Origin of the sequence: Microcoleus sp. FACHB-831, assembly GCF_014695585.1 — a bacterium.
Lineage (GTDB): Bacteria > Cyanobacteriota > Cyanobacteriia > Cyanobacteriales > FACHB-T130 > FACHB-831.
In genome coordinates this window covers 115343-173013 of the sequence record NZ_JACJON010000067.1, presented here as the reverse complement: position 1 = coordinate 173013, position 57671 = coordinate 115343, and the positions used below count along the sequence as shown (strand labels likewise).

The window sequence follows — 57671 nt, the reverse complement described above, 5'->3', positions numbered from 1 at the left end:
GGCGAAGTCATTGGCATCAACACCGCAATTCGGGCCGATGCCCAAGGACTCGGTTTTGCAATTCCGATTGAAACTGCCGAGAGAATCGCCAACCAGCTGTTTACCAAAGGCAGAGCCGAGCATCCCTACTTGGGAATTCAAATGGTAACTTTGACATCAGAGTTGAAAGAAGAGATTAACCAAGATAAAGATGCAGGCTTCAAAGTCAGTCTAGACAAAGGCGTTTTAATTGCCAAAGTTGTTAATAATTCACCCGCTGACAAGGCTGGATTACGCAAGGGCGATGTAATACAAAAAGTTGGTGGCAAAATTGTTAGCACTGCTTCTCAGGTGCAAGAGCGCGTAGAAGCGACTACAATCGGTGCGCTGCTGGATGTCGAAGTCATTCGGGGCGGTCAGGCGCAAACCATTCAGGTGAAAACAGGCGCTGTTCCGACCAAGTAGAACCTTTAAAAGCATTCCCAGGCAGCAGCCCTGGGAACGAGGGCAAAAATGTGTAGTGCGATCGCAGCAAAGCAAGATTTTTTTGCGAATTCGAGATCAGACTCCAGCATTGATGGAGAATGTTGTCACAAATAAGCTCTAAGTTATTAATTCGAGCGCTATCAATAAAACTGGTTATTATACAGAATTAATGGCAGCGCTATTGATTCTTAACGTGGATTAAATCCATCGGTTGCATATTTATTAGATACAAATATGCGTCTGTTATAGCAAACAAAAAAAGAGAGAGGAAGCGCGATCGCGCTTCCTCTCCCCCTAATTTAGATGGTTAAGGCAGGCACTGCCCACCTTAGAGCTAATTACTTATTTTCAGGTTCCGAGAACTCAGCATCAATCACATCATCGCCGCCAGTTGTACCGCCGCCAGTGGGGCCGCCACCAGTGCCGCCCGTACCATCACCGCCACCGGGAGTACCGCCGCCAGCCTGTTGATAGATATTGCTGCCAATCGTGTAGAGTGTTTGCTGCACTTCAGTCGTAAGCGTCTTGATACGCTCATCATCTTCCTTAGCAACAGCATCCTTGAGATCTGCAATCAATCCCTCCATCTTGGTCTTATCAGCAGCGGGAACCTTGTCACCAAGTTCGGTGATTTGCTTCTCTGCTTGGTACACCAAGGAGTCAGCCTGGTTCTTGCGGTCAATTTTATCGCGGCGCTCTTTATCGGCACCCGCGTTTTGTTCCGCTTGCTTGACCATGCGCTCGACTTCAGCTTTATCTAGGGTAGAAGCACCAGTGATGCTGATGGTTTGCTCTTTACCAGTACCCCTGTCCTTAGCAGTAACACTTAGGATGCCGTTGGCGTCAATGTCGAAAGTAACTTCAATTTGAGGCACGCCGCGTGGTGCTGGTGGAATACCATCCAAGCGGAAAGTACCTAAGCTCTTGTTGTCATTAGACATCTCGCGCTCGCCCTGGAGGACGTGGATTTCCACGTTAGTCTGACCGTCCACAGCAGTCGAGAAGACTTCCGACTTCTTGGTGGGGACGGTAGTGTTGCGAGGGATGATCTTGGTCATCACGCCGCCGAGGGTTTCTACACCCAGAGACAAGGGGCTAACGTCGAGCAGTAAGATACCGGAAGTTCCAGCATCGCCAGTGAGGACACCCGCTTGAATTGCAGCACCCACTGCAACGACTTCATCAGGGTTAACGCTTTGGTTGGGGTCTTTACCCAAAACCCGCTTGACCAGTTCCTGGACAGCAGGAATACGAGTAGAACCACCGACTAGCACTACTTCGTCAATGCGAGCCTTGTCAATTTTGGCGTCGCGCACAGCATTTTCGACGGGGATGCGGCAGCGATCGATTAAGTCAGCACAGAGTTCTTCAAACTTCGCCCGCGTCAAAGTCATATCCAGGTGCTTGGGGCCATCCTGGGTAGCTGTGATAAAGGGCAGGTTGATTTCGGCTTGGGTAACGCTAGAAAGTTCGATCTTGGCTTTCTCAGCAGCTTCGGTCAGACGTTGCAACGCTTGCTTATCTTTACGCAGGTCTAAACCTTCGTCTTTTTTGAAGGTTTCGGCAAGGTAGTCAACGATTTTCTTGTCGAAGTCGTCACCACCGAGGTGAGTGTCACCAGAGGTAGCTAGCACTTCAAACACGCCATCGCCCACGTCTAGGATAGAAACGTCGAAAGTACCACCACCAAGGTCAAATACCAGAATGGTTTCGTTGGTCTTTCTTTCTAAGCCGTAGGCTAGAGAAGCGGCGGTAGGTTCGTTGATAATCCGCAGTACTTCAATTCCGGCAATTTTACCAGCGTCTTTAGTAGCTTGGCGCTGGGAGTCGTTGAAGTAAGCGGGTACCGTGATTACGGCTTGGGTAACGGTTTCGCCGAGATATTTGCTGGCATCATCGACCAGCTTGCGAAGGACTTGGGAAGAAATTTCTTCTGGGGCAAACTGCTTGGTTTGTGCAGGGCAGTCTATCTTGACATTGCCGTTGCCATCGCGCAGAACTTTGTAAGAAACTTCTGTTGTTTCGTGGGTTACTTCGTCAAATCTGCGTCCGATGAACCGCTTCACGGAATAAAATGTGTTGTCCGTGTTCATTACGGCTTGGCGCTTAGCGATTTGACCGACAAGGCGATCGCCGTTCTTGGCAAATGCTACTACCGAAGGGGTCGTGCGGAAACCTTCTGCGTTGGCGATTACGGTGGGTTTACCACCTTCCATTACTGCTACGCAAGAGTTAGTCGTTCCTAAGTCAATTCCAACTACTTTTCCCATAGGGGTGTTCTCTAACTTCCTATAACTACAAAAATTTTTGGGCGAGAGACAAGACTACAATTTGTACGAATCCGCTTCAATCAGCAGCAAGTCCAGGTTTAATACGATTGGTTGAGCCTACTGATCTATATAGTGTGCGTGCAGCGCCAATCGATGAAGGGGGGTTTTCCGAACCTTGAGAAGGTCGGTTAGACTTCAGAGGCATTCGGGGTTGGCTCATCTACATCACATCGGCTCGCTCTACTGTGTCTAATGTAAGGAAATCAATGGCTCTATGTTGGGGTGCAAGCCGTAATTTATCTGTTGTGTTTGCCGTCTTAATCGATTTGAACTGTAATGATGCATAGACGCGGTAGCAAATTTTTAAACGATAGAACCCCAACATAAGATAGGGAGCGATCGCACCACGAGGATGAGATTCTCCATCGATACCCTCTGAAAATTTATAATGTTGCTGCTTAATTCTTCCTTATGTAATATTTGTGTATTATATGGTAGTTAGCGTTTTCAGATTCCTCATTTGAAAGCGAAAACAAACAAGAGTTGTATTATCTATGCGCCGTAGTTCTGGATACCTGTTCGGTCTAGCTTTTGGGGATGCTTTAGGTGCTGTGACAGAGTTTCTTTACGTTGACGAAATTCTGCACCGCTTTCCACCGCACGGCCCACAAGAGCCAATGGGCAATCCGGCGAGGGTAACTGACGACACGCAGATGACTTTAGCAGTCGGTGAGGCACTGCTGAAATCGGCACAACCTTTCAGTGCTGAAAGCTTAGAGTAATCACTGCGACGCGCCTTCGTCGAATGGTGGCGCAGCCCCGACAATAACCGCGCACCTGGAATGACTTGTCTCAAGGCGTGCGTTTGAAGATTGGGTTAGCCGCATAGAGTACAGCGATCGCTTGGCAGCAATCGGCAACCAATGGGATGAGAAAGCGACTTCAGATAGCAGCCGCGCCTAGTTGTCCCACGAGCGATCGCTTGTTACCCCAGTGGTTCAAGAGCGATCGCTCTTACAATAGAAAAGCTTGATTGCCTTGATATTATCTATGATTTCCCTATCTCCTAGTCTCCAAGCCCGACTCTCGACACCGCTGAAAATTGGCTCTTTTGAAGTCAAAAGCCGAGTACTGCAATCGCCTTTATCGGGCGTGACCGATATGGTATTTCGTCGCCTGGTGCGTCGCTATGCTCCAGAGTCGATGATGTACACCGAAATGGTGAATGCAACTGGGCTGCACTATGTCAAAGAGTTGCCCAAGATTATGGAGATAGACGATAACGAAAGACCGATCAGCATTCAACTATTTGACTGTCGCCCGGATTTCTTAGCAGAAGCTGCTGTAATGGCAGTTGAAGAAGGGGCTGATACTGTTGATATAAATATGGGTTGCCCGGTCAATAAAATTACTAAGAATGGCGGCGGTTCTTCTTTATTGCGCCAACCGGAAGTAGCTGAGGCAATTGTGCGGGCAGTAGTTAAAGCTGTAAACGTACCAGTTACAGTTAAAACTCGTATCGGTTGGACAGACCAAGAAATTACTATTCTCGATTTTGCCAAGCGCATGGAAGATGCTGGAGCGCAGATGATTACCGTTCACGGTCGCACTCGCGCTCAAGGTTATAATGGCCCTGCTAAGTGGGAGTGGATTAAAAAAGTTAAAGAAATTCTTTCTATTCCAGTTATCGGCAACGGGGATATTTTTTCCGTCGAAGCAGCAGTGCGGTGTTTAGAAGAAACTGGTGCTGATGGCGTGATGTGTTCGCGGGGAACTTTAGGCTACCCCTTCTTAGTTGGAGAAGTTGATTACTTCTTAAAAACAGGCAATTTGCTAGAGCCGCCGACACCCATACAGCGGTTGGAATGTGCTAAAGAACATTTGCAAGCGCTGTGGGAATATAAAGGCGATCGCGGCGTCCGACAAGCCCGCAAGCACATGACTTGGTATGCAAAAGGATTCGCTGGTGCTAGCGAGTTGAGGGGACAACTGGCTGTGGTAGATAAAGTTGAGCATGGGTTGGAATTTATTGATAGAGCTATTGAGCGACTGGCTAATTGTAATTGGCAAGAAGTTGAGGGTGAGGAGCCAATTTTGGTAGAAGTTTAAATTTCCTGGAGGATAGGATAAAGATGAGGAAGCGCTGACGCAACCCTGAGCTAAAGCCTAAAAGTAACGTTGTTATTAAGTTTCTTTGGCCTAATTGTTGGATTTGTCGCTGGGGCTGTAATTAAGAATTATAGGGATAAAAAATTCAGCAACCACTTTGCAACCGCGATCGCGCTACTGACAACAGGCTTTGGTATTAGTTTGGGGAGTGCTTTCACCCTCTGATTCTTGAAGGCAACTGTATTCTTATCCCTTCTGGGAACGGGTATATCTAGCGTGGCAATGATAATGTATCCAGATTTGCAGCAGCGGAAGATACTGGCTCAATATAAAGAGTCGGAACAAAAGAAACGTCTGATTAAGCCCTAGTTAAAAACACGGATTGGGGATATTTTTAATGGTGGGCAATGCCCACCATTCGGCTTACAAATAATACAAAATACATGATGAAGAAACGGGCGATAATAGTAGCACTATTTTTAGTAACAGTCCTTTTCTTCGGAGTGATTGGCAGCAGAGGTCAACAGGGCGATCGCGCTAATTATGCTGCCATACAAATTACTAGCGACCCGTCGCAAGAATCAAATAGCAAACGAGGCCAAATATTCCTAAACGGAGTTTGGAAATTTATCCCAGTTGACGCAGCATCAGAACAGCAACCCCCGCAACAAGGCTGGGGTTCCATATTAGTACCGGGTGATTGGCAGCGCGAAAATGATAAATCTAGACCTGGATTAATTGCGCGGGGAAAAGGAAAAGCTTGGCAGAATTTTAACGGCGAAAAATTAGCAAAAGCCTGGTATCAACGCACCATAAAGATACCCCACGAATGGCAAGGGCGATCGCTATTCGTCGATATAGGCCGAGTTAGCACCGATGCGATTTTATACGTCAACGGTATTAAATGCGCTGAAATTAATTTCCCTTACGGCGCCGCCGATATTACTAAAGCAGCCAAGCCAGGAGAAGAAGCGACTTTAACTGTAATGGTAGCCGCCGTTGCCGATGAAAAGAAAAAAACTATCATCATGGGGCCGAATGAATCATACACCACCGACGCCAACTTAGACTCGCGGGGACTAATAGGTGAAGTGCGGTTGCTGAGTATGCCCAAAGGCCCTCACGTCAGCGATGTATTTATACAACCTTCAACAAGAAATAAACAAATTAAACTAGACGTAGAACTAACAGGAGTTCAGCAAGCTGGCGCGGCAAAATTCGTCATGAAGATGCTTGATGAAACAGGCAGCGTGGAACGCCAATTTACCGCTACCAACAACATCAAAGCCAAGCCAACTCAAACGCTACAATTTGTTGCGGAATGGCCCAATCCAAGACTTTGGGACGTTGGTCAGCCAAACCTCTACACTCTACAACTGGAAGTACAGGGAAGCGGTATTGAAGATGAATATAACCAGCGATTTGGCTTCCGCGAGTTCTGGATTGAAGGACGAAAATTTTACTTAAACGGAAAGGAATTACGCCTGCGTCCAACTTCTTTTGACGAGACTTGGCAAGGTTGGGCGGTTGGTATTCCTGAAGTAGTTGACCGAATGATTGACGGCTACTTTTGGGCTGGATTTAATATCGCAGAAATGTGGCCTTGGAACCGCGATGAAAGGGGGAAATGGCACTTTCAAGAAATTTTTTCCGAACGCGCCGATCTTAAAGGGTTTCCCCTAATGGCACCAGCGCTTTATATGGCTAACATCGCCTCTAATAAAACTTGGAACGCATCGTCAAAGCAAAAGTGGGAAGCACGAATGGCGACAGACCTGCGTCGCTATCGCAATCATCCATCTATTTTATTATGGGCTAGCAGCCCTAATTTTTTTGGCCATAGCGATGACCAAAACCCACTGCGAATTGGCAAGAAAAAGATAGAAGGCAGCATTAATCGCGTGGAAGATAAGCGGATGCGGGAGATAATTCCTATTGGGGAAGAAGCTGTTGCGACTATCAAGAAATACGACCCTACGCGACCAGTGATGATGCATCAAGGGCCAGCGGTAGGGGATGTATATGCGCTGAATTCTTATCTAAATATGATTCCCTTGCAAGAACGCGAGGAGTGGTTATCGGAGTGGAGTAAACGCGGGGATATGCCCTACATGGTGGTGGAATTTGGCACGCCGCTACACACTACAATGATGCGTAGTCGCAATGGTTTTAGGGGCGCGATCGCTAGCGAACCTTTGATGACTGAGTTTAGCGCTATTTATTTAGGATCGCAGGCTTATAAGTTAGAAACTCCAGCCTATCGCGCTAAAATTCGCGATTTATTTGTTAAGGATCAAGAGTATAAAAGTTGGCACGGCGATCGCGACTTAGATTTCTCGCCTGCATTCCAAAAGTTGCAGCAATTGTTTAGCACAAACACATGGCGCAGTTGGCGAACTTTCGGCCTTTCGGGTGGGTTGATTCCCTGGAATAACGGGCATGGATGGGAGCATTCTTCTGAGGGAAAAGAGAGGATGGATAGCGGTCTTTCTTCCCCTGAAGGACGCGGCGTATACCTAAAGCAAATACCCAAGTCTTTATGGTACAACTTGCAGCCAGAGGCGAATATTATCCACCCAGGCGGACAAGCAATTATGCAAAATAATCGCCCGACTTTGGCTTGGATTGCTGGTTCTAAGGAAGCTTTTACAGCAAAAGACCACAGCTTCAATGTGGGACAAAAATTGCAAAAGCAAGTTGTTCTAATTAACGATACAAGGTCAAAACAAGAATTTTCTTTTGAATGGCAAGTTATTGTAAACGGTCAACAGTTAGCAACTGGTCAGAAAAAGGGAAATATGGAAACGGCGCAAACGCTGTTTTTTCCAATAGAAGCGAATTTGCCAAATAGTACGATTCCCCCCGTACAAAAGAAGGTTGAGAAAAGAATAGCGGAGTGCGTACAAACCTCTTCCGATAAGGCATACCTAACCCCACCAACCCCCCTTCCCTGCAAGGGAAAGGGGGAGGCAAATTACTCCCCTCGCATTGCAGGAGAGGGGCTGGGGGTGAGGTTAACCTCTAAAATCCAAAATCCAAAATCCATTGATGGAGAAATTCGCCTTTTAGCCAAAATTGGCAATCAGCAACATCAAGACAAATTCGCTTTCCGCGTCTTCCCCAAACTATCTAAAGCGGCTGGAACTATTACCGCCTTCGATCCTGTTGGTAAGACTACGCGGATGTTGCAGCAGTTGGGATATAGTGTTGTACCTTGGGATGGTTCTACAACACCGTTGCTGGTTATTGGTCGCGAGGCGTTATCTTCTAAAGGAAAGCTACCAGGAAATTTAGCAGAATTTGTACGCAAAGGCGGCAGAGTTATAGTTTTTGCTCAAAATCCTGAATGGATGCAGCAACTAGGCTTGCGCGTTGCCAATCATCTCACCCGCCGCGTCTTTCCAATTAATAACTCCCATCCTATATTTAACGGATTGGATGAACTCGATTTGCGCGACTGGACTGGCGAGAGTACCCTAGTTGCAGCTTACCCCGATACTGTTAAGAATGGTAGTAAACGCAGCCCTCACGGTACTCCTTGGTACGGCTGGCATTGGGGTAATCGCGGCGCGGTTAGCAGTGCATCTATAGAGAAGCCACACCGCAGTTCTTGGCGACCAATTTTAGAGTCTGAATTTGATTTAGCTTACACGCCGCTAATGGAACTGGACTATGGTAAAGGGCGGCTAATTTTAAATACTTTAGACTTAGAAGATTATGTGTCACGCGATCCAGTGGCGGCGAAATTAGCCAAACAGATTATGAAGTATTCGGCTAATTCGCCTCTGTCTCAAAAAGCAGAGAAGGTGATATTAATTGGAAGTGATGCAGATAAGGCGAAGTTGAATGCATTCGGCTTGATTTATCAGCAGTCGAACTCGTTAGAAAATGATGCCGATCTGGCCATCATCGGGACGGGGGCGAATGTAAAAGATGAGGATTTGCAAGCTTATTTGAAGGGTGGCGGTAAGCTGTTTTTCTTACCGAGAAGCTCGCCTTTAAATGTTTTGGGGGTGCGCTTTCAGCAGGTAAACAATTTTGGTGGTTCGTTGAGTATACCTAAATGGTCTGAGGCGAGGGGAATTAGCGTTTCTGATTTACATTCTCGAACCGACCATGAAGCTTGGTTAATTGAATCTGGTGGTGAAGTTGCGAGTAATGGCCTGTTTAGTCGAATTAAACTGGGTAAAGGTGTAGCAATTTTCTGCCAGATAGACCCGGATAATTTCAGTGCGGATGATAAGACTTACTTGCGTTATACTCGCTGGCGAGAAACGCGAGTTTTAGCTCAACTGCTGGCTAATTTCGGAGCTACTTTTAAGGCTGACGAAGTTATATTTAATCAGCAGCAGAAAGGAAACTGGTTCGCTAAATCTGCTCCTCGTGCTGAATTTTATCACTCAGATTACCGCACAGATTTTGATTTGGGGGATGACCCATATCGGTATTATCGCTGGTAGAAGTAAGAATCGCAGAGGCAGCAATCGCAGTCATGCCCAAAAAGATTAGAGAGTAAACCTCTTCCAAAGCCTAAAAATTTTGGCGAATCTTTTCAGGTTATATGACAACTATTGAATGCCGCAAGGTAAGATAATTTATTTGCTTTTTCCTAGCGCGATCGCGGTCGATACAATTACAACCAAAAACTCCATAGCAACAGCACTATAGTTGATGTTGAAAATAAATTCGGAGATGAATTATGGATGATATTAGGAGAGTTTTGAGAGAGTCCATTGCTCGGAAGAACGTAGTTATGGGCGCTGAGGTCTTGCTGAGGCTGTACGCTGCTGGGGAGAGGAATTTTCGTGAGGTTAACTTGAGGGGTGTTGACCTGAGTGGTGCCAATCTGAGTGGAATCAGTTTGTTTAGGGCTTACTTGGAAGGTGCAATCCTCAGAAATGCCGACTTGAGTGGTGCTGCTTTGGCTGAAGCCCACTTGGAAGGTGCCGACCTGTGCGGTGCCAACTTGAACAATGTCGATTTCCTTGAAGCCACCCTGACCAATGCTGACCTGCGCCATGCCAACCTGAGTGGCGCAGGTTTGATTCTTGCCGATCTGTGTGGAGCTAATCTGAGTGGAGCTAATCTGAGTGGTGCCGAGATCAATGCTAGCTGGTTGAATGACGCCAACCTGAGCGGTGCTGACCTGAGCGCTGCTTTGATTGACATTTCCGACCTGAGTGGTGTTGACCTGAGCGGTGTCATTTTGAACAATACCACTATTAAGAAAACAGGTCTGAGTCAAGTTAACTTGAGTGGCGTCAACCTGGAAAGCGCTACTTTGATTGACTGCTCGTGAAATATCATACCCCCGGTTGGAAAGGTCGTAGATAGCAGGAAGAGCTTTTGGAATGTAAGACAAAGTATCAATTTCTAGAGCTGCTAAAAAAGGTGCAGTCAAAGAACCAGGAACAAATGTTGTCCTTTTGAGTTCGCTTTTTATTTCTTCAAGAACATAGGATCAAAAGTTAACTTCATAACTGTTTACCGAACCGCAGAGGGACGGAGGAAGAGAGGTAGCGATCGCTATTCATGCCCAAAAAGATTAGAGAGTTAAAAAGTATGTTACGGAAAGCAGGATTTACCTATCGTCCTGGCAAAGGTAGTCATACTGTGTGGAGTCATCCCCTACTACCTGGTGAGCCAATTACCCTTGCAGGAAAAGACGGTGATGATGCAAAACTGTATTTAGAGAAGGAAGTTAATCAGAGACTTGAAAAACTGGAGGATTTATTGTGATTTCTCATTACAGCATGGTTATTCAATGGTCAGATGAAGACAAATGCTACTTGGTTCATTTGCCTGATTTTCCCTTCCAGCAGTTCCACACTCATGGTGATACCTATGAAGAAGCTGCAAAACATGGGCAGGAAGTCATAGAAACATTGATTGAAATGTATCAGGAGGAAGGCAGACCCCTTCCTGAACCTAAAACTCTATCTTTTCAGGTTGCGTGACAACTATTGAGGGGCGTAAGATAATTTATTTATTCTTTCCTAGCGCGATCGCGGTCGATCCAGCTACAACCAAAAACGCCCCAAAAACTCCCAATACTGTTAAACTATCCGGTGCAATTAAACTCGGTACTAACCACGACACTACCCACACTGATGTTAAAGTTACTATCGGAGTAAGAGCCAGTATTGCACTAACTTTCGATGCTTCCCAATGCTCCAAAGATTCTGCAAATGCACCGTAAGCAACTACAGTATTCAAAGCAGAAAATATTAGCATTCCCCACTGTAACGGATTCAAGGTAAAAATCGGTTTTATAGTGACAAACGGGCTAAATAATATCGCGCAGCCGCCATAAATTAGCAGCATGATGTTAGAAGAAGGTAACTTTTGCAATAGCTGCTTTTGAGCTAACGCATAAATTGCCCAGGTCGCCGACGCCACGATGATAAAACCACAGCCGATTAAATATTTACCTTGCGCTGTAATTAAAGTTGTTAATTTTTCATGAAAAAAGAGCGCAAACCCTAAAGTTAGTACGCCTAAACCAATGCATTGACTGAGAGTATAACGTTCTTTGAAAACAAACAATCCACCCAAGCCCATCAAAACAGGAGCTAGCTGGATAAGAACTTGAGTATTAGCTGGTGAAGTGTACTCTAATCCTAGTAAGAAAAGAATATAATTGGCTGCTAAGAAAACGATTGCGATCGCTAGCAAACTCAGCGGCGTTGCTCTCAGCTTATGTAATGGTGCAAATTGCTGTCTTGCTGTTAAATAAACCGCCAACAATCCAAACGATACTAAAAATCTAAACCAAGTGACAGTGTATGCATCCAGCGCTTGCAGCGTCACCGATAGGGCAATGGGCAAAACCCCCCAAAGTAATACAGTTAAAAGGGATAACGCCAGCCCTAAACGCCATTTACCTGAAGTAGAGTGAAGTTGCATTTATATATCGTAGAGAAAGGAGCGATACGCCTTCTGGCGCCCGCTCCTTATGGATTCCTTTGTGTGTTTGCTGTTAAAATCTAATCTTCCAGCATTTGCAACAACTCCGCTTCACTCAATCGGGTGATTCCTAATTTCTCAGCTTTTGCTAATTTGGAACCTGCATCTTCGCCCAAAAGTAAATAGTCAGTTTTGGCACTAACCGAATCTGTCACCTTACCACCCGCTTTTTGAATTAGCGCTTTCGCTTCGTCTCGCTTCAATGTTGGCAAAGTCCCGGTAATCACAAAAGTTTTACCCGCTAGCCGTAATTCTCTCTGTTCCCCCGTCGCTGAAGGAGAGGATGCCTCTTGATTGGCAAGCTGCAACCCAGCTTCTCTAAGCCTATCAATTAAAGTCTGATTTGCAGGAACTCGAAACCACTGATAAACAGCCTGAGCAATTTCAGCACCGATGCCATAAACCGATTCAATATTTGCCGCTGATGCTGCTGCTAACTGTTCAACTGTTGTAAATTTTTGCGTTAAAGTTTGGGCATTAACGCTACCAACATGACGAATACCCAAACCATATAATACGCGCGACCAAGGTTGATTTTTTGAATCAGCGATCGCCGTAACCAATTTTTCCGCTAACTTCTTCCCCATTCTCTCCAAGGAACCCAGCCGCGTAGCATTTAAATCGTACAAATCAGCAACAGATTGCACTACATTTCTCTCTACCAATTGTTGCACCAACTTCTCACCCATACCATTAATATCCAACGCATCCCGGCTAACCCAGTGAATCAACGCACCTTTTAAAATAGCTGGGCAAGATGCATTTACACAGCGCGTCACCGCCTCATTTGCAGGCTTTACCACTGGTTGATTGCAAACCGGGCAACTCGTTGGCATTAGGAAACGTTGCGTATTAGCTGGGCGAAGTTCTGGCAAAACGCGCACAACTTCCGGAATAATTTCCCCAGCTTTGCGAACGATAGCAGTATCGCCAATGCGGATATCTAATTGAGAGATGCGATCGCTATTATGCAGCGTCGCCCTTGAAACTGTCGTCCCCCCTAGCTGCACTGGCTGCAACTCCGCCACAGGCGTCAGCGCCCCCGTCCGCCCTACACTAACAGTAATCGCTTCCACCCGCGTCGGCGCTTCCTCTGCTGGATACTTCAGCGCCACAGCCCACCGGGGAAACTTTTGCGTAAATCCTAACTGTTCCTGAAGCAAAATAGAATTTAGCTTAACAACAACCCCATCAGTCATATAGGGCAAATTCAATCGCCCAGTATTCCATTCATTGTAATAATCGCGCACATCTGCTAAATTTTGGCAGAGTTTGCGATTGGGATTCACTCGAAAACCCATTTTTTGTAACACTTCCAAAGATTCCCATTGAGTGCGGGCAACATCCACATCATCCCTACCTGGAATCTGCAAAGTATACGCAAAGAAATCTAATCGCCGTTTCGCTACAATTCTCGAATCAAGCTGTCGCAAAGTACCCGCCGCTGCATTGCGGGGATTGGCAAACAACGCCTCTCCAGATTGCTGACGTTCGTGATTAATTTGTTCAAATACTTCTAAACCCAAAAATGCCTCGCCGCGCACTTCCACGCGAGGAGGAGGATTTTCTAAATTCAATCGCAACGGAATAGCCCGAATCGTCCGTACATTTTGGGTAATTTCTTCTCCAGTGACACCATCACCCCGCGTTGCTCCCCTCACCAATACGCCATTTTCATAAGTCAAAGCTATAGCAGAACCATCTATTTTTAGTTCGCAAACATATTCAAAAATTTTAGTTTCTGATGTCTGTCGCTGCCAACGTTCTTGCCATTTGGCAAACTCATCAATATTAAAAGCATTTTCCAGACTGTAGAGGGGAATATTGTGTCGCACCGAGGAAAACTGCGATGCTGGTCTTTCACCGACGCGCTGAGTAGGACTATCGGGCGAAATTAACTCTGGATACTGCGTTTCCAGTTCTTGCAATTCCCGATACAACCTGTCATAGACAGCATCCTCCATTATTGGATTATCAAGGGCGTAGTAGGCATAGCTGGCTTCTTGGACTTTTTGCTTTAGTTGCTGTACCCGTTGCTTGACTGCCTCTGTTAGCTGTTCCACAAACTACATCCCCACCAAAAATTTATATCAATCCGACCTTAGTTTAACTGCGATACCCCTGTATGCGGTCTGGCAACCATCCCAGGCAAGAATTACCTTTATTTTAATCAATATTTAAACAGCAGTTGTATTTACTTTAACCCAAACTAACCTGCTAGCTTAACTGAATCTCCATATACTCACTAATGGAGATTCATTGACATAGCTAGATAGAGCGAATGAATCCCAGCTATCAAAATTAAGTGAATAGAACGGTAGTAATAATTTTACATCTACCGAAGTTATTGAGGAGTGCATTATGTTTCGCATTTGCAAGTTAGCATTACTAGCGATCGCATCTCTAACAGTTATACCTGTTGGCAGTGCAATGGCAGCAACTTTAACAGGAAAAGCGCCGATTGTTATTGGGCACAGGGGCGCTAGCGGCTACCGTCCAGAACATACCCTAGCCGCTTATGAATTAGCAATTGAAATGGGCGCTGACTACATTGAACCAGATGTAGTTTCTACCAAAGATGGCGTGCTAATTGCTAGGCACGAAAACGAAATTTCCGGAACCACCGACGTTGCTAACCGTGCAGATTTTGCTAACCGCAAAACTACCAAAACTATCGATGGGCTACCAGTAACTGGCTGGTTTACCGAAGACTTCACCCTTGCAGAAATCAAAACGCTTCGCGCTAAAGAGCGCGTACCTTTCCGCGATCAATCCTACAACGGCCAATTTGAAATCCCTACGCTTCAAGAAGTTATCGATCTAGCCAAGCGTAAAAGTGTTGAAACAGGTCGCACTATCGGTATCTATCCTGAAACTAAACACCCCACTTACTTTAAGTCGATTGGGTTATCTTTGGAAGAACCGTTAGTTAATGTACTTAAAACTAATGGCTATGACAGCCCTGATGATGCAGTTTTTATCCAGTCGTTTGAAGTATCAAACCTACAGTTTTTGAAGACACTCACCAATTTACCTCTAGTCCAGTTATTTGATGCCAGCAGTGCTAAACCGTATGATTTTGTAGCCAGCGGCGACTCTCGCACCTATGGCGATTTGCTAACCTCTACAGGATTAGCAGGAATTGCTCAATATGCCAAAGGTATTGGCCCTTGGAAGCGGCTAATAATACCCGCTGATACTGTTGATAATAATGGCGATGGCAAGCCTGACGATCTTAATGGTGATGGGGTCATCAGCGACGCTGATAAGCCATTGCAACAACCAACTTCGCTGATTAATGACGCTCATGCTGCGGGTTTACTTGTCCATGCGTACACTTTCCGCAGTGACGACTTCTTCCTGGCTCCAGACTACAATGGCAACCCCGAAGCAGAATACGAACAGTTCTTTAAATTAGGTGTTGATGGCGTGTTTAGCGACTTTCCAGATACGGCTGTTGCAGTTCGCAATCGTGTTGCTGGCGAGCCAAATAAAGATGTTCCTGAACCTACTTCGTTACTAGCTTTCGGTATTCTACCTTTAGCGGAAATTTTACGCCGTCGTAAGGCTCAATAGAACAATAATTCAACCGCTAAATTACTAGCGAAAATATCCCTATCCTGTTTTGCAAGGATAGGGAATTTTGTATCTTTCAATTTGTGTTGGCTATGGATTATATAGCCTGCTCACTTTTTAAAATTAGCCTACCGATCCCAGTCTTCCACTTCGTATAAGAATCGTGTTTTGCCCATCAATTTGCGATTAGCAGAGGTACTCTGGACAAAAACAACGTATTTCTCCAAATTATTAGGTTTAATTCGAGCAGTCGCACCAGCAGATAAACCCAACATTTCCCGTGCTGCTTCACCTTCAAACAAATCGCCCGTTGTTCGCTCCATTAAAATGATTTCTTTGTAGCCTTGGATCGTTTCTGTTTTGGTAAATTCATAGAAGCCTCGGCCTGTTTTAAAATTAAGGCCATTTTCCAAGACAAATCCTTTAATCGGACTATCTTTGTCTACGTCCAAAACCTGAAATCGTCCCGGTTTTACAGTCCGCAAATCTGCTGACTCGAAATAGGAAATCGCTTCTCGCTTCATCATGGAATTAAACATTTTGTTTAATCCACGACTCATGCGACCTTCTTTTTTCACTTCTTCTTCATAAGCTTGCAGTTGTTCGTCTGAAGATTGTTGGTAACAAACTGCAAAAAACAAATCTGTGATGTAGGAAAATTGATCGAGAGTGACGTGAAACCCGCCAGATTTTTCCGCCAGTTCTTTATAAAAGGCAGTGGCATGATTTCGATTTAGCGCTTGGACTCCGTAAACGGCGACGCCCATATCGGCTAATTTTTCGACTTCTTTGCGCCAATTGAGCTTTTGTGGTGTTTGCGCTGGTGCGTGAGGAATATCATCGCCAATTAGCACGAGAGATTTAGAGTTTGTAGGCGTCCACGATAGAGATTGAGCTTCATGCAATACCAGTTCGTAACATTCTGGCGCATCTCCGCCACCAGTTTGTTCTACGTTTTCTACAAAGTTACAAATCGCTTCTCCATCGCCGGATAAATCAAACGTTTTAGTCACATATGTGGAGCCTGCATCGCAATAGTCCCCGTGAGCGATGATGCCGATGCGAATGCCGGGAATTTCATCGAGAAGTCGCGTGACTGTCTCTTTTATTTTGCGTCGTACTTGAGTAAGACAAGGGTACATGCTGCCTGTTGTATCAAAGCTGAAAACTACTTCGATATTGCTAGTCATTTTCTAACCCTAATTTGTAGCGCTTTATAAATACTATTTTACCCTGTGAATATTGGTACGTCGAGGTTTATAGCCTTAAAAATATAAGTTTTAAACAAAACACATAAATTCAAAAAAACTACTTTAAACAAGCTGGATAATTTAAGTATTTACGCTTAAAAATCGCTTGATTATCTGGAGAGCGATCGCCCTCTAGAATAAAACATTTCTGGTAACGATCGCGGCTGTAAAAGTTACCCAGATTTGCTTTATAAAACTTGTGAATATAGGCTTACAAAACTTGTAACTGCTAATTCCTAAATGCTATGCATATATAGCTCAGGCTAGCAAGCAAAGGAGTGACATCCCTGCTTATTATCAGGCGATCGCGAGATTGTCGCCCCCAACATGACAAACTGACTCACCTCCACCTATGGCAGAGGAATAAGCGATACTGAGTATGCAAAAATATTAGCCCAGAGTTAATGCCGCAATATGAACAAACCATTAGATGAGACTCTTTCATTAGAAATTGCCTCGCGCATCAAAAGCAAGGCTAACAAACCCTTCGACAATGCTTATAATGCAGCATTGTTGACAGAGGGAGCAATATATGTTCAAGGCTTTTTAGCTTGTCCTGGAGATCCGTACAAACCAATTGAGCATAGCTGGATTGAGGTTGACGATCGCATTGTCGATCCAACACTGACGCACTTAAACAAAAAGGCTGAACAACTCTACTACTTCCCCGCGCAACAATTGAGTGTAAAGAAACTAAAAGCAGCAGTAGAAGAAGCTAAGGAAGATTATCCAGAGGACGAACCGCTACCCGTCTATGATGCTTTACCGCACGAGTATTACGGCAACTTAATGATGGGTGGTAAAAACTATTCAGAAGCCTATAAACAGGCAGAAGAAAAGTGCAGAGAGTTGAATCAACCAAAAATAGAGTCAACTAACTAACGCCGACAACGAAACTTGACACACCTTGCTGCGAGATGGGTAATCGTCTCGCACAGTCGGGGAAGTTGTAAGTTGTTTTGATATGGTTGGGAAAAAAACAAAAATTGGTCAATCCAAATTTTGCCGGAAGCGAGTAATGTTAGTTTAAACAGAAAATATAACTACCCAAGGAGTAAGCAATGTCGGAGTTTCAAGATTTTCTCAAACATAAATTTGCTTATGTTGCTATCGGAGAGTTCAAAGCAGGCAAATTTGATGAAGCAGAAGAACTCTACGAAAAAGCTGTCTCAACATACGAGCAAGGCTTCAAGGGATCTTACCTGTTGCAAGAACCGGGCACTGACAGAGGAATTGCTATAATTCTTTGGGAGAGTGCGGAAGATATGGAAGCCAACAAAAGCGAGGCTTACCAAGCCATATTAGATAAGATGAATCCTTTGTTTGCCAAACCACCAACTACGGCTTTCTATGAAGTGGTTAGTGAAATTAAGACCGTAGATGAAAGTAGCGAATCTGTATAAGATTATTCAAGACTTTGCGCGATCGCGACCGTTGGGAAAAATTAAACCGCGATCGCGATGCACTTTTTAAACTACTGTTATAGCCTAACAGTAGAATAAAGCTTACTCTGCTGCCTCGTCCTCTGGTCTTTGAGTAGCAGCAGCATTCTCAGGAGCTTCCTCCGTTCTTGTGGGATCGCTACCTTGAGTAGTAATATCGTGCGGATCTGCTGTGCCTTCAGCAGCAGCATTAATCAAACCATTGGCATTAGTATTAGGTTTTTGTGAAGCGCCTTTATGACTGGCATGACCGCTAGGCATAATTGTTTCCTCAATTAGGTTTATATCAACACTTTTCAGCTTAGACTTAGCTGCTGTGATAAATACCCTATCTCCAGGCTTATATAAATTTTTGATTTTAGTGAGTAGGGTGGGCATTGCCCACCTTACCTTGAGAAGCACGCCTACAACCGACTGGCAATAATCGTGCGATGGCGAGGGCTATTGCCAGTAATACTCACATCAGCAAAGCCAGCCTCTACTAGCGCCCGCTCAAAATCCAAGGCGAAATACTCATCCAAGTAAGGCTCCGTACTCTTGAGCAAAGTTAAGATATACGGTGGCATCTTGGCAAAAACCTCCGACTTCGGATTCATATCCATAATCGCCAAATGTCCGCCGGGACGCAGCAGACGCCTAGCCTCGCGGAAAATCTGCATTGCGGCAGACTGGGGCAATTCATGGAACATTAGGAAGGTAGAGACTAAATCAAACGAAGCATCTGGCAATCCAGTAGATTCCGCTGCTGCCTGAACCCAGTTTATCGGCTGATTACGCTGCTGGGATCTATAGTTAGCAACAGCCAAAAAATAGGGTGATAAGTCCAAACCCGTAATTTTGGCTTGCGGATAAACTTCTTGCAGGGCAAAAGTACTCATCCCCACGCTGCAACCCAAGTCCACAATGTCTCGCGGCTGGTTGGCAATTTGAGATGTAAGGACATCGTGATACGATTGGCGGAGTTTGTCATCGCCTTGGCTCCCAGCATCTGGCCAAATTTTTGCGTGAACGGCTTTGGCTGCAACTTCCACTTCTAAAGCAGCATCCCAGCTAAGATTACCGCTATCGTAGGCGTGGAACGATCGCACGTAGTATTGGGGATAGGTCAAGCTGGGATTTTGTACCTTAGCTAGTTGCCCTTCCCAGTCATGCGATCGCAATTCCTCTACTTGCTTTGTCCAAGGTACTCCAATTTCCTCTGCTCGTTTAATCATCATCTGACGCGCTTTTTGCTTGGCTAAGTTAGCCAAAGGCTTAATGGCAAGCACGCCGTTTACCAAGCGCGAAGCTAATCCTGGAGAAGTATTTAACGCAGCAGTCATCTTAAATTGCTAGTTTTTAGTTATCAGAATTTAGTCTAACAACTAATGTCAGTTGTTCATAGTTCATGGTTAATCGTTCATTGCAATGAGCAATTAACTATGAACTATGAACTTTTCCCCAATTGCCAGTAACTATTTTGCAGTTTTAGGCTTGAGTGCTAGCAACATCTCCATTCCGCTGGTTGATTTGTCAGGTTGGGTGACTGCGATCGCCAAGCCGCGAATTGAATTAATGACTGCGCTAGTTTCTGGAGTAATAGCACTCTTTTGTTCCGGAGGTAGCTGACTGTTGATTACGGACATAGTTTTGTCCATATCTAGGTAAAAATAGCCCGCGTTTGTCTGAGGCAAAGTTCCTGTTACTGCCTTAAAAGATTCGCTGCTATCTAACGGGCTAGGCTTAGTTGCGATCGCATCAGCTATGGGGCCACCAATTGCCACAAAAACCGTGTTTTGATCTAGCCAACCGTGCCCCATAAAGGCTCCTTGCTGGGGAATTACCCACTCGGTTACTTTTTTACCGCCGACATCTCTTTGCGATACAGTCATAGAGTTGCCCTTAGCGATCGCATCCAGTTTAGTTAGCGTTGCTTCAGCCGTTGCGCGATCGCTGGTTTCAAATACTAACGCCCCGCCAAATCCAGACGCCTTAAGTATTCCCTCATTTGATGGAATTGCAGCGATCGCAAATTCTCCATCCATCCAACCCAAAATATCTTTATCTAAATCTAAATTAACCGTTTTAACTTGCTGTCTTGCTCCCTCAATCGCCTGCTTAATTTGCGGATCGTTTTTCCCTTCCTCTACTATTACTGACCAAAAACGGCTGATTCCTTGCCCGTTAATCGTAGCTATTGCTGAGGCAGGAAGTTGACCTATCACCTTGCCGGGTGAAGGTTTATATTCTAATTTCATTGCAGCTGGATCTATTTTTGTGACCGCTTTAAACCGCACGCCAGCTTCATCAATGCCCACACCCGCTACCATAGACTTTACCGCCTTCATCTGCTTTAGGGCTTGCGGACTCACACCAGCACCCCCAGCATTGTTGGCTACTAACTTATCCACGAAAGCCCCATAATCAGGCACATAAAATTGAGCAATCGGGTTTTTAACATCTACCCCTTTTGAGAACATAGCGCTTGCATCCGCTTTACTCGCAAGCGAAGGCTGGCCTTTAAAAGTATCGATGGCTTGTTGCACGTTTTTTATTTCAGAAGCCATCACTAAATGGTTCTTCAATATAGCCGCGTAAGTTTTCTTGCCATTGTCTGTATTTTCGTATATTTTGACGCCCTTGTAGTCTGTTTCCTTAGTAGCACCCTTAGTTTTATCGTTTTTAAACTTGTTGCCAAACCCCAACATACTAAACTTATTCTTAATACCTACTACTACCAGAACATCGGGTTCTTGCGTGGCTTTTGCGCCCGATGATGGCAGCATGGCAAACATTACGCTACCCAACCAAGGTCTTACATCCTTATCATAATTAATCTTGGAGTCTGCAAAGGCATCTTTTTGAAAGTCTTTTAGACCTTTATCTACAAGCTTTTGTACTTCAGGAGTGCCAAACTGCTGCAATTGTGCCCAATTTCTAGGATCTGTGGAAATTGTGCCAGCCATGAGTGCTTGATTTGGTACAACTTTGGCACTTTCTATCGGGGTATCGCTAGCACCAATATAACCATCGGAGTATAGATAAGCAGCCACGCCACCTAGCAGGACTGCACCAGCACCAATAAGCGCATAAACTATAGGTTTAGATTTCTTCTCAGGCATTGTTTTTGTCCTTAGATTATTATCTACTGATTGTTATCTACAAGTTCGCCTTTTTACATTGCGGAATTTCCGGACATAACACCAATCTTTACTTCAAACTTCGGTATATAACCTCAACTCATTTGGTGTTGTCTTAGTAAGACTTCAAGGGAAGTAGTCGCGACTCCGCAAGCGAGTATTATTAATCAGAAAAAATAGAATCTAAAATTTATCCGGGCATTAACCTTCCACAGGAATCCTAGTTTAGGCGCTGGCGTAGCTAAACTGAGTGCTGCGGATGCGCGGGTTCGCCTGCGAGTTGCGAGGCATCGCTCTTTAAGACATCAACCCAAGGCTGTGATACAGTTAAGCTCTCGCAGGCGCTAACCTGAAAGATATTACTTAGCAATTCTTGTAAAACTCATAGAGTCTCCCTCTCCCGATGTTGCAGTCTTATCTTGATTCGGAAACTAACGGTCACAAATCCTTTGAGTTGCCCGGTGCCCGTCCTCACTACAATCCAGACCGACCGGGGCAAGTTGAGCATATTTTCCTGGATTTAGTCCTCGATATACCTAACCAGAGTTTCCAGGGCACTTGCACCATCACTTTAGCGCCAGTGCGGAGTGGGTTAACGGCGCTGACGCTGGATGCATGTTCCCAGAATATTCACTCGGTTCAGGTGGACGGAACCCAGCAAGGTTTTGATTATGACGGCGACCAACTGCACGTCCGGATGCAGACGCCAACAGTTGCGGGGAAGACAATAAAGATAGCGATCGCCTATTCTGTGGAAAAACCCCGGCGCGGTCTTTATTTTATTGTTCCCGACAAGCACTACCCCAACAAACCTACACAAGTCTGGACTCAAGGCGAAGATGAAGACTCCCGCTTCTGGTTCCCCTGCTTTGACTACCCAGGCCAGCTAGCTACTTCCGAAATTCGCGTTAAAGTCCCCAAACCCCTCATCGCCATCTCTAACGGCGAACTGATTAAAACTGAGGAAGACGGCGATAGCAAAATATTCCACTGGTTGCAGCAGCAAGTCCATCCCACCTACTTGATGACTTTGGCTGTAGGCGACTTTGCCGAAATTCAAGACGAATGGAATGGCAAACCCGTCACCTACTACGTGGAAAAAGGTCTGGAAGAAGAAGCGCGTCTCAGCATGGGCAAAACGCCGCGCATGATTCAATATTTCAGCGAAAAATTTGGATATCCTTATCCTTTCCCCAAATACGCGCAAGTTTGCGTGGATGACTTCATTTTTGGCGGCATGGAGAACACCTCCACAACGCTGCTAACAGACCGCTGCTTGCTAGATGCCCGTGCTGCTATAGATAACCGCAGCACTGAAAGTCTAGTCGCCCACGAACTCGCCCATCAGTGGTTTGGCGATTTGGTGGTGATCAAGCATTGGTCGCATGCCTGGATTAAAGAGGGGATGGCGTCTTACTCTGAGGTACTGTGGACGGAACAGGAGTATGGTGCTGAAGATGCAGCATATTATATGTTGCTTGAGGCGCGTAACTATTTAGCTGAAGATAGCGGTCGCTATCGCCGCCCTATTGTTACTCATGTCTACCGCGAAGCGATCGAACTTTACGACCGTCACCTTTATGAAAAGGGTGCTTGTGTCTACAACATGATTCGCGCGGAGTTGGGAGATGAGTTATTCACAAAAGCCATCCATACTTTTGTTCAGGATAACGCTCACAAAACTGTAGAAACTATCGACTTATTGCGGGCGATTGAAAAAGCCACTGGTCGCAATTTGATGTTTTTGTTTGACCAGTACGTTTATCGCGGCGGTCATCCAGAATATAAAATTGCTTATTCTTGGGATGGCGATAGCAAGCTGGCTAAGGTGACTGTTACTCAAGCTCAAGTTAAGGTTGACAAAAATGGCACTAAGGGCGATTTATTTGACTTAAAGATTCCCATCGGCTTCGGCTATAGCGCAGAAAATGCAAACTCTGAAGCGGGAGTTGCAAAATCAAAAATCTTTACCGTCCGAGTGCATGAACGGGAACAAAGTTTTTACTTCCCACTAGAAGAAAAGCCGCAGTTTATCAGTTTTGATGTTGGGAATAATTTCCTAAAAACGGTGTCCTTAGAGTATGGGATTTCGGAACTAAAGGCGCAGTTGCAATTCGATCCAGACCCAGTATCGCGGATTTATGCAGCGAAGGCGATCGCTAAAAAAGGCGGATTGGAAGCTGTGAAGGCGCTAGCAGAATCTCTCAAGAACGATACGTGCTGGGGCGTCCGCGCTGAAGTAGCGAAAAATTTGGCATCGGTCAAACTCGATCAAGCTTTTGAAGGTTTGGTGGCGGGTTTGCAAGATGAAGATGCTAGGGTGCGCCGTGCGGTTGTGGAAGCGTTGGGCAAAATTAAGACGCCTGAAAGCTACGAAGTCCTGAAATCCCTTGTAGAGAAGGGGGATGCTAGCTACTATGTTGAGGCGGCGGCGGCTAGAACGCTGGGAGGCGTTGCGGCTTCGGGTAATTTGAAAGATAAGGAAGATGAGGCGCTGCAACTGCTGGGTCACTTGGTCAGAGAAAAGGCTGGGTGGAATGAAGTTGTACGCGGGGGCGCGATCGCGGGTCTGAGTCTGATGAAAACTTCACCAGCGGCGCTAACTCTAGTTGTGGAATATACTACGCCCGGTGTAGCACAACCGTTGCGCTTAGCTGCAATTCGCGCACTGGGAGCAATTTCCACTGGTCAAACGCCTAACAATATCGACTGGATTATCGAACAATTAGAGCAACTTTCCCAAGAATCTTTCTTCCTAACTCAAGTTGCGGTTGTTGGCGCACTCGGACACATGGAGACGGCGAAGGCGATTCCGGTTTTGTCAGCGCTAGCAGATCAAACACCAGATGGGCGCGTGCGTCGCATTGCTGAGGAAGCAATTCAAAAGGTGCAGAAACATATTGGTTCTGACCACGCTGTAAAACAGCTGCGCGAAGATCTCGACCAGTTGAAGAAGGAAAATCAGGAGTTAAAAAGCCGTCTGGAGAATTTAGAGGCTAAGTCTAGCGCTAGTTAGAGATTCCCCAACCCCCCCCTTTTTTAAGCCCGCTAGGGGGGATGGAATGCCTAACCTCAAACCCTTAACTTAACAATATTTCCCCACCTTTTTATCCTTGACGGGGAATATTTTGTCGAAAATTTGGCACCAATTGGTGCCAAATTTTCCATTACCAGTTTCCGTACCCTAATCATCTTTTATAATTTTTAACTTTTGTTGAATGTAATCAGACAGTTTATATTGTTTCAAAATATTTGTTGGTAAATGTGCTGCTCCCTGAATATATCCCAGGCATTCTTCAGTTCCACACAGACAATCAAACCCTCGATCCATAGACCATTCTGTAGATGGGTAGAAGAAGGTCATTTGTTCGCTCAATTCAATCTTCTTAAGACAGATGACAACCATATTTGTAGTGTCAAAAAAAACATTAGGATCGCAACTGTGATTGATGTATTGCAAAAACTCCGGTTCGAGCGTCATGTGTTCTTGCTCGTTTAATTGCACCGTCAAGTAGTTAGGCTTGCTCAAGATTTCTTGAATTCTGAAAGCAGAAACTATTTCACTCGGCATAAGTGTAACACTTGCGTGGAGCGATTTTTCACCTGTTAGAGGACACTCCCATAATTCGGCAAAATATGAAGCTTTAGTGACTTTAGATGGGATATTAGTTAGCTGCACTTTGCGTAGAAACTCCTAATTTTTGATTGAATACTTTCAAAATCTACGAAACTGCTATGAGTTTACTGCGACTTAGTATAATGCCTATCAAAAGCACCGCCGATCATTTCTGACATCAGTTGTGCAAACGGCGTACCAGAAAAGCGCAAAATATTGCCAACTGAAGTTTGGTCATCGGAAGAAATACCGCAGTTAGCATTCACTTCAAGGACAAAAAGTTCTTGGGAATTTTTATCCATTCGCACATCAACCCGTCCATATCCATTACCGCCAACGGCACAGTAAGCACGCATACTTAACTCGCAAAGTTTGTCATGCAAAATAGGATCGGCTAGTTGGTAACGGTAAAAAGGTTCTTCAGGAGAAAGGGAAGTTTCTTCTTGATATTTTGCCCAGTACCTATCAAAAGTTAAAAACCGTTCAGAAACAGCCAAACTGGAATGAAAAATCCGTTCTACAGGTGGATAAATTTTAATTGTAGCTGGCTGATGAACGGAGCCAACAATCAAGACGGTAAACTCAGAACCGGTGATAAATTTTTCTACAAAAATGCTTTCAGGCGGAAAATATTTACCATGCTGTCCTTGAACCAAGCGCTGTAATTGCAGGTTTACCTGTTCGTCGCTATTAACAACTGACTGCAAAGAAATTCCATAGCTGGCGTAAGAAATTGCTGGTTTCACAATTAGAGGAGTGCCAAGGCGATCGCATACTCCCCCGAATGCGGCTGCATAGGAAATGACTTCGTAAGGAGCAGTTGAAACCCCTGCTTTAACAAAAGCACGCTTCATCAATATTTTGTTGTCTGATAGATGCAAAAAGCTAGCATCTGCTCCTGTGAAAATGATGTTTTTCGCTTCCAGCAGTTTGGCAATCGCAATCCCTGGGTAGCCGTCAATTTCATCAAAACCATCGCAATAGTTCAGCACTACAGGTATGCATTTATCAGCAGCAGCAGCTACCTCCTCAACCACTGCTTGCATATTTTCTAAGGTGAGTGGCTGCCATTTCCACTTGATACCGAGTTCTGCAAAAACATCTGCCAGTTCCTGTCGTTCGCTGGGCTTGTCGTGGTATTCGCTTATCAGCTTTTGTTGTTGGATGCGGTAGGGAATAAATGCCCAGACAAATATTTTACTAGCAGCAACGGGCAATTTCTGAAGCATTGATATTTTTCCCTCAATCTGTTGCCAAGCGTGCCAAAGAGTTATCTTTGTTAATCAAATCTGCATAAGTTTACTGCTGGCTGGCGATCGCTTTATTTTCCCGCCTGAATTTGAGAACGAATTTGTGATTTTTTGCGCTCCTTTTCTCGCCAAGTTACAGAATTTCCTGAAGTTCCGCGAATAATCCCTCGGCACTTGAACGATCCACACTGACACTCAAATTCTGGAAAATCTTCGCTATATATTGACACTGAGTAGTCTAAAGTCAATTCCTCTCCTGCTGCGATGTCTCTAAGGGCACAAATGTTAAGTCCTCGCAAGACCATATTCGCATCGCAAGAGTGGTTTGTAGGCAGCCATTTGGCTGGGTCTTCGTCCCAGAAAATAAAGACTTCTTCACTCAAAGGAAGAGCATACCGTTGAAAAGATTCTTGAGCCGATATACTCCAGTGGGATTCGACGTGCGAACGGGTAACAATCCTTTTTGCTTGTTCCTCGAATTGGACGACAATTTCCCCAGCTTTGAAATCAGTAATGGCATAAATGCCATAGCCGGAAATAGTATTCTTGCGTACTCTAAATTTCCTCTGACGACGTTTCTGTCTGTCAATACCTTCTGCAATAATATGTTTGAGGAATCCTGAAGAACCCGCACCATCAAACTTTAAAATGCAGTCAGCCAATGCTTCTGCACCTTCTGAATAAAAAACCGAAGGCTTGAAGTTAATTGACAAGACGAAAACCTCGTTTTGTTCGTTAACTCTAAAATCAAGACAAGCATAGCCAAACCCATTATATTCACAGAAAATTTTCGCCGCAGCGTCTCTCAACCGCAGGTCAAGTTCTGGGTCAGCACAGGTAATATAAAATTCTGGACGATTGCGGCGCACCTTCAGTTCGTAGGTTTTAAAATGTTCCCCATCAGGAAAGACAAACTCTAGAGATTTATAAGTTAGGGGAGAAGAGCGATTTTCAGGGTTAGCAGCTACAAGGACTGTAAACTCTCGTCCAGGCGCATACTCCTCAATTAAAACTTGACCAAATTTGCCTATGATGTCGGCGGCTTTGCTATATAATCCTTCTTTTGTGGTTACATAAAATTGAGCGTCAATTCCCAGACTGTCTGATGATGCTGCTGGTTTAACAAACAGGGGGAATTGCAAGTTTTCACAAGCGCTCTCGACATCAGCTAAGGTTTCAGCTTTCACAAATGCTGGTGTTCTTACTCCTGCCACGTAGGCAACATACTTCATTAACTCTTTGTTAATCTCGTAGAGGTCGAAAGTAGGGCCAGTATAAGGTAAATTAAGCTGTTCTAAAGCAACAATTACATCAATAGAGGGAACTTCCCAGTCCAAACATCCCGTACAGAGGTTGACAAAAATATTGTAATCTTTATTTTTTAACTCTTTTAGCTGACGGTACGTTGTCGCTTTGTTGAGAAATACATGGTCTACCTGGTCTTCTAGTAACAGATGAGAGAGGTTACGAGGCGGATCGTAGTTTTTGTAGTCCACTGCCGATTGAGAATAATCAGGTTGCAGAACACACACTTTCATGTCGAGATTCCTCGTAAACAAAGCTATAAAAGATTACATTTCTGTAGAGTACGCGCAAACAATATTAATTTTATTCCTTATCTAAGCTTTTCATTTAAGCTTTTTTATTGCAATTGGCTGAATTTAACTATTTCTATTTATTGAATAGTGCATATTGAACATTATCAACAGGTTTTTGTCAATAATATTTTGGTTTGTCGAAACGCTTGTCTATCAGGTGTCCTGACAACTGGTAAGCACAGCCAACTGTGAACGGTATCAACTACAGTTGTTGGTCTGTCCTTTTTGTGTGCGATCGCGATCGCAGCTACCAACTGCGGTTGACCACAAACCTGGCAAAGGAAGATGTAAACGCGACTCCAAGAACTGTGCTAAGGATACCGCCGGAATGTTGCCGTCCCCCAATGCGAGCGCCTGCACCCATCCCATAATTTTTTTTATATAAAGATTAATTTATAGGGCTATGTCATGGAACCCTTACAAACAAGTCATGGGTGTGGGAGAAGTTTTTTTACTTATTTAGGTACGATGCCGATCCCCGAAGGTGTCTGTAGTTTTGTATACTGGGAGTTAATAAAACGTTAAAAAACTGGTAATAAACGATGAGTAAAGTTACGGGAGATTGCTGAAGGAATACCTGGAAATAATTGTTATTCGGTTAAGCAGGTATGGAAGTGGCTCTACTACCGGGAGCCGCAAGTTGCTAAAAAGTTTCCGATTAAAGAGGCAGACACAAGCGTGAATCGGTATCCAGTCGCTCAGAGTCAACGGCGTTACGATGCCAAGGCGATCGCTAAATACTACCGCAATCGTCCCTGGCTGGTCATCTGGCGTGCGATCGCTATAATTTTTTCATTTGTTGGGTTTATCTTCGGCCTGAAGTGGGACGAATGGCTTAAAGTAGAACCGGGTCATGTCGCAAATAGACGCGCCACACAACTGCGGCATATAATTACCCGATTGGGGCCAACATTTATTAAGGTAGGTCAAGCGCTCTCGACAAGGCCAGACTTGATCCGCAAAGACTTCTTAGAAGAGTTAATCAAATTACAGGATCAATTACCGCCATTTGAGAATGCGATCGCCCACTCGATAATTGAAGCCCAACTTGGTCGCACCATCTCAGAAATTTTTAGCGAAATCACGCCAGAGCCAATCGCCGCCGCTAGTCTTGGACAGGTATATCGAGCGCGTCTCCACACTGGCGAAGAAGTAGCAGTCAAGGTGCAACGCCCCAACTTGCTACCGACAATAACACTAGACCTTTACTTAATGCGGTGGGCTGCTAGCTGGCTAGCTCCCTGGCTTCCCCTAAATCTAGGTCATGACCTAAGCTTAATTGTTGATGAATTCGGCATCAAACTATTTGAAGAAATCGATTACATCAACGAAGGTAGAAATGCTGAAAAATTTGCCGCTAATTTCCAAGACGACCCAACGGTTAAAGTTCCAGCAATCTATTGGCGCTACACCAGCCACAATGTCCTTACTCTAGAGTGGATTAATGGCTTCAAGCTAACAGATACCGAGCGCATTAAAGCCGCAGGTCTTGACACGGATACAATTATCCAGATTGGCGTAACATCTGGACTGCGACAGTTGTTGGAGTTCGGCTTTTTTCATGCCGATCCCCACCCAGGCAATTTGTTTGCCACTCCGGACGGTCGCATGGCATTCATTGACTTTGGCATGATGGATCAGCTAGACCAGAATACCAAAGAAACTCTGGTAACTGCTGTAGTTCACTTAATCAACAAAGATTATGTTGATTTAGCAAAAGACTTTGTAAAGCTGGGCTTTCTGACACCAGAAACAGATATTTGGCCAATCGTACCAGCTATAGAAACAGTTTTGGGCGATGCAATTGGAGAAAGTGTCAGTAGTTTTAACTTTAAAACGATTACTGACAAATTCTCGGAATTAATGTACGATTACCCGTTCCGCGTACCTGCTAAGTTTGCCTTAATTATTCGTTCCTTAGTGACGCAAGAAGGTTTAGCACTCAGCCTCAATCCCAATTTCAAAATTGTGGAAGTAGGTTATCCCTACGTGGCGCGACGTTTGCTTACCGGGGAATCGCCAGAAATGCGGCGACGGCTGATTGAGATATTGTTTAAAGATGGTAAATTCCAGTGGCAGCGGTTGGAGAACATGATCGCGATCGCCCGCACTGATGGTAACTTTGATCTACTGCCAACAGCCCAACTAGGTTTGCAGTATCTTCTCTCCGCTGAAGGTCAATTTCTCCGACGCCAGTTGCTGTTAGCTTTGATAGAAGATGATAGACTGCATACCGAAGAAGTTCGACGCCTCTGGAACCTCGTCAAAGATGAACTGAAACCAGCCCGTCTGTTTGATGTCGCACTAGGAGCATTAAACGAACTTTCTACGGAAGGTGTTGCGGCTATACTGCCCTCAGTCTCGGCTTTCAAGAGTAATTTGTAATTTGGCATTGGCAGTCCTGATACCGCACTACGGAGTCTGGAAAGTCCCTATGCCCCATTCTTGTAGAGACGCCGATTTATCGCGTCTCTCTATCCCCCTCCCCAATCCCCATCCCCCCATTAAGGAGTTTTAGTGTATTACTACTTCCCAGAACCGCCGTATTTTTTATTGTTTGCTGGTTTGTTTGCGGGAATTTCGTCTGGTATAGCGTTTCAAGCCACCCTCAAACAACAAGTGAATGAGTGGTCAAAAACCCGCTCTACTCGCATTTTGGCGCAAATGCAAGGGGCGCAATTACAGTTGCCATTTGTGGGAATTACTGTCGGTATCTGCGTATTTCTGGCAGCTGGGTTAGAGGTTTTTGGCTTTCCGGCTCCGCTAACTTATATAATTTCTCTACCCCTCACTCTTTTGACAAGTTGGCTCGTTTGGTTCCAGCTAAGTAGAGTTTTGGTTCAGATAGAGCGCGGTGGTTCGCAAGCGCTTGATTTGGATTATTGGAACTAGATATTTTTACCGCAGGTGTAAGCCAAAGGCTCATCTGCGGTTATAAACCTGGTTTGGTTCTATTTAAATAGAACCAATAAGCTAATTTTTATCCTATAAGAATATTAAGTAAGCTTTTATAAAAACGCTTGCGTTAGGCAAAATAGCATCACGATCTAAAAGATATACAGCAGTCTTTAAGCGAAGGCAATATCTCCGGCTTCTTAGAGAAGTCGGGGAATTGCTTGTTGAAGGTAGGTAGTTGGAATGTAAGGTAAAAAATGCGTTGGCAGCATTTGTGCTTTCACAAATAAGCTACCAACGCTAGATATTTACACAAGCCTTTTCCTGGGGTCTCAAAATCTATAGCGCAGGCGCTATTTGCCTAAAAACCTCATTCAGAAGAAAGGAAATAAATTCAGGTTTCACCAACTGGGAACGGTGGGTTGTACGTGAAAAGTGCAGCTTCGATACGGTGGATGGTATTTTCTAGGTCGTCGTTGATGATTTGAATATCAAATTCAGTTGCGGCGGCGAGTTCATCTCCGGCGCGGGAAAGACGACGAGAGATCGCCTCTTCAGAATCAGTACCGCGTCTGCGTATCCTCTGCTCTAGTTCTGGAAGCGAAGGCGGCAGAATAAATATCCGCAGTGCATCGGGGAAAGTCTTGCCTATTTGCCTCGCCCCTTCTAGTTCAATTTCTAATATCACGGACTCACCCCGTGCAATGTGTTCCTCCACCTGCAAGCGGGGCGTCCCGTAGTAGTTCCCAGCATACTCAGCCCACTCCAGGAATTTCTCAGCTTTGACCATTTCTTCAAAGTCGCTGCGGCTGATAAAGTAATAGTCTTTCCCGTCCATTTCCCCAGGACGGGGGGAGCGAGTCGTCACGGAGATAGAGAAATATAATTCCGGATGACGTTGTAGGAGCGATCGCAGCAAAGTACCTTTGCCCACTCCACTCGGCCCAGTTAATACAATCAGTCTCCCTGTTTCCATGCTCCTACCATCCGCTTCATATCGCCATTCCTATCCAATACAGTTTAATTGTTGGCGACACTACCATCTTTGCCAATCACAAAGCGATGGGCAACTGTTTCTGGCTGAATTGCCGACAGAATGACGTGGCTTGAATCAGTGATAATCACCGCTCGCGTCCTACGTCCGTAGGTTGCATCAATTAGCTGCCCTCGATCCCTCGCATCTGTAATAATTCGCTTAATTGGGGCAGACTCTGGACTTACTATGGCTACTACTCGGTTTGCCGATACTATGTTACCAAAACCGATATTGATCAGCTGAATATCCATCGCACACTAACGGCTCCGCCGTATAAAAAGCTTATAAAAGATTAATTTCCATGTTATCGACAAAAATTCGGACTTACAAGCTTAAAACTGACAAAACAACCGTTTTTTTAGGTTGAGCAGGCTTATTTTGACGTTTTTCTACCTTTTGGCATCGTTCTAAAGGCACAGAGGGCACAGCGGCTGAAGAGGTAGTCAGGGTGGTAGAGGGGGAGAGTAGGAGAGCGGGAGAAAGATTAATAATTAGTAGCTATAAAGCCTTATTTTGCAGAAAAACGCATTATCGAAATCACGTTGAGCATCGATCTGTCAGGATAGAAGTAGACAGACTATCCAACTTTTGACAAAAAAGAGCGATCGCGCGTGCAACTTGTTGACTTTACTACTTTAACTGCGGCTTGTGCCGAACTGCGTTCCGAATGGATACCAGCGCGGCTCGAACAAGTTTATCAGCGCGATCGCTTCACGATTGCCCTGTTCTTGCGAACCCTCAAACGGCGGGGTTGGCTGACCATTTCCTGGCATCCTCAAGCAGCGCGTCTTTGTCTGGGCGATCCACCACCCCGGACGCCAGATACATTTACCTTCAGCGACCAACTGCGGCATCAGCTAACAGGTTGGGCACTCGTGGCAATAGAAGCGATCGCCCCTTGGGAACGAGTATTAGACTTGCAATTTGCCAGACGCCCCGGAGATACGCCATCCTGGCATCTCTACGTCGAAATTATGGGCAAATACAGCAATGTCATCCTCACAGGTGCAGACAACCTCATAGTTGCTCCCGCCCATCAAGTAGGCGTCCAGCAATCCAGCATCCGTCCCATCCAAACTGGACAGCCCTACGAAGTCCCGCCAGCCCTCACCGCTACAGTTCCATCTTTAAAGGAATCCCTAGAACGTTGGCAAGAACGAGTAAGTCTCGTACCAGGACAGTTGCGGCGACAGTTGTTAAAAAACTATCGAGGTTTAAGCCCCGCTTTAGTTGTCTCAATGATCCAAGTTGCGGGACTTGACCCCGACCAATCTACAGATAATTTAAGCAATACAGACTGGGAACAGCTATTTAGCCGCTGGCAAGAATGGCTACAGTCATTAGAAAAATCTCAGTTTCAACCAGGGTGGACGACTGAAAGTTACAGCGTAATGCCTTGGGGCATTACAGAACCAGTTGATACGGTTCAAGGCTTACTCAACCGCTATTACACCGATTGGCTAAATCAACAAGAATTTACTGCCCTGCGCCATCAACTAACTCAGAAAATTAGCAGCATTTTAGGCAAATTGCGGGTCAAGGCTGCTACTTTTGAGGAACGTTTGCAGCAATCAGACCAAGCTGATAAATACCGCCAAGACGCGGACTTGCTGATGGCACACCTGCAAAACTGGGAACCGGGCATGAAAGCGATCGCCCTTGCAGACTTTGACACTGGCAATCTTGTTAATATTCCACTCGATCCAGAGAAAAATGCTGTCCAAAATGCCCAATCGCTTTACAAGCGCCACCAAAAGCTAAAACGCGCTAGGGCTGCTGTTGAGCCTTTACTCCAAGAGGTGCAGGCGGAGATTAACTACTTGGAGCAAGTGGAAGCAGCACTGGTGCAACTCGACGCCTATCAAGTTGCAGAAGATTTGCAGACACTAGAAGAAATCCGCGATGAGCTAATCCAGCAGCGGTATCTAGAAGATCCAGAACAGCGCAGCCGCAACGCTACAGACGCTTCAACACCTTACAGCTACCGCAGTCCCAGCGGCTTTGAATTATTAATCGGGCGTAACAATCGACAGAACGACCAGCTAAGTTTTCGCACTGCTGGAGATTATGACCTCTGGTTCCATACCCAGGAAATTCCAGGAAGTCATGGGTTACTGCGACTAGAACCGGGAGCGATCGCTGAAGAATCCGATCTGCAATTCGCCGCTGACCTGGTATCCTACTATAGTCGCGCCCGTCAAAGCGACCAAGTGCCTGTTGTCTACACCGAACCCAAGCACGTCTACAAACCCAAAGGTGCTAAACCGGGAATGGCGATTTACAAGCACGAGCGCATCCTTTGGGGGCGTCCTCCACAAGCCTGCAACTATCTGAGGGAAGAAACTTCTAACAAAATTTAAAGATTTATTTGGGAATTTTGTCTTTTATGTTACAGTAAATGTAAAGAAATCTTACAGCCTGCCGGTTGGGAACGCGCAGACGGGGGATTTCCTCAGATTAACGACAACAGAATAAAGATTTATTTAGACCAGCTGGTGGAACAGCTGGTTTTTTGTATGGGTGTGGCACAGGCATAATGCCTGTGATGTTCTAGAAAGTGAATGTGGTGCGGACGACTCCGATAACCAGATCGTCGTTGCGATTGTTGTGATCGGGAGCCGTTAGCCAAATAACCCCAGGAGTGATGGAGATATTATCTGTAACTTGATACTGGTAGAAAGCTTCGACGTGCAGTGAAGTATCATTATTTTTACCAACTGGGGGCAAGGGAATGCCTAATGCGGTTAACTGAGGCAACGCACCTGGATTTAAACGCAGGCTTGAGTTAGTTAATTTAGGCTCCATGCCCACGATGATGCCCCCCAAGTTGCCTTTTTTACCCAAATCGGGGAAGCCAAGGGTGACAGCCCAGTTCCAGATGTCTACATCTCCGCGATTAAGTAGCCCTCCCAGCGTGGATAGGGTGCGCGTGTTGGTGTAGCCAGCCCAACCGCCGACAACGAAGCGATCGCTCAGTTGCCAAGACAATTCCAAACCGTAAGAATTGCTGACTACAGGAAGGGCGGTGCTGAACCCCAAGCTGCCGATGGTATCGCCTACGGACGTGCCCTGCAAATCTCGATCGAAATATCTAGTAAGCCCCCCTTGAAAGTTAGCCAGATTGCTTCCAGTCCCCGTGTCATTGTTGTTGTAAGAATGAATGTAGGTCAAGCCAATATTGAGCTTTTCGGTAGGCTTGATCAGCAATTGTGCTAAAGCAGCGTAAGGCCCGTTAAACAAACCCCCATCCTCCTCTGGGTTAGCCGCATCACCAGCTAAATAGCCTAAGCTTAGTTCTAGTTTTTTACCCAACTGCTGCCTTAGTCCGACGCCCGCACCTTCTGCTAGGTAATAAATTGGTGGGCGCGTTCCAAAGGTAGATAAAGCACCACTCGCACCGTCCCCATCCAGAAAGTTGACCGTACTGGCAAAGTCATCGGCTGCACCTGAATTGGCAGCAACAACAATTTGGGTTTGTTCTCCTATGGGGAAACTATATAACAGCGCATCAATGAACACATTGTTGTCGCTATCTCCTGAGAAAGCCAGGTTGCCTTCTTGAGTCAGCGTGCGTTCTGAGAATGCAGCTAGTCCTTCTGCTTGCAATCGCGTTCTCAACAGGTCTTTTCCGGTGAAGCTTGTTTCCAAATTCAGACGCGATCTGTGACCAAAAACCGATGTGCTATCTATGCGCGAACCAGTAGCATCTTCTCCTTTTACGATACTCGCAAAGCCCAAGATTACTTCGCCATCTAACTTGGTGGTGGTGGAGAATTGTGTTGCTTCAAGTTCTGATGTTCTCGCTTCGAGAGCATCAACACGACCGCGTAGTGTTGTGATTTCTGGGGCAAACTGATCTACTAGCTGCCGGATTTTGTCTAAATCTGCCCTAGATGCCAAATCCCCAGGACTGCCAGCAATCAATTTCTCAATTTGTCTGAGACAGGCGTTTAAGCCAGCGGCAAATTCATATCGCGTCATGGCACGGCTGCCTCTAAAGGTGCCATCGGGATAACCTGCTATGCAGTTGTAGCGTTCGACGAGCGATCGCAGCGCTTCATAAGCCCAGTCTCCCGGTCGCACATCTCGCAACTGGGTTACATTTGTGACTTGCCCCATCGCATCATCAGCGCCGTCTTCTTCTATTTCTAGATTGTTTTGGTCTAATATGCTGGTATTAGATGATGCTGGCGATTCTAGCTCTGCAACAGATGAATTGTTTACCTCAGTCTCAGCAACGTTGAGGGTGGCGATCGCGTCTTTGCCTTGGGCAAAGCTAATCTCTGGCTTATTTTCAGCCGCGATCGCGTCTTTGCCTTGGGCAAAGCTAATCTCTGGCGTTTCGCTGGCGATCGCCCCCGTACATACCGCTAGCGCCGTTCCCAACACGCATGGACTAAGTAGCAGCAATTTCCACAAATTTTTAGACACCTGTTATCCTCTCCTCACACCCTTTCCAAATTCTTAAAGATAAAACTATCTCGCGCATGCTTTCGGTTTAGAGCTTTATCGCGAAATAATAAAAAAATTGGTCAATAAACTTCTAGGAAAATACTCAAAATTCCCTATCTATGTCAAGCAAATTGCACTATTTATTCTCAACAAACTTGGCTAAATCCTCCGGGGGGGTATTTATTAACTATTAATAAATTAGAGCGAATTCTTATCTTCGTTTTTTAAACTGTGAATTTTGTAAAGACGCGATGAATGGCGTCTGAGTTTTGAGCCTATAATTTCCTACCCACTAGCCTCCATTGCCGCTAATACCCCCCGGAACCCCGCATTCCCCAGTAGAGACGCCGATTTTCTCCCATTAACCAGTCCGGTTGGGATCTTTCGTTGGAATGAGTCTCATTTTAAGCTATTCTAATAGAATTAGAATCATTGTCAAAACATATTTGTGTGGGGTCTAAATCTAAGCCCTATAAAGAAGAGCAACTATGATAAGTCCAAAACAGCAGGGATTGCTGCTGGCATCGCTGCTGCCCGTCTTCGCTGCGGCTGGATGCAGCCAATCGAACTCCGCTGCCACTTTTCCAGCGCAAAACGTAAGTCAGCAGCCGCCAAAAGTTAAAGTAGTGACAACGTTTTTACCGATGTATTGGTTTGCATCGGCTGTTGCTGGTGACAAAGCAGAGATAGAGATATTAGTGCCACCGGGGACGGAGGTGCATGAGTATCAAGCTACACCAACAAACGTACAAGCGATCGCCAAAGCAAACGTGCTAGTGAAAAACGGCCTTGGCTTGGAAGAGTTTCTCGAAGGAACTGTAAAAAACGCTGGGAATAGCCAGTTAAAAGAGATTGAGGCTAGTAGTGGCATTGTAGCCCTCAACGAAGACCACGACCATAAGGGCGAAAAAGCTGGCGAAAAAGACCACGACCATGCACAAGGCAATCCCCACGTTTGGCTAGATCCAGTTTTGGCGCGTCAGCAGGTGGAGAACATTCGCGACGGCTTAATTGCAGCAGATCCCAACAACAAAGCCAGTTATCAAGCTAACGCCGCCACCTATATCCAGCAACTAGATGCCCTAGACAAGGAGTTTCAGCAGCGTTTGCAGCCTTATCGTGGTTGCACTTATGTCACCTTCCACGATGCTTATCCATATATAGCCAAGCGCTACAACCTCAAGCAGGTGGCAGTTGTACAAATTCCAGAGGATAACCTCTCGCCCTTGGATGTGCAAAAAGCTGTTTCGACAGTGAAGCAGTTTAAAGTAAAGACTCTGCTTGGCGAACCGGGAACAGACAACAAGTTGCTGCAAGGTCTTTCACAAGACCTCAAGCTGACCGTCAGCGCTATCGATCCTTTGGAAAATGGCTCTTTAGATCCGCAGACGTACTTTACTGCCATGAAAAATAATTTGCAAACTCTAGAAACGGCTTGTCGATAGACGTAATGAATTCTGAATTAACCAATAACCCTTCTCCACTCCCCACTTTGAAGGTGGAAAACTTAACGGTTTACCGAGGCAGTTATGTAGCGCTTCGGGATGTATGTTTTGAATTAATACCGGGAACTGATACGGCGGTGGTTGGGCCGAATGGCGCTGGTAAAAGTACGCTAGTTCAGGCGATTCTGGGACTAATGCCGCGAACGGCGGGGAAAGTTGAGATTTTTGGACGCCCAATAGAAAGGCTGGGGAGTTGGCGCAGTCAGTTGGGTTATATGCCGCAAAATTTTATTTTTGACCGGAGTTTTCCCATTTCTGTGGCTGAATTGGTGGGATTGGGTATTGATAAGGAAGGCAAAAGGCGATCTCCCCTAACCCCCCTTTTTAAGGGGGGGGAAGAGACTTCATCAAGGCAAAGGTTTTGGGGGCAAAATCAGGAAAAATCAAATGCGATCGCCACTGCTTTAAAACGTGTTGATGCTTATCACTTGCGCCGTCAAGCAATCGGCACTTTAAGCGGCGGCGAACTAAAGCGAGTGTTGCTGGCTTATTGCTTAGTAATGCCGCGCCTCTTGTTGGTGCTAGATGAAGCGTTTGCCGGAGTGGATATGCAAGGCGCAGCAGATTTTTACGCTTTGCTGAACGAACTTAAGAAGGAAGAAAATTGGACGGTATTGCAGGTATCACATGATATTGATATGGTAAGTCGCCACTGCGATCGCGTACTCTGTCTCAACCAAACTTTAGTATGTTCTGGCCATCCCGAAATTGCCCTTTCACCCCAAAATCTGTTAGCCACATACGGCCCATCATTCAGCCGCTACCACCATCAGCACGACTTTTGATTTTAGATTGGTGCTAAATCCTAAATCCAAAATTCAAGCTGATTCATCCAGGTGTTCGGAAACAGATCTATATAGATCTAAAACGTGATTATCCTGGAGGCTATAGAATACCTTACGTCCGCGCTTGCGGTAACTCACCAGTCGCATTGTCCGTAAAGTTCTTAACTGATGAGAAACCGCAGATTCACTCATTTCTAGTGCAGCCGCTAAGTCGCAGACGCACAATTCTTTGACCGCCAAAACTGAGAGAATCCGCAGGCGATTAGCATCTCCCAATAGGCTAAAGAACTCTGCCATGCGCTGCGACTTTTCGACAGTAAGAATTTCACCCTGGATCTCCTCAACGTTCTCAATCTCAAGGGGGTGTGGTGGATTACAATTTAAATTCTCTGCCAAGTGATGCTTGTCGCTTTTTGGGCTATCAGCTGAAAGATTAGCTGGCATTTTGCTCATATTAAGTTTAATTTTTATTTTAACTTATTGGTTAAGTTGATGTTTGCAGTAATTTTTGTGAATTTGGTTAGCCACTATCATTTTCAGTTACTAGCCGTTACGGATAGCACTGACTTGATTTCGCTGTTACAATTTCCTTTCATGCAGCGGGCGATCGCTGGTGGTATCTTAATGGGATTGCTAGGTGGCTTGCTTGGCAGTTTTGTCACTTTAAGACAGTTGTCTTTTTTCAGCCATGCTGTTGGTCATGCGGCATTAGTCGGCATTGTCATGGGGACGTTATTGCAGCTTAATCCTAACTTGACTCTGCTCCCCTTTACCCTGATTTTTGGTTTAGCTGTACTCTACCTAATTGACAAAACAAATCTAACTAGCGACAACATCCTGAGTATTGTCTTATCGGGTGCTTTGGCAATTGGGGTTATTCTCAGCAGCTTGATTAAAAGCTATCGGGGAAATTTGATGGGGGTGCTGTTCGGGGATATTTTAGCGATAGACAATACTGATTTAATCTTAATTTTACTTCTGCTTGTAGGCAGCAGCGTGTTTTTACTCTCAACGCTGCGATCGCAAATTTTATTGACGCTTAACCCCGCCGTTGCTAAAGTTCAAGGCGTCCCAGTTCAGCTATATCGTTACTTATTTGTTGTCCTGCTGTCTCTAGCAGTAGCCGTTTCTATCAAGGCTGTAGGTATCTTGTTAGTAAATGCCTTCCTGGTAATCCCCGCTTCCAGCGCTAAGTTACTCAGTCAGCAATTTACGCGATTTTTGTGGCTATCAGTGATTCTGGGGGCATTAAGCAGCATTGTCGGAATGATTGTATCCGGTTTTTTCAACTTCGCTTCTGGCCCCAGTATCGTTTTAGTGCAGTTTTTGCTATTTTTAGCGGTTTTGGCTTGGTCAAAGCTAAAACTGCAAGCGGGCTGAATAGTATCGAGTTTTGGCTTAGAATTCTGGATTCAAAACTCAGATGCGCTAAATCGCGTCTCTACAAAACTCAAAACTATTATCAGCAGCAGCCACAACCAGTATTCCCGCAGCTTTCCTCATTAGCATGACCGTCAGCGCAGGCGTGGGAGCAGTAGTATTTACCGTCTTTTTCCATGGCCTCGCCGATGGAAACTACGCACAGGCAAGATTCACAGGCACATTTCATTAAGTTTACGGTAGTCATGGCTTTTCTCTCAATCGGTTCTGACTCCTAAACTATAACATATGAACAGATGTTCATGTATTACTTTATCTAACTTTACCAGCCCGCTTGGTCGGGAGCAGGGAAAAAATATTCGCAGTTATCAAAAAAATACTTGCAAAAATTAGATAAATTTGTTATCTTAATTAAGCGCTGAAAAAACGTGCGCCGGGATAGCTCAGTTGGTAGAGCAGAGGACTGAAAATCCTCGTGTCACCAGTTCAAGTCTGGTTCCTGGCATCAACATTTAAATAGAAGTTAGACACGATAAGTTGTCTATTCTTTAAGCCATAATTCTGTATGCAGAATTATGGCTATTTTGTTATGAAAATTTGGCGTTGCTCTTTTGTATTGCGCTGAAATAGCAAGGTGCGATCGCATATTTAATTTTTAAACATCTGAATAACTTGCTAACAACTTGAATGAGACCAGAGCCATAAAGAAGTTCTCACAGCTCTAGCCTCAAAGCGACAGATTGCCAATCTAGGAAAAATACTAACGCACTCTTGATGCAAGCTGGCAAAAATGTAGCGATCGCGCTTGGGAGGTGCAGGGGAAATGTTCGTTCGCAAGCTAGGATCGATCCAGCAGCCCAGTCTAGCTTAAGCCAGGGGTCAAAAATGGTGATGGTCGTTGTCGTTATTAATGTGCTGATATCGCTGGCTTGCTTGTATGTGGCGCGGAGAATAGTTAAACTGCGATCGCAACTAGCAAAAGCAGCAAATGCGATCGCCGGAGCTGAAAGAAGTACCCATTCTGTACTAAACAAAGCCCCCAAAGCCATTTCCAAAGGAGAACTGGGCGTTAATAAGCTGCGATCGCGCTACGATAAACTTGAGCTTCAACTGCAACAAGTGCAAAAAATTCTGGCACTAATTGGTCTGGTACAAAACGTGTGGCGGCGACGCTCAAAGGCAAAAAAACCTAAATTTCGCCAAAAGCTACTGTAAATAGTGGCGCGATCGCCTGAACTATAGACCCTAAAGTGTAAACTCTCATGTAAGAGCGTCTACTACTTGCGGCTGAGTGTATCTGAGCCTGCCCTGTCTTAAATTGGAATAGGAATAAAAACCAGAAAATGTCTAATAACCGTGCTGGATCGTTTATTGGTGGAGTGCTGCTGGGAACGGCCATCGGAACCCTAACTGGCTTACTGATTGCCCCTCGCAACGGTCGGGAGACGCGGCAACTGTTAAAGAAATCTGCCGACGCCCTGCCTGAGTTAGCAGAAGATTTATCCACCACCGTACAACTGCAAGCAGACCGACTATCTGAATCAGCAGCGCGGAACTGGGATGACACCCTGGCTCGACTGCGGCAGGCGATCGCTGCTGGCATTGAAGCCACCCAGCGCGAACGCCAAACGCTAAAATCGATAAACGCTGAAGTGTCCTCCGAGTCACGTCCTGCCGTTCCTGACCCCAGACGATAAACACCATTTCTTTGTGATTGACCCCCTGTTTTGGCTAGGATTGTCGATTCTGTTGGTTGCCGTCAGCTTAACTGCTGTTTTGGTAGTGGCGGTGCCAGCTTTCCGAGAATTAGCGCGTGCGGCTCGAAGTGTAGAAAAATTAGCTGACACGCTCAGGCGCGAATTACCCCCAACCCTGGAAGCTATCCGCCTTACGGGTATGGAAATTAGCGAGTTGACCGATGATGTCAACGAAGGTGTCAAATCGGCGGGTCAGGTAGTTAAACAAGTCGATCAAAGCATAAGCAGCGCTGGCAAGCAGGCGCAAAAAGTGCAAGTTACCACTAAAAGCGTCTTTGCTGGTGTCAAAGCTGCCTGGAAAACCTTTAGCCGTCCAAACCCCCCTCGTCGATCTATCGATCGTTTGCCACCTTCTGAAAGAGGCTCTATTGAGCTTCGTAATAATCAGGCAAACCCTGTGGCGACTACAGCATCATCTGGCAAAATGTATCGCGATCCCTACACTGAGGAATCATCTATTAGCAACCGCAAGGCACATCATCCAGATGCCAATGACGCATTTCCCAATCAGAGCCAATACGAGGATTACGACGATTTGGAGTCGATAGACTCCGATGAATAGAGTTTTGAGTTTGTAGAGACGCGATACATCGCGCCTGAGTTAGGAGTTAATAACTCCTGACTTTTAATTCTTTACTCTTAACGTCTGAAGCCATAACTTTAGTAAAATGCCTCAAATCATTATATTGATGGGTGTCTCTGGCTCAGGCAAAACCACGATTGGGAAGCTGCTAGTTGAGGAATTGAGACGCGATTTATCGCGTCTCAATAATTGGGAATTCCACGATGCTGACGACTTCCACCCACAAGCAAACATCGACAAGATGAGCCAAGGCATTCCTCTGGATGATACGGATAGAAAACCTTGGCTTGATGCAATGCGACAGGCGATCGCTCTATGGTTGCAACAGAAGAAAAATGTTGTATTAGCTTGTTCTGCGTTGAAATCTTCCTACCGTCGCCAACTCTTTGTTGACCCAGAACAAATGAGTATTGTTTATCTGAAAGGCAATTTTGAGTTAATATCGTCGCGGCTGCAACAGCGCCAAAACCACTATATGGGCGCTTATCTCTTGCAAAGCCAGTTTGATTCTTTAGAAGAACCAAATGATGTAATTTCTGTTGAGGTTTCGCAGCCGCCAGAAGCGATCGCTCACCAGATCCGCAGCCTTCTTAAACTCTGATTCATCTGCGATTTTTTCTCTTAAAACCGCTAGACTTCACTAATTTTTTCTGATATAATTATTTTGACGAGGAAGAACTAGGCTGCAATAATTTCTTAAGATATATTTTGATTATTTAAGCATAGCAGGAAAGGTGCAACTGGAACCTAATATATAATACTTTTTTAGGCTCCAAAGCCGCTAATTATTATCAGGATGGTGGGCAGTGCCCGCGCTACTTAAATAGTGAAAATGCATGCACAGAAACTTGACTGACTACCCCTACTCCTCAGCGCGACGGGTAGTAATGGGGAAGAAATGCGCGGTAGCAACAAGCCAACCGTTAGCCACATTAGCTGGAATGGAGATGTTTTGGGCTGGGGGTAATGCCATCGATGCGGCAATAGCAACAGCGATCGCTCTTACAGTAGTAGAACCAACCTCAAACGGCATTGGTTCGGATGCGTTTGCCTTAGTTTGGGATGGCAAATTGCACGGATTAAATGCTTCGGGTAAAAGCCCTCAAAACCTCACCACAAAACTGTTTACCGGAATGAATGAAATGCCATCTTTAGGATGGCTTACTGTTACTGTACCGGGCGCAGTATCCGCATGGCGAACTTTATGGGAACGTTGGGGAAAACTGCCTTTTGAGCAACTGTTTGCACCAGCAATTCGATACGCTGAAGAGGGTTTTCCGGTATCACCAGTAACGGCGCAAGCTTGGAAACGCGCAGAGGCGGTTTATTTACCTTTGATGGGTGAGGAGTATCAGCCGTTCAAACGTGTTTTCTTTCCTGGCGATCGCGCACCTTTAGCGGGAGAAGTATGGGGTAGTAAGGATCATGCAAAGACATTAAGAGCGATCGCCACAAGTGGAGGAGAATCTTTTTATCGAGGCGAATTAGCTGAACAAATAGCTAATTTTGCCGCTGAGACTGGTGGAATAATCACAGCAGATGACTTAGCGTCACACCAAGCAGACTGGGTTGAGCCAATTTCCACTAACTATCGGGGAACCACAGTTTGGGAAATTCCTCCCAATACTCAAGGAATAGCCACCCTGATGGCATTGAATATCTTAGAAGGTTTTGACATAGCAAAATATCCCCGCGAATCGCCCGAAACTTATCACTTGCAAATTGAAGCGATGAAGTTAGCGTTTGCTGACGTTCACCGATATGTAGGTGATGAGCGCTATTTGGAAGTAAAAGTAGAACACCTTTTAGACAAAGATTATGCAAGCGATCGCCGCAAACTAATTGGTGAAAAAGCAATTTACTTAGCCAAACCAGGTTTGCCTAAAGGGGGAACAGTTTATCTAGCAGCAGCAGATGAGGAACTAATGGTTTCCTTAATCCAATCTAACTACATGGGTTTTGGCAGTGGAATTTTGATTCCTGATACGGGAATAGCATTACAAAACAGAGGATTGGGTTTTAATTTAGAAGCGGGACACCCCAATCAAGTAGCACCAAGAAAGCGACCATTTCACACAATTATTCCTGGATTTCTAACTCAAAACGACCAACCTTTGGGGCCATTTGGAGTTATGGGAGGGCCAATGCAACCGCAGGGACATCTCCAAGTAGTTGTAAACTTAGTAGATTATGAGATGAATCCGCAAGCAGCACTCGATGCACCAAGGTGGCAATTTGTATCAGGAAATCAAGTTTTATTAGAGCAGAGCGTACCCCCGAATGTAGCGCAAGAATTAATTAAAAGACGCCATGAAGTCCAGATAGAGGGAGGGGCGTTATTTGGCAAAGGAGGGGCTATTTTGAGGCAAAATGGCGTATTAGTTGCAGCATCAGAACCCCGTGCGGATGGGGTAGCGCTGGCAAATTAAAAAGTAAAAAGACAAAAGTAAAAAAAACATTTTTTACTTTTGCATTTAACTTTTTGCTATAGTGCCGCAGTACCAAATTAATGGGCTGCTTTTCTAGCAGGTTTCCGACCGAAGAGTTTGAAAATAAAGGTTTGAAGGCGATCCATATAGGTGAAGACCACAGGAATGACTATCAGCGTGAGTAGAGTTGAAGTCATCAAACCACCGATAACAGCGATCGCCATAGGAGCGCGAGCCTGAGAACCCGCACCAATTCCCAAAGCAATAGGTACCATCCCCGCAATCATGGCGATCGTTGTCATCAAAATGGGTCGCAATCTCGCTACCCCCGATTCCAAGGTTGCTTTGAATAGCGGCTTCCCTTCTGCTTGGTTGAACAATGCGTAATCTACCAGCAAAATAGAGTTTTTCGTCACAATTCCCATCAGCAACACCACGCCAATTAAGGCATACAAACCTAAAGATTTTTGCCCGATTAGTAATCCCAGGAATGCACCACCTATAGACAAAGGCAACGCCGCCATAATCGTTATGGGATGCAGGAAATTGCTAAACAGCAGCACAAGCACGGCAAAGATAAACAGCACCGCCGTTGACAGAGCCAAAGCAAAACCGCTAAAAATGTCCTGCATCACTTTGGCATCTCCGAAGGGTTCTTGGGTGACGCCGGGAGGTAGCGGATTCAGTGCTGGCAGGGAGTTTGCGGCTTTTGTAGCTGGGCCTAAAGGGATGTCTTGCAAGTTTGCCTCTACCGATACCTGGCGGGCGCGGTCGAAGCGGTTGATCGTAGAAGGGCCAGTACCCATGCTGATATTGGCAACAGCCATTAAAGGTACTAAAGCCCCATTTTTACCAGGTACTTGCAGATTTTTGATAGTGTTGATGTCGTTGCGGAACTGGGGAGCTAGCTGCACGCGAATCGGAATTTGTCGGTCTGGGAGGTCAAATTTAGCGAGATTAGCGTCATTATCTCCAATAGTGGCCAGGGAAGCAGTACGAGCGATCGCCGCTACAGATACTCCTTGATCCGCCGCCGCGTTCGTATCCGGTTTAACTAACATCTCCGGCTTCACCAAACTAGCGCTCGATGTTACTTCCAAAAATCCAGGCAATCTGCTCATTTGTTGGGTTAGCGCTTCTGCTGTGCGGTTCAGCGCCGTTGGATTTTCGCTTTTGAGCAAAATTGCTAACTGCTTCTTACTTCCCACTCGCCCTTGAGCAAAACCAATCCGCACCCCTGGAATGTCATTAAATTTAGGACGTAGCTCTTGCTCAAACTGCTGCTGACCGATGTGGCGATCGTGTTCTTTCAGTTTGACATACAGCGTGGCACTATTCACACTGCCGCCACCACCACCGCCGCCGCCAGGGCCACCCGAAACAGTAGGAGCGCCTTCTGTCGCCAGTACGCTCTCTACTGCTGAGTGGGCAACCAACATATTGTTTGCCTGCTGCACCGCTTGATGTGTTTGGTTCATGGTGGAGCCTGGGGGCAGTTCAATTGATACCGTAGAAAGCCCCGTGTCTTCTCTATCAATGAAGCCTTGAGGAATCAGCGGTACGAGCTGAAGACTGCCGAAGAATAAAGCTACGGCTAGAACCATCGTTATAAATCTATGATTCAACGCCCAAGTTAGCAGCCGCCGATACTGATAAGAAAGTTGGTCTTTCTTCAAGTTATCTTGATGGTGTCCCTTATCTTTGAGCAGATAAGCTGCCATCAGCGGCGTCACCGTCCTTGCTACCAGCAGGGAGAATAAGACCGAGACGGCGACTGTAACGCCAAACGGTCGAAAAAACTGACCGGGAATGCCGCCCATAAACGCGACTGGCACAAATACTGCAACAATGCTCATCGTCGTGGCGACTACTGCCAAACCAATCTCGTCCGAAGCATCCATAGCAGCTTGATAAGGCGTTTTGCCCATCTGGACGTGCCGCTCGATGTTCTCAATTTCTACGATCGCATCATCCACCAAAATACCCACTACCAGCGCTAGTGCCAGCAAAGTCATGCTGTTGAGGGTGTAGTTCAACACCTTCAGCACGAAAAAGGTGGGAATTACCGATAGCGGTAGCGCCACAGCAGTAATCAGAGTGGCTCGCCAATCCCGTAAAAAAATTAAAATCGTCACTACTGCTAGCACTGCACCCAGAACTAGGGCATCTACCGAAGCTTCGTAAGATTCTCGGATGTGGTTTGCCAAGGTGAAGATCACTTCCAGCTTGACATCTGCTGGCAGTGTCTTCTCCAAATCTTTCACCACTTTCCGCACCCCTTCTTCTACCGAGACGACGGTGCTACCAGTGCTGCGGACGATGGAAAAGGCAACTACAGGTTTGCCATTTAGATAAGCTGCCTGACGAGCTTCTGCATAGCCATTAATTACTTCTCCCAAGGTGGAGAGGGGAACGAAGCCGCCTTTGGGAAGGGTTATTTGATAATTTTTGAGTTCTTCGACGCTGTTGGCGCTGCCCAAAGTGCGGACGGTTTGCTCGGAGTTGCCGATGTCGGTTCGTCCACCGGGCAGGTTAATGTTGAAGTTGCGGATTTGTTCGTTAACTTGAGTTGCTGTAATGCCGATGGCTTGCAGTCTGTCTGGGTTGAGATTGACTCGAATTTCGCGATCTACGCCGCCAATGCGTTGAACTTGGCCGACGCCTTTGACTGATAGTATGGCGCGGCTTATGTTCTGGTCAATTAATTCGCTTAGTTGTTCTACAGATTGTTGCTCGGAAACGACGGCGTAGGACATGATGGAGCCGCCAGTAAACTCAACTCGTTTGACGACGGGATCGTTAATGTCTTGTGGGAGACTTTGACGAATTTGGGCTACGGCGTTACGGACATCGTTGGTAGCGCGATCGCTATTTGTTCCCAGTAGAAAGTTGATTGTCGTGTTAGAGGAGCTGTCGCTTACCGTAGATATAATGTGGTCGATGTTGCCCAATCCAGCAACAGCATCCTCTATTTTTTTCGTGACTTGTGATTCCAGTTCTGTCGGGTCAGCCCCTGGCTGAGTTACGCTGACCGAAACTGAAGGGACATCGATGTTAGGAGAGTCATCAATTCCCAATGCTGGAAATGCCACCAAGCCCATTATTGTCAAAATTAAGAATAGAACAATGGTTGGGACTGGCTGTTTAATAGACCAAGCCGAGATGTTGAAAGACATAAAATTTGGGATTGGAGGTTGGTGATGGGCAATAGGTAAGCGGGCATCGGGCATTAGGCTTTGTGACCTGCTCCCGATTACCCATCTTCTATTTACGACTACCTACTTACCGCTAACTAATTGAACTTTATCGCCATCTTTGAGATAACCCGCACCTGCAACTACAACGCGATCGCCCAATTTTAAGCCTCTTTTTATTTCGCTTTTGGCATTATCAGAATTGGTGTTATCTCCACCAGTATTCGTTCCTAATTCCACTGTTTGTTGATGCACGATGTTGTTAGCATCCAACAAATAAACAATTGCTTTCCCCTCAGTCTGAGGCAGCACAGATTTCGCCGGAACCGTTAACCCTTGAGCCGTTTGCGAGGTTATGGCTGCTTTGAGAAACATACCCGGTCGCAGATCCACTTCACCAACGTTAGAAGGTAAGTCAATTTTGACTGTTGCCAAACGAGTTTGCTGCTCTACCATAGGAGCAATTTCTCGCACTCTTCCCTGTAAGCGAATGCGCGAATCTGCATTACTGGTAACGATCGCTGGTGCGCCTACTCGTACTTCTGGCAACTGTGGTTCTGGTACTTTCACCTGAAGTTCTACAACACCGTTACGAATGATCGTAAATAGCTTTTGGCTCCCAGATGAGACATCCCCAACTCTGGCAATTTTCTCCGCCACAATCCCACTAGCAGGAGCCTTCACCAAGGTTTGCCCTAGCTGAGTTTCAAGTTGTTGAATTTTAGCCTGGTTATTTCGCACATCGGCCATTGCGCTGGTAATGTTAGCTTCAGCACTCCTAATATTGGCTTGCGAACTGGCGATCGCAGCTTCAGCAACTCGAACCGCCTCAGCCGCAGTGATGGCCGCAGTACGCCTGGTGTCTAGGTCTTGAAGGCTAATTGCTCCTTTGTCAGCCAGGGTTTGATACCGCTTGAGAGTTGTCTGAGCATCATTGAATCTAGCCCTCGCTTCTGCCAAGCTTGCTTGTGATTGAGCAAGAGCAGCTTGTGTTTGACTTTTAGCTGCTTGTTTTTGCTGCACTAAAGCAAGTGCAGCTTCTAGCTGCGCTTTTGCGCCTGATATTTGTGATTGCAGTACCGAATCGTCCAGAATTGCGAGAACTTGTCCCACTTGCACCCTTTGCCCCTCTGATGCCATGACTTGCTTAACTTGCAAGCCTGTTGTCTGCGGTAAAACAGGGAGCATATCGTAGGCTGCAACTGTGCCTGTTGTCTCTAGCGTGCGGGCAAGTTGCGTAGTTTCTACTGGCGCAACTGTAACGGTCATGCTTGGTGGTGGAGTCGGTGGAGCCTTGGCGACAGTGGCGGGTTTCTCGCCAGCGCCAGGTAAGAAGCGCGTTCCGGCGACACCAAGGGCAACGCCGATTCCTATGCCCACCAGGATGGGAGTCATCGATCCGCGCTTGCGATCGCGTTTTCTCTCTAAAGGGGGTAAATCTTGCTCAAACTCTGAGTCTATGATGTTGCTATCAGCGCGATCGCTTGCGTATGTTGCGTTCTCTAGCACGTCGCGCTTTGTATCCGATGCCCTATCACTTGGCTTAGTCCCGTTATCCCGCACGTCTTCAAGGGCGCGTGCGTCCCTTTCCTCGCCGCTTGTGTATGGCGCTATTATCGGATCTACGCCTTTTTGGCTATCTTTTTCTTGCTCTGAAACTGAGTTGTATGGCACAGTCATTTCTCACTAACGAGGGTAAAAAGTATGTATATATAACGGCTTGCGGTAAGCGCGAATTTAGCCAGATTATTGGTGAGGGACGCAAGCCTCAAAAATGGGCTGCTGCTACAAGAACACTAACTAAGGGCAATTGGTATCAGAATCCCCGCCAGTTGCATTGTTTGTAAAGAAAAGGATAAGTCTGGGGGATATGATTATAATATATCGCTTGATTATATCGATTTGATATAAATGTTAGAATTAGCTACTTTAGGTATATTGCAGCGCGAACCCCTACACGGGTATAGATTGAAACAGCATTTAGAATTGTTCATGGGTAGCTGCATCAGCGTTAATTATGGTTCGATTTACCCGCTATTGAAGCGTCTGGAAGAGCAAGGGGCGATCGCGGCAGTTGAAGAGGAAGAAGGAGAAACAAGTTCAGGTCGCAAAATATACAGCGTTACCGATCTGGGGCGCGATCGCTGGCGACAAAAAATGTTAGAGCATCCTCAAGAAAGCTGGGTAAACAGTCGTTCTCGCTTCCTGATCAAATTCTCCTTTTTTAGCTATTTGCAACCACCAGAACGGATAAAGTTGCTAGAACACCGCTTAATGGTATGCAAGCTACGTCTGGAAAGCCGAGAAATTGAAAAGCTTGCTCCAGATTCCTACCAAACCAATGTATGGCATTATGCGATGCAAGTCCTCGAAGGCGAAATTTTATGGATCGTCGAGCAACTTGCAAAGGAACGAAACATTGGCACCATTAATTAATAAAAGAATTCTTTAAAGACAAATTCCTCTTTTGTTGCTTTTATTTTAGCTTCTATTAAATTTAACTAGGAGCTACTCTTTATTAGTAAACAACATATATACTTCTCAAGCAACCCGCATTATATATAGTAATTATTCCTTTTGATAGAAGAACTTGTGTATAGGGCTACACTATATCTTTCCTACGGGAGAAAGGATTTCTCACTACTTAAGAGTAAATTTAAAACAAATAATGCACTTAAAAATAAAAGGAACAAATCATCATGACAGATGAAAAGAAAAAGGTACATGAAGGTGATGCAAACCTCGACCCTCTTTCCGGTGAGACTGGTGCCCACCCAGTAGGTACGGGTGTTGGCGCCGCTGGAGCTGGAACCGCAGGTACAATAATTGGCGGTGCAATTGGTGGCCCCGTGGGAGCGGTAATTGGTGCTGTAGTTGGCTCGTTTGCGGGTGGTATAGTTGGCAAGGGTGTCGCTGAGTCGGTTAATCCCACTGTAGAGGATGAATACTGGCGCACTAACCACGCTTCTCAGCCTTATGTTGAGGCAAATACGACATATGACGACTATCATCCTGCCTACCGCACTGGGTATGAAGGCTACAGCCGCCATGCTGGTACTGGCAGAACTTACAACGAAATCGAGCCAGAATTGCAGCGCGACTATGAAACAAATCGCGGCAAATCCAACTTGGGTTGGGAAAAAGCAAAACACGCTTCTCGTGCCGCATGGGATAAGGTAGAACGCGCTATACCTGGCGATGCCGACCACGACGGCAAATAAGATCTAACTGTCGATTTATTGCTCGTTTATGAAACGGGGTTTCTCAAAAATAAACCCCGTTTCTGTTTGGTTTCACAACTCATCATTTCTCGTAGGATGATATTTTGCAGCTAATTGGGGATGAGTAATTGATAGCGTGTCTTTGATAATACATACCCCTTCAGCTTGGACAGAATTTATCGCTTAACAAAGGACATAAGATCGCACTATTTTACTTTGCAGATACTGCGCGATCGCTCCCACTTGCTTAGTATTACCTAATAAACAAAAAAGCGCGATCTCCGTTGCTACATCATGCGATCGCTCTTATCTAAACTTTTCTCATCGGCATAAACCAAGATTGCCTGAAGTGTCTGGACGATCGTTAGAAACCCAACCTTCCACAGGGGAACGAATTGCAACCCAGTTTCGACCATCCGCCTGCATAATCAATGCTGGAGAGCTTTCAAGCTGCACCGTTTCACCGTTTCTAACAAAGCCAATAACTTTAGCCTTCAACTCAGCTTCGGAGCGAATTCTTAAGCCTTTACCTGTTGGAACATTGACGCGCAAACAAGTGACATCGCCCAATTTTGTGCTGACAGCAGTACTGCTGTGGGTAGTAACAAACTGCCCATTCTTCCAGCAGCCATACTCGGCTGTACCAGTACCAATCTGATTTACTAAATTGCTAACTCTAAACCAATAAGGAGTCTTTTCCTTGGGAGTACCTAGCGCCTCGGCACAGGAATTTTCAAAATCTAGAAATCCCCCAAACTCTATATTGGAAAAACCCGCAGTAAAGTCTGCATTTTGTATATCTGAATTAGGACGCCACAAACTCCAGCCTGGTTCTGGCTGACTGCTTGAACCATTGGGATCGGTTTGATCCGCCTGAACCGGAAGCGTAAATGACAAAGCAGCGATCGCACCTACCAGCAGAATTCGGGACAAGCTTCGCATATTTTCACCTTTTCTCTATGAGAAACAATTGCACGATTTTATCTGCTTTATCCGGGTTAACAACAGGAGAAATAATCCCCGCCAAGCAGCAAACTTAGGCTTATGAATAATTTCCCACGCGATCGCGCACCTTCCACTTTTATAAAAGCTATCGGTGCTAACGTGGATAATTCTCTAAAGCGGGCGGCGGGAATCGAACCCGCATGATCAGCTTGGAAGGCTGGAGTTTTACCACTAAACTACGCCCGCAGATAAAAGTTGAATCTTTTAGAAAAACTTCTATAAGATTCACACCTAAACTAATATAGCACAATTTTCGCTTAATTTGAGTGGATACAACTTAAAAAATTCTTAGTTGGCGAGGGGAGCAATACGAAGCACAACCTCCATGTTGCTGTAGACTGGTTGCTTCGCCTGATAAGCAGGCTCAAACTTCCATCCCTGGATAACTTCACTTGCTAGCTGTCGGGGGCTAACGCTGCTAGTGCCTTTCACCACTTGAGCAGATTGCACTTCTGGGTTGCCTTTGTCATCAATCAACAACTTCACCTCTAAGACTAAAACGCGGTTTTGCTTCCCCTTAGCCCTGGATGGATAGTCCATAGAGTCAAATTGTTTTTGAGATTGCCTTGGCTTTGGCACTCGATCGGGATTATCTCTCCCGCCGTTAGCAAGACGCACATCAGATAAACTTGCTACCAATCCTCTGCTATCTTCCTCAGACTTGGAAGATTCGGTTGCTGGTGGTGCTGAGGCTACAGGCTTGGACTTTTCTGGGGAGCGATCGCCAGTAGGGGTTGATGCAGGTGAGTCCTTGTCGGAAGACTTCTTTTCTTCGCTATTTGCAGGTTTATCAGCGCTGGAATTTGCTTTCGGGCGGTCGTTGGCAGACTCTTTTTGTGGTGCAGGGATAGCAGGAGATGGATTGGAAGAAGAACCAGTCTCCTTGGCAGAATTTTGAGAATCAGACTCCTCTGGCGATGCAGGTACATTGTCTGAGTCAGAGGACTCTGAAGAAGCTGGAGATGGCGATCGCGTAGGTAACAGTTTGCCCACAACTGGCGTAACAGGCGTCCGCTTTTTTGGCTCAGTAGAAGGCGATAAATTTTCATTAGCTAGCGGCGCTGTCTGTGCGGGTTCATCCTTCTTAGTTGAATTTGGATCAACATTCTCGGTAGACCCGCGCTTTGGCTCTAACAAACGCGATGGCGATCGCTCTTGGAGAGGTATGGGCTTAACGTATTTTCTGACACGCGGGGATCGTCTGCGTGCAACCCTGGAGCGAGTTTTTGTCGGAGTTTTAACCTTGGTGCGAGGCTTAGTTTCAACTCGCTCGACTGTGGATGAAGATACAGACGGGTCCAACCTTTCGCTTTTGGCTATGACAGAGGAATTTTGCTGATAATTTGCCTTTTTAATCTCAGCTGGCTTTGGTAAAGAGGGAGGCTCCTGCATTTCTTCCTCTTTAGGAGCGATCGCCTCGTTCTTAGTCTCTAAAGTTGGCTCTGGTGCAGGCGGGGGGGCGATCGCCTCGTTCTGAGTCTCTAACGTTGGCTCTGGTGCCGATAGGGGAGCGATCGCCTGATTTTGAGTATCTAAAGTTGGCTCTGGGGTAGACAGGGGGGCGATCGCCTGGTTCTGAGTCTCTAACGTTTGCTCTAGTGCAGGCGGGGGAGCGATCGCTTTTTTAGATTCTTTGGCTGGAACGTTTGCAGGTTTTAAAGAGCTTGTCTGAGGTGTTATCTCAACAATCTCAATAGGAATGTTCGCATTACTTAACTCAACTGTTTCCTGGCGCACCATCATGCGCTGCAACGTCGTGAGCGCTAACAAATGTAGAAGAACAGAGCCGAGGCTGTAAGCGACCCACAGTGCTAGTGGTTCGACAGTCCTTCGCTGAGATTTCCGATCGGGAGCAGTCGCAGTCAAAGTTGGTAGTGCCCTTAGTCAAAATAAGCGACACAACCTTATACGGCTAGAGAAATAGGTTCACCCGGACAAAACAGCAAGAAATTTAAGAATTCTTGGTTATTGGCAATGGGTAAAACTTAGGAGTATTTACTCTTACCCATTACCCCTTACCCATTAGCCCAGAACTACACTAATGAGTTAACAGCAAAGGTAAGAACAGTTTCATCGATTCCTTTGAGCTTGAGCGGACTTCTTTTGTCTAGTTCGTTGTCTTCCAAGTAATCAGCCACAGCAGCAGAAACCAAGATGCAATTTGGTTCAGCAGCTTCTTGAAGTCTCGACGCAATATTCACGCAAGGCCCAATCGCAGTATAGTCCGACCGTTCTTTGCCGCCAAACATTCCTACCACAGCAGTACCTTGGTGAATGCCACACCGGAACTGTACAGCCGCCCTGCCGTTACTTCCCAGGATGCCTTGCTCCTGCCACTGCTGGTTGAGTTTGGCTAGAGAAAGGTGCATTTGTCGTGCAGCAGCGATCGCTCTTTTCACCTGTTCGTTTGGTGTTAGCTCTTCTGGTGCCCCAAACAGTGCCAAGACAGCATCCCCCATAAACTTATCAACCGTCCCGCCATTATCAAACACAGCTTTAGTCATCGCTTCGAGATATTCATTGAGAATCTCTGCTACTCGCCGACTTCGCAATGTATTCGACAGACTGGTAAAACCCACAATATCGCTGAACAAAACTGTAATCAGACGAGGCTCCGGACGTAAATCCAGCTTCAGTTCCCCTTTAGCACACTCTTCCACTAGCGATGGTGGCAAAAAGCGACTCAGGACGGACTCTGTAAGGTAAGTATTCAGTTCGACCACTCGGCGTTCATTTTCCTTCAGCGCCAGCAAATTAGCGACCAATGCTAATAACTCCCGATCGTTAAAGGGCTTAGACAAATAGGCATCTGCTCCCCTTTGAGTACCTTCAATTCGGGTTTCTTCGTCCACCTTCGCTGTCAGCAAGATGATGGGCGTTCCCTTTAAATCTTGCTGTTCGCGGATCATCCTAATCAAATCCAAACCGGATACGCGAGGCATCATCAAATCTGTCACGATCAGCCCCGGACGCATCGCTAAGGCTACCTCGAAGCCTTCTGCCCCATTCTTAGCCGTGCAGACTTCGTAGCCTTCTTGCAGCAGAATCCGAGACACGTAAGTGCGTAAATCCCGGTTGTCGTCCACTACTAAGATTGAACTCTTGGGCGCGGTTGGTGAGGTTTCAGTTAAAGAATTAACAGAGTTTCCTGCTAAAGAAGGTTGTAACTCGGAACGGCTTGCCTCTAAGTGAGAACTTAAACCTGGGAATTCAGAAGTGGCTTCCTCAATTTCCAAATCAGCTAATTCCACTGCCGCACGAGAAGACTGTAATTCTGTCCCCACTTCTAGCACTTGATCGAGGGGCAGGTGAGCTGTCCCCGTTTGCAACCAAACGGTAAAGGTTGACCCTTCGTTATAAATAGACTGTACGGAAATTTGACCTCCGTGCAGGTCAACCAGTTCTTTTATCAGAGCCAGACCTAAGCCACTGCCTTCATGAGAGCGGCTTACCGACCCTTCTGCCTGACGAAACCGCTCAAATAGATGCGGAATTTGTTCGGGACGAATGCCAATCCCAGTGTCGCTAACTTGAACTCGTATATGATCCCCAGCGGGTTGCACTTTAATTGTAATAGTGCCCCCCGCGTTGGTAAACTTCATCGCGTTGGATAAAAGATTATATATAACTTTGTCAAATCTTTCTAAATCCAAATAAACCAAAGGGGTTGGAGTGAGCTGCGTCACCAAATGCAGGTCTTTTTTCTCGCAGTAAGGGCGGAAAGTTTCAACAATCTGGTTGACGAATTCGACTAAGTTACAGGGACGGAAACTGGCTTGCATCCTCCCAGCATCGAGGCGCTGTAAGTCGAGCAGTTGATTTACGAGCCGCAGCAAGCGTCGGGAATTCCGCAGGGCGATCGCGGCTTGATCGTAGGGCAAATCTTGTTTGTTTCCTACAGCGGACTCTAAAGGCCCGATCATCAAGGTTAAGGGCGTGCGGAACTCGTGAGAAACATTTTGGAAAAATTCTGTTTTCTGTCGGTCTAGTTCCAGCAATCGTTCGGCTTGCTGTCTGGTTTTTTGATAAAGCCGGGATTGCTGAACGGCGATCGCTGCTTGTGCCGCGACTGCTTGAGCCAGATCGATCTCGCTTTCGCGCCATCTTCTGGCGCGGTGGGTTTGGCGCAGGGTAATGCTGCCAATAATTTGGCCATCAGAAAGTAATGGCACGATTAACAAAGCTCGTGCAGGCGATCGCAGTGGCAAATCGAACCCATTCATTTCCGGCTGCTGGCCGAGATCGTCTATTGCCACTGGCTGCTGCGTCCTCAGCAACTGCTGCAAGACTGGATTTCCCGCAATTGGCACAACTGACTGCGGCAGCTGAGGAGTCCTAATACCCCCTTCCACATTCTTTAATTGCGCGAGCAATTCCCCCCTCCTCGATTGTGGTGGCTGATTGGGATTTGTCGTTTTGTACGCAGGATTTAGGAATTCTTCAGCGATGACTTCCGAACTCACCCGGCTCTCCGTTCCGTCATACAACCCAACGCACTGCACAAACTCATCCTCATCCCTCCAGAGAGAAAGCGCACAACCATCTACCTGCAAAGCTTGCCCTAACTGTTGAGTAATCGCCGCAAAAATGTCCTGCGGGTCAAGACTAGAACGGATAGCAGTAGTAATGGTATTGACAAGCGACTCGCGCTGTGCCAAAGAGCGCACCTGTTCATAAGCCCGCGCCTGGGAAAGAGCGAGTGCGGCTTGATCTGCCACCATCACCACCAGTTGAATTTCATCATCCTCCCATACACGCGGTTGCCCACAATGGTGTAGAGCCAAAACAGCCATCAACTCAGCTTGGCAAATTAGCGGCACAATTAGGCTAGAACGAATACCAGCTTCTTGGTATGCCTGTTGCAGGTATCGATCTTGACTCAGGAAGGGTTCATCTGTTTCCACATCATTGATTACTTGCACATCGCGGGTTTCCCACACCGTATGAGTGAAGAGGGAAGATTCAGCTGATGGTAATGAACTATGAACTGTTAACCCCGATCCTGCCAAAGACAAAGCCTGAACCTGAGAGTTACTAGGTGGGCTTAATTCCTGCTCTTTGTTGCCATCAGAACGCCCCCTACCATTTTTCTTCTGATAAACAAACCATTCGTCTGCCATGCGATCGTTTTGAAACGGGCGCAGGATGCAAACACTAACCTCCAGCATATGACCCACAGTGTCTACGATTGTCTGGAGGACTTGTTGTAGTGGCGAACCACCCTTGCGCCCATACTGAGCATTGCGAATGGTATTGGTTACAGTATTCAGAAGGGATTCCCGGCGCAGAGTTCGGCAAAGTTCCTCCGTGCGGACTTTCAGCACGTTATGGGTATCCATAGCCTGCCGCACCACCCTTTTGAGTTCTTCAGCATCCCAGGGCTTGGTCACGTACTTAAAAACCTTACCAGCGTTGATTGCTTCCACCAAGTCTTCAACATCGGTGTAGCCAGTCAAAATGATCCGAATAATATCGGGGTACTGGGTAGCGGTAAGGCTGAGAAACTCAGTGCCGCTCATTAACGGCATACGCTGATCTGAGATGATAACCGCTACACTCGAACCATTTTTGGCCTCTGCCGCTAGGATATCTAGTGCCGCAGGGCCGTTATCTGCCCGCAGCACTTTGTACTCTCGGTGAAAGGTTCGGTAAAGCAAATCCAAGTTATCCGGTTCGTCATCGACGACCAGAAGTTTAGGCTTACTGTTGGCTTGGGAATTCATGCACCGCTCTCCTGCTGCAGTAGGTTAGGCTTTAAACCCAGCCTT

Annotated in this window: 47 protein-coding genes and 2 tRNA genes (1 of these 49 cut by a window edge); 27 read left to right on the top strand and 22 right to left on the bottom strand. The window is 45.9% G+C overall.

The features are described 5' to 3' along the window. A protein-coding gene (locus H6F77_RS19495; protein WP_190490227.1) for an HhoA/HhoB/HtrA family serine endopeptidase crosses the window boundary here: on the top strand, positions 1 to 444 show its end. It extends 750 nt beyond the left edge of the window; the window shows 444 of its 1194 coding nt (coding positions 751-1194); the start codon falls outside the window, past its left edge; the stop codon is at positions 442 to 444. A 359-nt stretch (positions 445 to 803) separates the two neighbouring features. Here the strand turns inward: H6F77_RS19495 and dnaK are convergent, their stop codons facing one another. Then, positions 804 to 2735, bottom strand: a complete 1932-nt coding sequence (dnaK, locus tag H6F77_RS19490; RefSeq protein WP_190490225.1) for a molecular chaperone DnaK — start codon at positions 2733 to 2735, stop codon at positions 804 to 806. Between the two features lie 554 nt (positions 2736 to 3289). On the opposite strand from dnaK, the gene H6F77_RS19485 reads away from it, so the two are divergent. The 7 genes from H6F77_RS19485 (at position 3290) to H6F77_RS19460 (ending at position 10801) form a co-directional block, all read left to right on the top strand. After that, on the top strand, positions 3290 to 3517 hold the full coding sequence (locus tag H6F77_RS19485; protein WP_199321425.1) for an ADP-ribosylglycohydrolase family protein: 228 nt from the start codon (positions 3290 to 3292) through the stop codon (positions 3515 to 3517). A gap of 268 nt (positions 3518 to 3785) precedes the next feature. Next, a complete protein-coding gene (dusB, locus tag H6F77_RS19480; RefSeq protein WP_190490223.1) occupies positions 3786 to 4844 on the top strand; it encodes a tRNA dihydrouridine synthase DusB in 1059 nt (352 codons plus the stop codon). A gap of 228 nt (positions 4845 to 5072) precedes the next feature. Beyond that, positions 5073 to 5213, top strand: a complete 141-nt coding sequence (locus H6F77_RS27595) for a hypothetical protein (RefSeq protein WP_206753481.1) — start codon at positions 5073 to 5075, stop codon at positions 5211 to 5213. Between the two features lie 38 nt (positions 5214 to 5251). Next, the gene (locus tag H6F77_RS28020; protein WP_242022334.1) at positions 5252 to 9304 is read left to right on the top strand and encodes a sugar-binding domain-containing protein; all 4053 of its coding nucleotides are present in this window, start codon (positions 5252 to 5254) and stop codon (positions 9302 to 9304) included. A 239-nt stretch (positions 9305 to 9543) separates the two neighbouring features. Next, positions 9544 to 10143 carry a pentapeptide repeat-containing protein gene (locus tag H6F77_RS19470; protein ID WP_190490221.1) on the top strand — a complete coding sequence of 200 codons (600 nt, stop codon included), beginning with the start codon at positions 9544 to 9546 and terminating at the stop codon, positions 10141 to 10143. Between the two features lie 233 nt (positions 10144 to 10376). After that, positions 10377 to 10583 carry a type II toxin-antitoxin system HicA family toxin gene (locus tag H6F77_RS19465; RefSeq protein WP_190490220.1) on the top strand — a complete coding sequence of 69 codons (207 nt, stop codon included), beginning with the start codon at positions 10377 to 10379 and terminating at the stop codon, positions 10581 to 10583. Positions 10584 to 10597: 14 nt separating this feature from the next. Continuing rightward, positions 10598 to 10801 (top strand): type II toxin-antitoxin system HicB family antitoxin, encoded by a 204-nt coding sequence (locus tag H6F77_RS19460; protein ID WP_199321445.1) that lies wholly within the window; start codon positions 10598 to 10600, stop codon positions 10799 to 10801. Positions 10802 to 10826: 25 nt separating this feature from the next. Here the strand turns inward: H6F77_RS19460 and H6F77_RS19455 are convergent, their stop codons facing one another. Together H6F77_RS19455 and ligA are read right to left on the bottom strand one after the other, a co-directional pair. Continuing rightward, the gene (locus tag H6F77_RS19455) at positions 10827 to 11750 is read right to left on the bottom strand and encodes a DMT family transporter (protein ID WP_190490216.1); all 924 of its coding nucleotides are present in this window, start codon (positions 11748 to 11750) and stop codon (positions 10827 to 10829) included. An 80-nt stretch (positions 11751 to 11830) separates the two neighbouring features. Further along, entirely contained in the window at positions 11831 to 13873 is a 2043-nt protein-coding gene (gene ligA / locus H6F77_RS19450; RefSeq protein WP_190490214.1) for an NAD-dependent DNA ligase LigA, read from the bottom strand. 298 nt (positions 13874 to 14171) lie between these two features. Here ligA and H6F77_RS19445 point away from each other — a divergent pair, with 298 nt between their 5' ends. Then, positions 14172 to 15386 carry a glycerophosphodiester phosphodiesterase gene (locus H6F77_RS19445; protein ID WP_190490212.1) on the top strand — a complete coding sequence of 405 codons (1215 nt, stop codon included), beginning with the start codon at positions 14172 to 14174 and terminating at the stop codon, positions 15384 to 15386. 128 nt (positions 15387 to 15514) lie between these two features. Here the strand turns inward: H6F77_RS19445 and H6F77_RS19440 are convergent, their stop codons facing one another. Then, complete coding sequence (locus tag H6F77_RS19440) at positions 15515 to 16576, bottom strand: vWA domain-containing protein (RefSeq protein WP_190490210.1); 1062 nt, start codon at positions 16574 to 16576, stop codon at positions 15515 to 15517. A 474-nt stretch (positions 16577 to 17050) separates the two neighbouring features. Between H6F77_RS19440 and H6F77_RS19435 the strand changes: the two genes are divergently transcribed. Together H6F77_RS19435 and H6F77_RS19430 are read left to right on the top strand one after the other, a co-directional pair. Continuing rightward, complete coding sequence (locus H6F77_RS19435; RefSeq protein ID WP_190490208.1) at positions 17051 to 17518, top strand: hypothetical protein; 468 nt, start codon at positions 17051 to 17053, stop codon at positions 17516 to 17518. Positions 17519 to 17697: 179 nt separating this feature from the next. Next, a complete protein-coding gene (locus H6F77_RS19430) occupies positions 17698 to 18039 on the top strand; it encodes an antibiotic biosynthesis monooxygenase (RefSeq protein ID WP_190490207.1) in 342 nt (113 codons plus the stop codon). A gap of 102 nt (positions 18040 to 18141) precedes the next feature. On the opposite strand, the gene H6F77_RS28015 is transcribed toward H6F77_RS19430, so the two are convergent. The 3 genes from H6F77_RS28015 to H6F77_RS19415 form a co-directional block, all read right to left on the bottom strand. Next, entirely contained in the window at positions 18142 to 18456 is a 315-nt protein-coding gene (locus H6F77_RS28015) for a hypothetical protein (RefSeq protein WP_242022332.1), read from the bottom strand. Between the two features lie 26 nt (positions 18457 to 18482). Further along, entirely contained in the window at positions 18483 to 19400 is a 918-nt protein-coding gene (locus tag H6F77_RS19420) for a class I SAM-dependent methyltransferase (protein WP_190490205.1), read from the bottom strand. Positions 19401 to 19532: 132 nt separating this feature from the next. Next, positions 19533 to 21179, bottom strand: a complete 1647-nt coding sequence (locus H6F77_RS19415) for a DUF3352 domain-containing protein (RefSeq protein ID WP_190490203.1) — start codon at positions 21177 to 21179, stop codon at positions 19533 to 19535. Positions 21180 to 21600: 421 nt separating this feature from the next. Between H6F77_RS19415 and H6F77_RS19410 the strand changes: the two genes are divergently transcribed. Then, entirely contained in the window at positions 21601 to 24213 is a 2613-nt protein-coding gene (locus tag H6F77_RS19410; protein WP_190490201.1) for a M1 family metallopeptidase, read from the top strand. 168 nt (positions 24214 to 24381) lie between these two features. Here the strand turns inward: H6F77_RS19410 and H6F77_RS28740 are convergent, their stop codons facing one another. From H6F77_RS28740 to H6F77_RS19390, 4 genes are all read right to left on the bottom strand, one after another. Then, positions 24382 to 24876: an SET domain-containing protein-lysine N-methyltransferase gene (locus H6F77_RS28740; RefSeq protein ID WP_309228884.1), complete on the bottom strand. Its 495-nt coding sequence runs from the start codon at positions 24874 to 24876 to the stop codon at positions 24382 to 24384. A gap of 62 nt (positions 24877 to 24938) precedes the next feature. Then, entirely contained in the window at positions 24939 to 26042 is a 1104-nt protein-coding gene (locus tag H6F77_RS19400) for a D-alanine--D-alanine ligase family protein (protein WP_199321424.1), read from the bottom strand. Positions 26043 to 26134: 92 nt separating this feature from the next. Continuing rightward, on the bottom strand, positions 26135 to 27601 hold the full coding sequence (locus tag H6F77_RS19395; protein ID WP_190490198.1) for an SET domain-containing protein-lysine N-methyltransferase: 1467 nt from the start codon (positions 27599 to 27601) through the stop codon (positions 26135 to 26137). Positions 27602 to 27859: 258 nt separating this feature from the next. Then, a complete protein-coding gene (locus tag H6F77_RS19390) occupies positions 27860 to 28030 on the bottom strand; it encodes a hypothetical protein (protein WP_190490196.1) in 171 nt (56 codons plus the stop codon). 309 nt (positions 28031 to 28339) lie between these two features. On the opposite strand from H6F77_RS19390, the gene H6F77_RS19385 reads away from it, so the two are divergent. Both H6F77_RS19385 and H6F77_RS19380 read left to right on the top strand, forming a co-directional pair. Next, positions 28340 to 30046 carry an ABC1 kinase family protein gene (locus H6F77_RS19385; RefSeq protein ID WP_190490194.1) on the top strand — a complete coding sequence of 569 codons (1707 nt, stop codon included), beginning with the start codon at positions 28340 to 28342 and terminating at the stop codon, positions 30044 to 30046. A 132-nt stretch (positions 30047 to 30178) separates the two neighbouring features. Further along, the gene (locus H6F77_RS19380) at positions 30179 to 30553 is read left to right on the top strand and encodes a hypothetical protein (protein WP_190490192.1); all 375 of its coding nucleotides are present in this window, start codon (positions 30179 to 30181) and stop codon (positions 30551 to 30553) included. Between the two features lie 397 nt (positions 30554 to 30950). On the opposite strand, the gene gmk is transcribed toward H6F77_RS19380, so the two are convergent. Further along, on the bottom strand, positions 30951 to 31532 hold the full coding sequence (gene gmk / locus H6F77_RS19375) for a guanylate kinase (RefSeq protein WP_190490191.1): 582 nt from the start codon (positions 31530 to 31532) through the stop codon (positions 30951 to 30953). A gap of 44 nt (positions 31533 to 31576) precedes the next feature. Then, on the bottom strand, positions 31577 to 31843 hold the full coding sequence (gene remA, locus H6F77_RS19370; protein ID WP_190490189.1) for an extracellular matrix/biofilm regulator RemA: 267 nt from the start codon (positions 31841 to 31843) through the stop codon (positions 31577 to 31579). A 360-nt stretch (positions 31844 to 32203) separates the two neighbouring features. Here remA and H6F77_RS19365 point away from each other — a divergent pair, with 360 nt between their 5' ends. Beyond that, the gene (locus H6F77_RS19365) at positions 32204 to 33952 is read left to right on the top strand and encodes an Rqc2 family fibronectin-binding protein (protein ID WP_190490187.1); all 1749 of its coding nucleotides are present in this window, start codon (positions 32204 to 32206) and stop codon (positions 33950 to 33952) included. 190 nt (positions 33953 to 34142) lie between these two features. Here H6F77_RS19365 and H6F77_RS19360 read toward each other — a convergent pair whose 3' ends face one another. Further along, positions 34143 to 36023 carry an iron uptake porin gene (locus H6F77_RS19360; protein ID WP_309228883.1) on the bottom strand — a complete coding sequence of 627 codons (1881 nt, stop codon included), beginning with the start codon at positions 36021 to 36023 and terminating at the stop codon, positions 34143 to 34145. 509 nt (positions 36024 to 36532) lie between these two features. On the opposite strand from H6F77_RS19360, the gene H6F77_RS19355 reads away from it, so the two are divergent. Next, positions 36533 to 37489 (top strand): metal ABC transporter solute-binding protein, Zn/Mn family, encoded by a 957-nt coding sequence (locus tag H6F77_RS19355; RefSeq protein WP_190490185.1) that lies wholly within the window; start codon positions 36533 to 36535, stop codon positions 37487 to 37489. Positions 37490 to 37494: 5 nt separating this feature from the next. After that, positions 37495 to 38334 carry a metal ABC transporter ATP-binding protein gene (locus tag H6F77_RS19350; RefSeq protein ID WP_190490183.1) on the top strand — a complete coding sequence of 280 codons (840 nt, stop codon included), beginning with the start codon at positions 37495 to 37497 and terminating at the stop codon, positions 38332 to 38334. A gap of 33 nt (positions 38335 to 38367) precedes the next feature. Here the strand turns inward: H6F77_RS19350 and H6F77_RS19345 are convergent, their stop codons facing one another. Further along, positions 38368 to 38730 carry an ArsR/SmtB family transcription factor gene (locus H6F77_RS19345; RefSeq protein WP_375335955.1) on the bottom strand — a complete coding sequence of 121 codons (363 nt, stop codon included), beginning with the start codon at positions 38728 to 38730 and terminating at the stop codon, positions 38368 to 38370. 96 nt (positions 38731 to 38826) lie between these two features. Here H6F77_RS19345 and H6F77_RS19340 point away from each other — a divergent pair, with 96 nt between their 5' ends. Next, positions 38827 to 39714: a metal ABC transporter permease gene (locus H6F77_RS19340; protein ID WP_190490181.1), complete on the top strand. Its 888-nt coding sequence runs from the start codon at positions 38827 to 38829 to the stop codon at positions 39712 to 39714. 82 nt (positions 39715 to 39796) lie between these two features. Here H6F77_RS19340 and H6F77_RS19335 read toward each other — a convergent pair whose 3' ends face one another. Further along, the gene (locus tag H6F77_RS19335) at positions 39797 to 39961 is read right to left on the bottom strand and encodes a metallothionein (RefSeq protein WP_190490179.1); all 165 of its coding nucleotides are present in this window, start codon (positions 39959 to 39961) and stop codon (positions 39797 to 39799) included. Between the two features lie 185 nt (positions 39962 to 40146). On the opposite strand from H6F77_RS19335, the gene H6F77_RS19330 reads away from it, so the two are divergent. From H6F77_RS19330 to ggt, 6 genes are all read left to right on the top strand, one after another. Further along, positions 40147 to 40219, top strand: a tRNA-Phe gene (locus H6F77_RS19330). A gap of 269 nt (positions 40220 to 40488) precedes the next feature. After that, positions 40489 to 40929, top strand: coding sequence for a hypothetical protein (locus H6F77_RS19325; protein ID WP_190490178.1), 441 nt, complete (start codon positions 40489 to 40491; stop codon positions 40927 to 40929). 128 nt (positions 40930 to 41057) lie between these two features. Beyond that, positions 41058 to 41411, top strand: a complete 354-nt coding sequence (locus H6F77_RS19320; protein ID WP_190490176.1) for a YtxH domain-containing protein — start codon at positions 41058 to 41060, stop codon at positions 41409 to 41411. A gap of 13 nt (positions 41412 to 41424) precedes the next feature. Continuing rightward, a complete protein-coding gene (locus H6F77_RS19315) occupies positions 41425 to 42033 on the top strand; it encodes a DUF948 domain-containing protein (protein ID WP_190490174.1) in 609 nt (202 codons plus the stop codon). Positions 42034 to 42139: 106 nt separating this feature from the next. Next, on the top strand, positions 42140 to 42655 hold the full coding sequence (locus tag H6F77_RS19310; RefSeq protein WP_242022329.1) for a gluconokinase: 516 nt from the start codon (positions 42140 to 42142) through the stop codon (positions 42653 to 42655). Positions 42656 to 42890: 235 nt separating this feature from the next. Continuing rightward, positions 42891 to 44483, top strand: a complete 1593-nt coding sequence (gene ggt / locus H6F77_RS19305) for a gamma-glutamyltransferase (protein WP_190490172.1) — start codon at positions 42891 to 42893, stop codon at positions 44481 to 44483. 77 nt (positions 44484 to 44560) lie between these two features. On the opposite strand, the gene H6F77_RS19300 is transcribed toward ggt, so the two are convergent. Together H6F77_RS19300 and H6F77_RS19295 are read right to left on the bottom strand one after the other, a co-directional pair. Beyond that, on the bottom strand, positions 44561 to 47659 hold the full coding sequence (locus H6F77_RS19300; RefSeq protein WP_190490169.1) for an efflux RND transporter permease subunit: 3099 nt from the start codon (positions 47657 to 47659) through the stop codon (positions 44561 to 44563). Positions 47660 to 47761: 102 nt separating this feature from the next. Next, a complete protein-coding gene (locus tag H6F77_RS19295; protein WP_309228882.1) occupies positions 47762 to 49351 on the bottom strand; it encodes an efflux RND transporter periplasmic adaptor subunit in 1590 nt (529 codons plus the stop codon). Between H6F77_RS19295 and H6F77_RS19290 the strand changes: the two genes are divergently transcribed. From H6F77_RS19290 to H6F77_RS19280, 3 genes are all read left to right on the top strand, one after another. After that, entirely contained in the window at positions 49345 to 49524 is a 180-nt protein-coding gene (locus H6F77_RS19290; RefSeq protein ID WP_190490167.1) for a hypothetical protein, read from the top strand. The genes H6F77_RS19295 and H6F77_RS19290 overlap by 7 nt on opposite strands. Positions 49525 to 49588: 64 nt before the next feature. Continuing rightward, entirely contained in the window at positions 49589 to 50113 is a 525-nt protein-coding gene (locus H6F77_RS19285) for a PadR family transcriptional regulator (protein ID WP_190490166.1), read from the top strand. Positions 50114 to 50376: 263 nt separating this feature from the next. Then, positions 50377 to 50898, top strand: coding sequence for a hypothetical protein (locus tag H6F77_RS19280; RefSeq protein ID WP_190490164.1), 522 nt, complete (start codon positions 50377 to 50379; stop codon positions 50896 to 50898). Between the two features lie 321 nt (positions 50899 to 51219). Here the strand turns inward: H6F77_RS19280 and H6F77_RS19275 are convergent, their stop codons facing one another. The 4 genes from H6F77_RS19275 to H6F77_RS19260 form a co-directional block, all read right to left on the bottom strand. Next, positions 51220 to 51840 (bottom strand): SH3 domain-containing protein, encoded by a 621-nt coding sequence (locus H6F77_RS19275; protein ID WP_190490162.1) that lies wholly within the window; start codon positions 51838 to 51840, stop codon positions 51220 to 51222. A 178-nt stretch (positions 51841 to 52018) separates the two neighbouring features. Further along, positions 52019 to 52089 (bottom strand) — tRNA-Gly (locus H6F77_RS19270). A gap of 102 nt (positions 52090 to 52191) precedes the next feature. Then, positions 52192 to 53769: a hypothetical protein gene (locus H6F77_RS19265; RefSeq protein ID WP_190490161.1), complete on the bottom strand. Its 1578-nt coding sequence runs from the start codon at positions 53767 to 53769 to the stop codon at positions 52192 to 52194. A gap of 167 nt (positions 53770 to 53936) precedes the next feature. Continuing rightward, complete coding sequence (locus H6F77_RS19260; RefSeq protein ID WP_190490160.1) at positions 53937 to 57626, bottom strand: response regulator; 3690 nt, start codon at positions 57624 to 57626, stop codon at positions 53937 to 53939. Between the last annotated feature and the right edge of the window lie 45 nt (positions 57627 to 57671).

Bases quoted from the DNA above. Each gene is read 5' to 3' on its own strand.
- dnaK (WP_190490225.1), bottom strand. From the start codon at position 2,735: ATGGGAAAAGTAGTTGGAATTGACTTAGGAACGACTAACTCTTGCGTA.
- H6F77_RS19485 (WP_199321425.1), top strand. From the start codon at position 3,290: ATGCGCCGTAGTTCTGGATACCTGTTCGGTCTAGCTTTTGGGGATGCT.
- dusB (WP_190490223.1), top strand. From the start codon at position 3,786: ATGATTTCCCTATCTCCTAGTCTCCAAGCCCGACTCTCGACACCGCTG.
- H6F77_RS28020 (WP_242022334.1), top strand. From the start codon at position 5,252: ATGCCCACCATTCGGCTTACAAATAATACAAAATACATGATGAAGAAA.
- H6F77_RS19470 (WP_190490221.1), top strand. From the start codon at position 9,544: ATGGATGATATTAGGAGAGTTTTGAGAGAGTCCATTGCTCGGAAGAAC.
- H6F77_RS19465 (WP_190490220.1), top strand. From the start codon at position 10,377: ATGCCCAAAAAGATTAGAGAGTTAAAAAGTATGTTACGGAAAGCAGGA.
- H6F77_RS19460 (WP_199321445.1), top strand. From the start codon at position 10,598: ATGGTTATTCAATGGTCAGATGAAGACAAATGCTACTTGGTTCATTTG.
- H6F77_RS19455 (WP_190490216.1), bottom strand. From the start codon at position 11,750: ATGCAACTTCACTCTACTTCAGGTAAATGGCGTTTAGGGCTGGCGTTA.
- H6F77_RS19445 (WP_190490212.1), top strand. From the start codon at position 14,172: ATGTTTCGCATTTGCAAGTTAGCATTACTAGCGATCGCATCTCTAACA.
- H6F77_RS19440 (WP_190490210.1), bottom strand. From the start codon at position 16,576: ATGACTAGCAATATCGAAGTAGTTTTCAGCTTTGATACAACAGGCAGC.
- H6F77_RS19435 (WP_190490208.1), top strand. From the start codon at position 17,051: ATGAACAAACCATTAGATGAGACTCTTTCATTAGAAATTGCCTCGCGC.
- H6F77_RS19430 (WP_190490207.1), top strand. From the start codon at position 17,698: ATGTCGGAGTTTCAAGATTTTCTCAAACATAAATTTGCTTATGTTGCT.
- H6F77_RS28015 (WP_242022332.1), bottom strand. From the start codon at position 18,456: ATGCCCACCCTACTCACTAAAATCAAAAATTTATATAAGCCTGGAGAT.
- H6F77_RS19420 (WP_190490205.1), bottom strand. From the start codon at position 19,400: ATGACTGCTGCGTTAAATACTTCTCCAGGATTAGCTTCGCGCTTGGTA.
- H6F77_RS19415 (WP_190490203.1), bottom strand. From the start codon at position 21,179: ATGCCTGAGAAGAAATCTAAACCTATAGTTTATGCGCTTATTGGTGCT.
- H6F77_RS19410 (WP_190490201.1), top strand. From the start codon at position 21,601: ATGTTGCAGTCTTATCTTGATTCGGAAACTAACGGTCACAAATCCTTT.
- H6F77_RS19400 (WP_199321424.1), bottom strand. From the start codon at position 26,042: ATGCTTCAGAAATTGCCCGTTGCTGCTAGTAAAATATTTGTCTGGGCA.
- H6F77_RS19395 (WP_190490198.1), bottom strand. From the start codon at position 27,601: ATGAAAGTGTGTGTTCTGCAACCTGATTATTCTCAATCGGCAGTGGAC.
- H6F77_RS19390 (WP_190490196.1), bottom strand. From the start codon at position 28,030: ATGGGATGGGTGCAGGCGCTCGCATTGGGGGACGGCAACATTCCGGCG.
- gmk (WP_190490191.1), bottom strand. From the start codon at position 31,532: ATGGAAACAGGGAGACTGATTGTATTAACTGGGCCGAGTGGAGTGGGC.
- remA (WP_190490189.1), bottom strand. From the start codon at position 31,843: ATGGATATTCAGCTGATCAATATCGGTTTTGGTAACATAGTATCGGCA.
- H6F77_RS19355 (WP_190490185.1), top strand. From the start codon at position 36,533: ATGATAAGTCCAAAACAGCAGGGATTGCTGCTGGCATCGCTGCTGCCC.
- H6F77_RS19350 (WP_190490183.1), top strand. From the start codon at position 37,495: ATGAATTCTGAATTAACCAATAACCCTTCTCCACTCCCCACTTTGAAG.
- H6F77_RS19340 (WP_190490181.1), top strand. From the start codon at position 38,827: ATGTTTGCAGTAATTTTTGTGAATTTGGTTAGCCACTATCATTTTCAG.
- H6F77_RS19335 (WP_190490179.1), bottom strand. From the start codon at position 39,961: ATGACTACCGTAAACTTAATGAAATGTGCCTGTGAATCTTGCCTGTGC.
- H6F77_RS19325 (WP_190490178.1), top strand. From the start codon at position 40,489: ATGCAAGCTGGCAAAAATGTAGCGATCGCGCTTGGGAGGTGCAGGGGA.
- H6F77_RS19320 (WP_190490176.1), top strand. From the start codon at position 41,058: ATGTCTAATAACCGTGCTGGATCGTTTATTGGTGGAGTGCTGCTGGGA.
- H6F77_RS19310 (WP_242022329.1), top strand. From the start codon at position 42,140: ATGCCTCAAATCATTATATTGATGGGTGTCTCTGGCTCAGGCAAAACC.
- ggt (WP_190490172.1), top strand. From the start codon at position 42,891: ATGCACAGAAACTTGACTGACTACCCCTACTCCTCAGCGCGACGGGTA.
- H6F77_RS19300 (WP_190490169.1), bottom strand. From the start codon at position 47,659: ATGTCTTTCAACATCTCGGCTTGGTCTATTAAACAGCCAGTCCCAACC.
- H6F77_RS19290 (WP_190490167.1), top strand. From the start codon at position 49,345: ATGGCACAGTCATTTCTCACTAACGAGGGTAAAAAGTATGTATATATA.
- H6F77_RS19285 (WP_190490166.1), top strand. From the start codon at position 49,589: ATGTTAGAATTAGCTACTTTAGGTATATTGCAGCGCGAACCCCTACAC.
- H6F77_RS19280 (WP_190490164.1), top strand. From the start codon at position 50,377: ATGACAGATGAAAAGAAAAAGGTACATGAAGGTGATGCAAACCTCGAC.
- H6F77_RS19275 (WP_190490162.1), bottom strand. From the start codon at position 51,840: ATGCGAAGCTTGTCCCGAATTCTGCTGGTAGGTGCGATCGCTGCTTTG.
- H6F77_RS19260 (WP_190490160.1), bottom strand. From the start codon at position 57,626: ATGAATTCCCAAGCCAACAGTAAGCCTAAACTTCTGGTCGTCGATGAC.